Source organism: Oceanobacillus caeni (assembly GCF_019037185.1).
Taxonomy (GTDB): Bacteria; Bacillota; Bacilli; order Bacillales; family Amphibacillaceae; genus Oceanobacillus; species Oceanobacillus caeni.
Genome location: NZ_JAHHXM010000007.1, coordinates 57975 through 115645, shown reverse-complemented (window position 1 = coordinate 115645; position 57671 = coordinate 57975). Strand labels below are relative to the sequence as shown.

General features: G+C 36.7%; 51 protein-coding genes, 1 tRNA gene and 1 pseudogene (2 of these 53 cut by a window edge). 44 read left to right on the top strand and 9 right to left on the bottom strand.

The window, feature by feature from the left end; genetic code table 11:
* A protein-coding gene (locus tag KM885_RS06510) for a nucleobase:cation symporter-2 family protein (protein WP_216883697.1) crosses the window boundary here: on the top strand, positions 1–1114 show its 3' portion. Its footprint begins 185 nt before the window's first position; the window shows 1114 of its 1299 coding nt (coding positions 186–1299); the start codon falls outside the window, past its left edge; its stop codon occupies positions 1112–1114.
* 136 nt (positions 1115–1250) lie between these two features.
* Here the strand turns inward: KM885_RS06510 and KM885_RS06505 are convergent, their stop codons facing one another.
* A complete protein-coding gene (locus tag KM885_RS06505) occupies positions 1251–3038 on the bottom strand; it encodes a glycoside hydrolase family 13 protein (RefSeq protein WP_068675612.1) in 1788 nt (595 codons plus the stop codon).
* Positions 3039–3493: 455 nt separating this feature from the next.
* Between KM885_RS06505 and KM885_RS06500 the strand changes: the two genes are divergently transcribed.
* The 22 genes and pseudogenes from KM885_RS06500 (at position 3494) to carB (ending at position 28118) form a co-directional block, all read left to right on the top strand.
* Positions 3494–4771 carry an extracellular solute-binding protein gene (locus tag KM885_RS06500; protein ID WP_216883703.1) on the top strand — a complete coding sequence of 426 codons (1278 nt, stop codon included), beginning with the start codon at positions 3494–3496 and terminating at the stop codon, positions 4769–4771.
* A 69-nt stretch (positions 4772–4840) separates the two neighbouring features.
* Positions 4841–6145 (top strand): carbohydrate ABC transporter permease, encoded by a 1305-nt coding sequence (locus tag KM885_RS06495; RefSeq protein WP_060667515.1) that lies wholly within the window; start codon positions 4841–4843, stop codon positions 6143–6145.
* Positions 6146–6147: 2 nt separating this feature from the next.
* Positions 6148–6999, top strand: a complete 852-nt coding sequence (locus KM885_RS06490) for a sugar ABC transporter permease (protein ID WP_047185226.1) — start codon at positions 6148–6150, stop codon at positions 6997–6999.
* 33 nt (positions 7000–7032) lie between these two features.
* Complete coding sequence (locus KM885_RS06485) at positions 7033–7902, top strand: DUF1189 family protein (protein ID WP_060667514.1); 870 nt, start codon at positions 7033–7035, stop codon at positions 7900–7902.
* A 21-nt stretch (positions 7903–7923) separates the two neighbouring features.
* On the top strand, positions 7924–8949 hold the full coding sequence (locus tag KM885_RS06480; protein WP_060667513.1) for a LacI family DNA-binding transcriptional regulator: 1026 nt from the start codon (positions 7924–7926) through the stop codon (positions 8947–8949).
* A gap of 87 nt (positions 8950–9036) precedes the next feature.
* The gene (locus KM885_RS06475) at positions 9037–10068 is read left to right on the top strand and encodes a Gfo/Idh/MocA family protein (protein WP_060667512.1); all 1032 of its coding nucleotides are present in this window, start codon (positions 9037–9039) and stop codon (positions 10066–10068) included.
* 5 nt (positions 10069–10073) lie between these two features.
* A complete protein-coding gene (locus tag KM885_RS06470; RefSeq protein ID WP_047185230.1) occupies positions 10074–11108 on the top strand; it encodes a Gfo/Idh/MocA family protein in 1035 nt (344 codons plus the stop codon).
* A 15-nt stretch (positions 11109–11123) separates the two neighbouring features.
* A complete protein-coding gene (locus KM885_RS06465) occupies positions 11124–12092 on the top strand; it encodes a sugar phosphate isomerase/epimerase family protein (protein WP_047185231.1) in 969 nt (322 codons plus the stop codon).
* Between the two features lie 69 nt (positions 12093–12161).
* Positions 12162–13832 (top strand): glycoside hydrolase family 13 protein, encoded by a 1671-nt coding sequence (locus KM885_RS06460; RefSeq protein ID WP_047185232.1) that lies wholly within the window; start codon positions 12162–12164, stop codon positions 13830–13832.
* A gap of 79 nt (positions 13833–13911) precedes the next feature.
* Complete coding sequence (locus KM885_RS06455; RefSeq protein WP_047185233.1) at positions 13912–14904, top strand: ROK family glucokinase; 993 nt, start codon at positions 13912–13914, stop codon at positions 14902–14904.
* A 182-nt stretch (positions 14905–15086) separates the two neighbouring features.
* Positions 15087–15464 (top strand): cupredoxin domain-containing protein, encoded by a 378-nt coding sequence (locus KM885_RS06450; RefSeq protein ID WP_204798408.1) that lies wholly within the window; start codon positions 15087–15089, stop codon positions 15462–15464.
* 73 nt (positions 15465–15537) lie between these two features.
* A pseudogene (locus KM885_RS06445) lies at positions 15538–15723 on the top strand (purine permease); the annotation flags it as partial.
* A gap of 359 nt (positions 15724–16082) precedes the next feature.
* Positions 16083–17039 carry an alpha/beta hydrolase gene (locus KM885_RS06440; RefSeq protein WP_047185236.1) on the top strand — a complete coding sequence of 319 codons (957 nt, stop codon included), beginning with the start codon at positions 16083–16085 and terminating at the stop codon, positions 17037–17039.
* A gap of 89 nt (positions 17040–17128) precedes the next feature.
* Entirely contained in the window at positions 17129–17617 is a 489-nt protein-coding gene (locus tag KM885_RS06435) for a hypothetical protein (RefSeq protein WP_047185237.1), read from the top strand.
* A gap of 26 nt (positions 17618–17643) precedes the next feature.
* On the top strand, positions 17644–18186 hold the full coding sequence (locus tag KM885_RS06430) for a DNA-deoxyinosine glycosylase (RefSeq protein WP_338113669.1): 543 nt from the start codon (positions 17644–17646) through the stop codon (positions 18184–18186).
* A 111-nt stretch (positions 18187–18297) separates the two neighbouring features.
* Positions 18298–19251 carry an alpha/beta hydrolase gene (locus KM885_RS06425; protein ID WP_216883696.1) on the top strand — a complete coding sequence of 318 codons (954 nt, stop codon included), beginning with the start codon at positions 18298–18300 and terminating at the stop codon, positions 19249–19251.
* Positions 19252–19486: 235 nt separating this feature from the next.
* Positions 19487–20527 (top strand): N-acetyl-gamma-glutamyl-phosphate reductase, encoded by a 1041-nt coding sequence (gene argC, locus KM885_RS06420; protein WP_204798406.1) that lies wholly within the window; start codon positions 19487–19489, stop codon positions 20525–20527.
* A gap of 84 nt (positions 20528–20611) precedes the next feature.
* A complete protein-coding gene (argJ, locus tag KM885_RS06415) occupies positions 20612–21838 on the top strand; it encodes a bifunctional ornithine acetyltransferase/N-acetylglutamate synthase (protein WP_204798405.1) in 1227 nt (408 codons plus the stop codon).
* Positions 21839–21848: 10 nt separating this feature from the next.
* Positions 21849–22649: an acetylglutamate kinase gene (gene argB, locus KM885_RS06410; RefSeq protein WP_060667505.1), complete on the top strand. Its 801-nt coding sequence runs from the start codon at positions 21849–21851 to the stop codon at positions 22647–22649.
* Positions 22642–23826 (top strand): acetylornithine transaminase, encoded by a 1185-nt coding sequence (locus KM885_RS06405; RefSeq protein WP_047185243.1) that lies wholly within the window; start codon positions 22642–22644, stop codon positions 23824–23826. The genes argB and KM885_RS06405 overlap by 8 nt, the downstream gene beginning before the upstream one ends.
* Before the next feature lie 4 nt (positions 23827–23830).
* Positions 23831–24910, top strand: coding sequence for a carbamoyl phosphate synthase small subunit (locus tag KM885_RS06400; RefSeq protein WP_047185244.1), 1080 nt, complete (start codon positions 23831–23833; stop codon positions 24908–24910).
* Entirely contained in the window at positions 24897–28118 is a 3222-nt protein-coding gene (carB, locus tag KM885_RS06395) for a carbamoyl-phosphate synthase (glutamine-hydrolyzing) large subunit (RefSeq protein ID WP_204798404.1), read from the top strand. The genes KM885_RS06400 and carB overlap by 14 nt, the downstream gene beginning before the upstream one ends.
* A gap of 44 nt (positions 28119–28162) precedes the next feature.
* On the opposite strand, the gene dat is transcribed toward carB, so the two are convergent.
* Positions 28163–29032 (bottom strand): D-amino-acid transaminase, encoded by an 870-nt coding sequence (gene dat, locus KM885_RS06390; protein ID WP_047185246.1) that lies wholly within the window; start codon positions 29030–29032, stop codon positions 28163–28165.
* Positions 29033–29407: 375 nt separating this feature from the next.
* Between dat and KM885_RS06385 the strand changes: the two genes are divergently transcribed.
* The 9 genes from KM885_RS06385 (at position 29408) to KM885_RS06345 (ending at position 40184) form a co-directional block, all read left to right on the top strand.
* Positions 29408–29481: transfer RNA gene (locus tag KM885_RS06385), tRNA-Gly, on the top strand.
* A 217-nt stretch (positions 29482–29698) separates the two neighbouring features.
* Positions 29699–30841: a tRNA epoxyqueuosine(34) reductase QueG gene (gene queG, locus KM885_RS06380; protein ID WP_216883695.1), complete on the top strand. Its 1143-nt coding sequence runs from the start codon at positions 29699–29701 to the stop codon at positions 30839–30841.
* Positions 30842–30864: 23 nt separating this feature from the next.
* Positions 30865–31389, top strand: a complete 525-nt coding sequence (locus tag KM885_RS06375) for a methylated-DNA--[protein]-cysteine S-methyltransferase (protein ID WP_047185248.1) — start codon at positions 30865–30867, stop codon at positions 31387–31389.
* Positions 31390–31456: 67 nt separating this feature from the next.
* Positions 31457–32302: an amidase domain-containing protein gene (locus KM885_RS06370; protein ID WP_047185249.1), complete on the top strand. Its 846-nt coding sequence runs from the start codon at positions 31457–31459 to the stop codon at positions 32300–32302.
* A gap of 47 nt (positions 32303–32349) precedes the next feature.
* Positions 32350–32823 (top strand): tRNA (uridine(34)/cytosine(34)/5-carboxymethylaminomethyluridine(34)-2'-O)-methyltransferase TrmL, encoded by a 474-nt coding sequence (gene trmL, locus KM885_RS06365; protein WP_047185250.1) that lies wholly within the window; start codon positions 32350–32352, stop codon positions 32821–32823.
* Between the two features lie 396 nt (positions 32824–33219).
* Positions 33220–36108: a 2-oxoglutarate dehydrogenase E1 component gene (locus tag KM885_RS06360; RefSeq protein ID WP_047185251.1), complete on the top strand. Its 2889-nt coding sequence runs from the start codon at positions 33220–33222 to the stop codon at positions 36106–36108.
* Entirely contained in the window at positions 36095–37348 is a 1254-nt protein-coding gene (gene odhB / locus KM885_RS06355) for a 2-oxoglutarate dehydrogenase complex dihydrolipoyllysine-residue succinyltransferase (RefSeq protein WP_060667500.1), read from the top strand. The genes KM885_RS06360 and odhB overlap by 14 nt, the downstream gene beginning before the upstream one ends.
* Positions 37349–37506: 158 nt before the next feature.
* The gene (locus KM885_RS06350) at positions 37507–38796 is read left to right on the top strand and encodes an NCS2 family permease (RefSeq protein WP_060667499.1); all 1290 of its coding nucleotides are present in this window, start codon (positions 37507–37509) and stop codon (positions 38794–38796) included.
* 317 nt (positions 38797–39113) lie between these two features.
* A complete protein-coding gene (locus KM885_RS06345; protein WP_047185254.1) occupies positions 39114–40184 on the top strand; it encodes an undecaprenyldiphospho-muramoylpentapeptide beta-N-acetylglucosaminyltransferase in 1071 nt (356 codons plus the stop codon).
* Positions 40185–40229: 45 nt separating this feature from the next.
* Here KM885_RS06345 and KM885_RS06340 read toward each other — a convergent pair whose 3' ends face one another.
* The 4 genes from KM885_RS06340 to KM885_RS06325 form a co-directional block, all read right to left on the bottom strand.
* Positions 40230–41378: a Ger(x)C family spore germination protein gene (locus KM885_RS06340; protein WP_216883694.1), complete on the bottom strand. Its 1149-nt coding sequence runs from the start codon at positions 41376–41378 to the stop codon at positions 40230–40232.
* A 5-nt stretch (positions 41379–41383) separates the two neighbouring features.
* Positions 41384–42487 (bottom strand): GerAB/ArcD/ProY family transporter, encoded by a 1104-nt coding sequence (locus KM885_RS06335; RefSeq protein ID WP_145524111.1) that lies wholly within the window; start codon positions 42485–42487, stop codon positions 41384–41386.
* An 8-nt stretch (positions 42488–42495) separates the two neighbouring features.
* Positions 42496–43998: a spore germination protein gene (locus tag KM885_RS06330; protein WP_204798401.1), complete on the bottom strand. Its 1503-nt coding sequence runs from the start codon at positions 43996–43998 to the stop codon at positions 42496–42498.
* A gap of 132 nt (positions 43999–44130) precedes the next feature.
* Positions 44131–44685 (bottom strand): beta-class carbonic anhydrase, encoded by a 555-nt coding sequence (locus KM885_RS06325; protein ID WP_047185258.1) that lies wholly within the window; start codon positions 44683–44685, stop codon positions 44131–44133.
* A 180-nt stretch (positions 44686–44865) separates the two neighbouring features.
* Between KM885_RS06325 and KM885_RS06320 the strand changes: the two genes are divergently transcribed.
* From KM885_RS06320 to KM885_RS06310, 3 genes are all read left to right on the top strand, one after another.
* Positions 44866–45675, top strand: coding sequence for a S1C family serine protease (locus tag KM885_RS06320; protein WP_216883693.1), 810 nt, complete (start codon positions 44866–44868; stop codon positions 45673–45675).
* Positions 45676–45957: 282 nt separating this feature from the next.
* Positions 45958–46686, top strand: coding sequence for an RNA polymerase sigma-I factor (sigI, locus tag KM885_RS06315; protein ID WP_060667494.1), 729 nt, complete (start codon positions 45958–45960; stop codon positions 46684–46686).
* Positions 46683–47849 (top strand): anti-sigma factor domain-containing protein, encoded by a 1167-nt coding sequence (locus KM885_RS06310; RefSeq protein WP_047185261.1) that lies wholly within the window; start codon positions 46683–46685, stop codon positions 47847–47849. The genes sigI and KM885_RS06310 overlap by 4 nt, the downstream gene beginning before the upstream one ends.
* Before the next feature lie 167 nt (positions 47850–48016).
* On the opposite strand, the gene KM885_RS06305 is transcribed toward KM885_RS06310, so the two are convergent.
* Entirely contained in the window at positions 48017–48250 is a 234-nt protein-coding gene (locus KM885_RS06305) for a YhdB family protein (RefSeq protein ID WP_047185262.1), read from the bottom strand.
* Between the two features lie 169 nt (positions 48251–48419).
* Between KM885_RS06305 and KM885_RS06300 the strand changes: the two genes are divergently transcribed.
* From KM885_RS06300 to KM885_RS06275, 6 genes are all read left to right on the top strand, one after another.
* The gene (locus tag KM885_RS06300) at positions 48420–49163 is read left to right on the top strand and encodes a YhcN/YlaJ family sporulation lipoprotein (protein ID WP_244986926.1); all 744 of its coding nucleotides are present in this window, start codon (positions 48420–48422) and stop codon (positions 49161–49163) included.
* Between the two features lie 103 nt (positions 49164–49266).
* Positions 49267–50640 (top strand): dipeptidase, encoded by a 1374-nt coding sequence (locus KM885_RS06295; protein ID WP_047185264.1) that lies wholly within the window; start codon positions 49267–49269, stop codon positions 50638–50640.
* A 23-nt stretch (positions 50641–50663) separates the two neighbouring features.
* The gene (locus tag KM885_RS06290; RefSeq protein WP_047185265.1) at positions 50664–51425 is read left to right on the top strand and encodes a (S)-benzoin forming benzil reductase; all 762 of its coding nucleotides are present in this window, start codon (positions 50664–50666) and stop codon (positions 51423–51425) included.
* A gap of 141 nt (positions 51426–51566) precedes the next feature.
* Positions 51567–51677: a YjcZ family sporulation protein gene (locus KM885_RS06285; protein WP_047185266.1), complete on the top strand. Its 111-nt coding sequence runs from the start codon at positions 51567–51569 to the stop codon at positions 51675–51677.
* 313 nt (positions 51678–51990) lie between these two features.
* Positions 51991–52740 (top strand): type I methionyl aminopeptidase, encoded by a 750-nt coding sequence (map, locus tag KM885_RS06280; protein WP_047185267.1) that lies wholly within the window; start codon positions 51991–51993, stop codon positions 52738–52740.
* 147 nt (positions 52741–52887) lie between these two features.
* Positions 52888–53655 (top strand): cobalamin-binding protein, encoded by a 768-nt coding sequence (locus tag KM885_RS06275; RefSeq protein ID WP_060667489.1) that lies wholly within the window; start codon positions 52888–52890, stop codon positions 53653–53655.
* A gap of 26 nt (positions 53656–53681) precedes the next feature.
* Here the strand turns inward: KM885_RS06275 and KM885_RS06270 are convergent, their stop codons facing one another.
* Positions 53682–54554: a cation diffusion facilitator family transporter gene (locus KM885_RS06270; protein WP_047185269.1), complete on the bottom strand. Its 873-nt coding sequence runs from the start codon at positions 54552–54554 to the stop codon at positions 53682–53684.
* 222 nt (positions 54555–54776) lie between these two features.
* Here KM885_RS06270 and KM885_RS06265 point away from each other — a divergent pair, with 222 nt between their 5' ends.
* From KM885_RS06265 to KM885_RS06255, 3 genes are all read left to right on the top strand, one after another.
* A complete protein-coding gene (locus tag KM885_RS06265; RefSeq protein WP_047185270.1) occupies positions 54777–55010 on the top strand; it encodes a hypothetical protein in 234 nt (77 codons plus the stop codon).
* Positions 55011–55171: 161 nt separating this feature from the next.
* The gene (fumC, locus tag KM885_RS06260) at positions 55172–56557 is read left to right on the top strand and encodes a class II fumarate hydratase (RefSeq protein ID WP_047185271.1); all 1386 of its coding nucleotides are present in this window, start codon (positions 55172–55174) and stop codon (positions 56555–56557) included.
* Positions 56558–56722: 165 nt separating this feature from the next.
* Positions 56723–56920, top strand: a complete 198-nt coding sequence (locus tag KM885_RS06255; protein ID WP_047185272.1) for an alpha/beta-type small acid-soluble spore protein — start codon at positions 56723–56725, stop codon at positions 56918–56920.
* 99 nt (positions 56921–57019) lie between these two features.
* Here the strand turns inward: KM885_RS06255 and KM885_RS06250 are convergent, their stop codons facing one another.
* Positions 57020–57671 carry the 3' portion of an ABC transporter ATP-binding protein gene (locus tag KM885_RS06250; RefSeq protein ID WP_047185273.1) on the bottom strand. The gene runs 446 nt beyond the window's last position, so only the last 652 of its 1098 coding nucleotides appear in the window; its start codon lies beyond the right edge, outside the window — the gene reads right to left on this strand; it ends in the stop codon at positions 57020–57022.

Below are 57671 nucleotides of genomic sequence, written 5' to 3'. Positions count from 1 at the left end.
AATTGGATTGCCGGTTGTACTTGGGTGTACCTTTACAGCTGTAGGTCCAATAATAGCTATTGGTGGAGAATTTGGCATTTCTGCTATTTACGGTGCTATTATTTGTTCCGGATTATTCATTATTCTTATTAGTACCGTTTTTGGGAAACTTGTTCGATTTTTTCCACCAATTGTAACAGGTAGTGTTGTCACAATTATTGGTCTCACTTTAATTCCAGTTGCTATTAATAACTTGGCTGGCGGTCAAGGTGCAAGTGATTTCGGTTCTTCTATTAATCTTTTATTAGGTTTTGGTACGTTGGCTTTTATCATCCTTATGTATCGTTTTGCAAAAGGATTTATTCGTTCTATTTCCATTTTAATTGGCTTAGTCATCGGTACAATCGTTGCTGGTTTTATGGGGAAAGTCGATTTTAGTGCGGTTGCAGATGCGTCTTATTTGCATATGCCCCATCCTTTCTATTTCGGGATGCCTACTTTTGAAGTCTCAGCAATCATTACGATGTGTCTTGTTGCAATGGTATCATTAGTAGAATCCACAGGTGTTTATTTTGCACTAAGTGATATAACAGACAAAAAGTTAACCGAAAAAGATTTAGCAAAGGGTTATCGTGCAGAAGGTCTTGCTGTGTTTTTAGGTGGAGTATTTAATGGATTTCAATATACAGCATTCTCGCAAAACGTAGGATTGGTTCAATTGACAGGCGTGAAAAAACGTAAAGTTATCTTGGTTGCAGGTATTATTTTAATTGTATTAGGGTTGGTTCCTAAAATTGCAGCCTTAACAACCATCGTCCCAACATCCGTATTAGGTGGCGCTATGCTTGCTATGTTTGGTATGGTTATTTCACAAGGGATTAAAATGCTTGGAAAAGTAATGGGGGATTCGTCTGAGAACTCTATGATTATCGCGTGTTCGGTGGGAATGGGTTTTGGAGTAACTGTTGTTCCAGAATTATTCTCTGTTTTACCGGCAAGCTTACAAATTTTAACGAGTAATGGTATTGTTGCAGGAAGTGTAACTGCTATTGTTTTAAACATTATTTTTAATATGAAACCAGAGAAAAAAGTAGAAAATAATCCTGTCCCTATTTTGCAGGAAAAAGAAGCATAGTTCGTTTTTATAAAGGTATCTCCATGCGGGGGTATCTTTTTTTTGTTTCTCTTTATGTCCGTGATCTTTGATGACAGGACAGTTCTTGTGATTTTTTAACAAGAACTGTCCTTAGGTATATATTTAGAAAGTGAATCTATTCATTACTATACTCAAAAATGCGAAATCCTAAAGTAGAGACTTTTATCTTATCTGACGCTGTCAGTTGAATCGGCTTTCGTGAATAGACTGTATCTATACTAGTTCCAACTACTAGTTCGCTACAATATTTTTCAGGAAAATCTGGTAAACCTAACGTCTGTTCCTCCGTACTATTATTTATTACAAAAAGGATACGCCGGTTATCTGCTTGCTTTTGATAGACCAATGTATTTGTTTCATTATCGTACATAACGATTTGGAACGTACCATCATTTCCAAAAGCAGGAATTGTTTTTCGCATTGCAATCAGATTTTTAACATACGTAAACAACTCTCGATTCTGCTTCGTTTCGTCCCATACCATACATGCGCGGCAACCCGGATCTTGACCGCCTTCCATCCCAATTTCATCCCCATAATAGATACAAGGTGTACCAATGAAAGAAAGTTGAAAGAGATATAGAAGTTTCACACGATCCATCTCGCCATCTGCTAATGTCAAAATCCGCGGTGTGTCGTGGCTATCAAGCAAATTAAATGCAACTTCATTCACATTCGCTGGATACATATGCAATACATTGGTAATGGAATTCGTAAAGTCTTCAGGAGATCGCTCATTTTTTGCAAAGAAATCGATTGCACTATTTGTAAACGGATAATTCATGACAGCATCGAATTGGTCGCCGCCAAGCCAAGGCATTGAATCATGCCAAATTTCTCCTAATATATAAGCGTCCGGTTTCACTGCTTTCACTTCTTTTCTAAAATCTCTCCAAAACTGATGATCGACTTCATTCGCGACATCTAAACGCCACCCGTCGATATCAAATTCCTCGATCCAGTAGCGGGCAACTTTTAGTAAGTAGGCTTTCACTTCCTGATTTTCCGTATTGAGCTTCGGCATGGATCCAGCAAAGCCAAACGCATGATAATTTGGTACTGGCTCTGGTTTTACAGGGAATTCTCGAAGGTGGAACCACTCCGTATAAGCTGATTTCTCTTGTTTATCCAGTACATCTTGAAATGGAGGGAAATAATAGCCGCTATGATTAAATACCGCATCAAGCATGACACGAATTCCCCGCTGATGACATTCCCGCACGAGACGGCGGAAAGTTTCCTTATCCCCAAATTGCGGATCAATTTCCATGTAATCAATCGTGTCATATTTATGATTGGAATACGCTTTAAAAATAGGCGTGAAATAGATACCATTAATTCCTAAATCAACAAGATAATCCAAGTGATCGATAACGCCTTGAAAATCACCGCCAAAGAAGTTTGTAGCAGTCGGTGCAGCTGACCCCCATGGTAAAGTTCCCTTCGGATTTAATGATGGGTCCCCGTTTCCAAACCGTTCTGGAAAAATTTGATACCAAACAGTGTCCTTAACCCAGTCTGGTGCTTGGAAGACATCGATTTGATTCAAGTACGGGAAGCAGAAGTAATTTGAAATATCTGCTGGAGGATCAGAATAAATACCACTCTCCGTGTAATAGCATGTTTCACTAGAATCCATGCAACGAAATCCATAGCGCATCCGGTAGAACTCAGGTTTTACTGCGATAAACCAATAATCATATAAGGCGGTCGATCCTGACTTAATCATTTCAACCGTTTGCGTTTGCCATACCTCATCTTTCCAGTCATACGGATCTCCAAACAGAAGTGCAACAGACTCCATATCATTCTTTTTCGTTTGCAGTACGATATGTAATGTGTCCTTATCATAAGCGTATGCGAAGTTATTCTTTGGACGGTGGTAGATTGCTTCTTTTAGCATTTAATTTTCTCCTTTCTGAAATAGAAACCCCGATTTCCGTAATGTTAGAAATCGGGGTTGTTGTCATTTGTACAAAGCATTGCCCTTAAGTTGTTCTCCATTTAATGTAATGTAAGCGGATTAGGCTGTCAATAATAAAGGTAGATTTGACACTAAATTGATAGTCTCTTTTTCTCCTTAAAACGCGAGGGAAAATAGTATTTGAATTATCCTATTTATATATAAAACTAAAAATATTTAATGAAATCGTTTGCGCAAATCTTGAGTTTAGTATAATATATTAATAGAGGTTGTGCAAACGATTTCGCAATCTTCAAAACTACGATATTGGAAAGGAGATATAATACTTAAAACAAAATCATTTTTTGGTAATTTAAGAAAGCGTTTTAGTAGTCTTTCGGGGGCAAAAGATTGAATTAATCGACAAAACGTGAAAGAGGGGTTGTAAAATGAATATAAGGAATTGGAAAAAGTTTACATTAAGTATGATTATGGTTGCAATTCTGTTTTTAGCAGCTTGTAGTGGTGGCAAAGAAGACAAAGCTGATTCATCCAATTCAACGGATGGAGGAGAAAGTACAGGATCCGCAACATTAGAAGTTGGGGTGGAGGATGATTATATCGGCTTTATAGAGGAAATTGCCCCTGCATTTGAAGAAGAACATGGTGTCACCATTAAGGTTTCAGAAAAAGACATGTTCGACACGTTGGAGGCGTTGCCATTAGATGGTCCAGCTGGACTTGCACCGGACGTTATGATTGCTCCTTATGACCGTGTTGGAAACTTAGGCCAACAAGGACATTTAGCGGAATATACGTTCCCTGAAGATGGAAGATATGATGAAACAGACGAAAAGCAAGTGACATTTGAAGAGAAAATTTACGGAGCTCCATTCGTTATTGAAGCATTAGTCCTTTATTATAATAAAGATTTACTAGACGCGGCACCGGAAACTTTTGAGGAATTGGAAGCTCTAATAGATGATGAGCGTTTTGCATTTGCTTCTGAAAGTGGTAAGAGTACTGTATTCTTAGCAAATTGGTTGGACTTCTATAGCACATATGGACTCCTTGCAGGACATGGTGGTTATGTGTTTGGACAAGACGGAACAGACCCGACAGACGTTGGCTTGAATGATCCAGGCGCAATTGAAGGAATTGCGTATGCGACAAAATGGTTCCAGGATGTATGGCCACAAGGAATGATGGATGCCACCTCTGCAGGAGATTTCATTGATGCCCAATTCACGGGTGGAAACACTGCAGCTATTATCGGTGGACCTTGGCAAGCTGCGACTTATAATGAAGCAGGTCTAAATTACGGCGTATCTGCTATACCAACTCTTTCAAATGGTGAAGCTTACCAACCATTTGCCGGCGGGAAAGCATGGATCATCAGTAATTATGCAGAAGATAAAGAGCTGGCAGAAGAATGGTTGACTTATGTAACAAACGAAGAAAATCAAAAAATACTATATGATATGCGAGCAGAAATCCCTGCTAACAATTTCACAAAAGAAGAAGTCAGCCAAGGAGATAACGAGTTAACAAGCGCGGTAATTGAACAATATAACACTTCTGTTCCAATGCCGAATATACCTGAAATGGCTGAAGTTTGGAAAGGTGCAGAAACATTAATGTTCGATGCTGCTTCTGGTAATAAAACACCGGAAGAATCAGCGAATGATGCAGTAAAAGTCATTCAAGAAAATATCGAACAAAAATATCAATAAGGAAAACAATGTAACGGCAGGGCCCAATTAGGCTCTGCCGGGCATTTGGAAAAAGGGAGTGACACTGTTGTGGAACGTACAAAGGACGCGAAGAAGAGGGTAAGAACAGCGACATGGCTCTCAGTCATTCCAGGAATAGGTCAGTTTTATAACAAACAAACATTTAAAGGCATTGCCTTTCTAGTAGTATTCGCTTTGTTTATTTATGAAATGATTGTGTTTGGTTTTGCTGCGTTTACTGGTATGGTTACGTTAGGGTTAACACCAGGTGAGGATCATTCTTTATTCTTGCTCATAGAGGGATCCTTGCAACTACTTTTGACAGTTATATTTTTCTTATTTTATGCCATTAATATTTATGATGCGAGGAAAGTTGCAATACAAATCGTTGAGGAAAAGAAAATAAATAAAACGGCGAAGGATATTTTGAAGAATGTGTATCATAATGGTTTTCCTTATCTATTTACAATACCCGCTTACCTAGTTATGATTTTTGCAATTATCTTCCCGGTTTTAGTTACGATCTTTATCTCATTTACAAACTATGACTTTTATCATATACCTCCAGCTAGTTTAATTGATTGGGTTGGGTTTGAAAACTTTATCAATATGTTCTTCCTCAGCTCGTATCGTGATACATTTATAGCTGTACTTGGTTGGACGATAATTTGGACACTAGGTGCCACTTCATTACAAATAGCGATCGGTATATTTACGGCAGTTGTGTTAAACCAGAAGTTTATTAAGTTTAAACGGTTATTTGGAATTATTTTCTTACTCCCGTGGGCTGTACCTGCATTCATTACTATTATGAGTTTCTCAAACATGTTTAATGATAGCTTGGGAGCAATAAATTCACAGGTCATTCCGTTTATCAATTCGCTTGTTCCTTTTATAGATTTGGGAGCTTTACCATGGAAGACGGACCCCTTTTTTACTAAGATAGCAATTATATTAGTTCAAGGTTGGTTAGGATTCCCTTATATTTATGTGCTGGTATCGGGAATCTTGCAATCTATTCCAGAAGAACAATATGAATCAGCAAAAATTGATGGGGCTGGTCCAATCCAGCGCTTTCGTCATATAACCCTTCCAACGATATTAATGATTGCAGCGCCAGTGTTTATTACGCAATATACCTTTAATCTGAACAACTTCAACATGATTTACCTCTTTAATGAAGGCGGACCAGGAAGTATCGGAGCAGGTGCGGGTTCAACGGATATCTTAATATCATGGATATTTAAGCTTACAACTGGAACATCACCACAATATTCAATTGCAGCAGCAGTAACATTATTTATTTCGATATTTGTCATTACTATTGCGTTGATTGTATTTAAAAAGACAAAAGCATTTGAAATGGAGGATTAACGATGAGTAATTTATTCCGATCACAAAAATCTTCCCGATTCTTTACAAAGTTTTTCACGTATGCATTTTTACTACTCCTATCCGTGATTATATTGTATCCTTTGTTGATAACAGCAAGCTCCGCGTTTAAAGCCGGTAACATCTCCGCCTTTGATCTCAGTTTCGATGCGACATGGACATTGGATAACTTCAGGAGATTATTTACAGAAACACTCTATGGCGAATGGTATATTAATACGTTGGTCATTGCATTTGTCACGATGATTGTCCAGGTGATACTTATTACATTGGCCGGTTATACATTTAGCCGTTACCGTTTTATTGGCCGTAAGAAAAGCTTGATGTTTTTCTTACTCGTACAGATGATACCAACGACTGCTACTTTAGTTGCTTTCTACGTTATGGCATTGCTGTTAGGTGCACTCGACCAAAGTTGGTTCTTGATGTTCCTTTACATTGGTGGAGGTATTCCGATGAATACATGGCTCATGAAGGGGTATTTTGATACGATACCATACGATTTGGATGAATCGGCAAAGCTGGATGGTGCTGGTCACTTCAGGATATTCGCACAAATCGTGCTGCCAATGGCAAAACCGATGATTGCTGTTCAAGCATTATGGGCATTTATGACACCGTTTGGCGAATACATGTTAGCTAAATTCCTATTGCGGTCACCTGAAAATTACACTGTAGCAATTGGATTACATACATTTATTAGTAATCCGCAAGAACAGAAAGTAGCACTCTTCTCTGCAGGGGCAATCTTAATTGCGATACCGATTAGTATCTTATTCTTTATGTTACAAAAGAATTTTGTTTCCGGTTTAACTGCAGGCGGAACAAAAGGATAATCGATTTAAATCATAGAAATGAAGTGAGTATAGATGAAAACAGATATATTCCCATTAAATTACTTTAAAAGTATATTCAGGCCTACCGACATGTTTACGGGGAGACATCAATTAAACTGGTTGCAAATCATTATTGTGTTTTTCTTTTTAAATGGTTTGATTTTGATCCCAGTGTCGCTGGATTTTGCGAAAATGGATACTTACGAAATTGATGAAACGTATCCGAATGCGTTTGCACTTATTGATGACACAACCGTGACCTCATTAGAAAATGCAACTTTCTCTCAAGGAGAAATGGAGCATGCTCCTACTTTCTATCAAGAGAAAGAAACTGGCGTGATCGGCGGAAATTTATCAGATGAGAAAATGGAGCAAGCGCTGGAAATGGAAAATGCAGTCCTCTTCCAAAAGGAAGGCATAACAATCAAAGAAGCGGGGCAGCCAATTGCAAACATTAAATATACTCGGGATTTCAATTTGTCTGGAGTAACCAATGAAAAAGAACTGCAAGCAGCGATTTCTAATCAATGGTTTACCCAGAATAAAGCAATCGTTGTAGGTGGCTTAATCTTTGCTGTTTTTAATATCGCCTTTGCAAGCCTGCTCTTTTTTGTAATAGGTGCTTCATTCTTCATCTATTTAACGAAGAGAGGTCAATCCTCATCAATAGGGACATATAAAGAATCTGTCAATCTAATTGTAAACACACTTGGATTAGCAACTTTAATCGCAATGATTATGGGATTGTTAGGATTCGATGTTATTGTCATTATTATGACACAGTCAACGGCTCTAATCTTTATCTTGCTCGCTGTGTTTTATCATACTCACTTCAGTGATGAGTACGTTGAAAGGAAACAACTACAGAAAATAAAGACCCAGTATGGGAAGTCAGTCGATTAAAGAAGCGGGGTGAAATGGAAAATGGTAACAATTAAAGACATAGCAAAGGTAACAGGTGTATCACCCTCTACAGTTTCTAGGGTAATTGCCGATAATCCGAGAATTAGTCCTGATACAAAGAAAAAAGTACGAAAAGCAATGAAAAAGCTAGGTTATCATCCGAATATTCATGCACGAAACTTAGTTGCCAAATCAACAAAGTCAATCGGTGTTATCTTGCCATCATCTGCTGACAAAGCATTGCAAAACCCATTTTTCCCAGAAGTATTACGGGGAATTGGATCTGTTACACATAAGGAACAATATACAATGATGCTTTCCAGCGGACAAACAGAGGAAGAAATACTTGCGGAAGTTGAACGTATGGTTTATGGCAGTTATGTCGACGGTATGATCTTACTTTATTCCCGGATGAATGATCCTGTTACGCAGTTCCTTAGGGAAAGTGAATTTCCGTTTGTTATCGTTGGAAAGCCCTATGAGAACATCAGCGAAACAACCCATGTCGATAATGATAACTTTTCAGCAGGGAAAGAAATTACCGAACATCTTATTGAACAAGGGCATGAAAAAATCGCTTTTATTGGTGGGGCAAGGGATTTATTCGTAACAGTTGACCGTGAGGAAGGCTATAAAGCAGCACTGGATGAAGCTGGACTAGAAAATAAAGAAGCGTATCAGATTCATACCGAATTTCTGAAATCAGGAGGGCGGGAAGCAGTAGAGAGTTTATTAGCGCTCGAGACGCCTCCGACAGCGATTGTAATTAGTGATGATTTAATCAGCTTAGGTGTTTTAAGCATGCTTGAAGATTCGGGATTGCATGTTCCAAAGGATATTTCGTTAGTAAGCTTCAATAATGTATATTTATCAGAAATTACACGTCCTGCATTAACAACGATTGATATACAAATCTATGAAATAGGCGCACAATCAGCTAAAGCATTAATAGAAAAGACAGTAAATAAATCAGAACCGGCAAAACGGATCATCATTCCACACAAAGTAATTTACCGTGAATCCGTAAGTGAATATAAGTCTGAGTGAATATGGAAGATTGACTGGCCCCCTGCGCATGGAAATGCGGATTCACTAGACAAATAGCCGAGAAATAATCGAAGGAGGAATCGTCCTATGACAAAAATTCGTGTTGCCGTCATTGGCTGTGGAAGTATTGCAAAACACCGCCACTTAATCGAATACAACAATAACCCACATGTGGAGATTGTCGCTGTGAGTGACATTAATGAAGCAAGAGTAAAAGAAACTGCTGAAAAATATCATGCTAAGGCATATACAAGTTATGAAGCATTGCTGGAATCAGAAAATATCGATGCAGTGAGCGTCTGTCTCCCTAACTATTTACATGCACCAGTAAGTATCGCTGCCCTAAATGCAGGCGCTCATGTCTTATGTGAAAAACCGATGGCAACTTCCCGTGAAGAAGCTGAACAGATGATTGAAGCAGCCGAGAGGAATAATAAGAAACTCATGATCGGCCATAATCAACGCTTCGTTTCTTCTCATCAAAAAGCAAGGAAATTAATCGAACAAGGTGAAATTGGAAAAATTTATAGTTTCCGTACGAGTTTTGGACATGGTGGCCCAGAAGGCTGGAGTGCAGACGGAGCGGACAGTTGGTTCTTCAAAAAAGATCAGGCCTTTATCGGAGCAATGGGTGACCTTGGTGTACATAAAGCGGATTTACTGCGTTATCTGTTAGGTGAGGAATTCGTAGAGGTTGGAGCTTTTGTCGAAACGAATGCGAAAGAAAATATCAATGTCGATGATAATGCAACGTTAATTTTAAAATCAACAAGCGGCATCGTCGGTACACTTGCAGCAAGCTGGGCATATACCGCAAAAGAAGATAATTCAACGATTCTTTATGGGGAAAAGGCAACGTTAAGGCTTGAGGATGATCCCGAATACTCCCTTATTGTGCAATACAATAATGGAGAGGTAGTGAAGTATGAGTTGGATGGCATTCAATCGAATGAAGATGGAGGTCAAACAACCTCACATACAATCGATCATTTCATCGAATCCATTCTTCATGATACAAATCCATTAATTGATGGCGAGGAAGGTAAGAAATCATTGCAAGTGATTCTAGGTGCATTGGAATCAGTGGAAACGAAACGAATTATCAGTTTGGAGAAGTGAAATGGATGCGGAAATTGAAAATGGGAATCATCGGAGTAGGTGGGATAGCGCAAGATCGTCATATCCCGGCCTACCAGGCATTATCAGACAAAGTGGAAATTACCGCAATACAAGATCTTAAAATTACAAAAGCAAAAGAAGTAGCGGAAAAGTTTAATATCCCTTACGTGTTTTCCGATTATGAAGAACTATTCGCCACCGTTGATGCGGTGACAATTTGCACACCGAATAAATTCCATGCAGAAATCTCTATCGCGGCATTAGAAGCAGGAGTCCATGTTTTATGTGAAAAACCGATGGCCATCACGGCCGAAGAGTGCGATTTAATGATCAAAGCAGCAAAGAAAGCGGATAAGTGTTTAAGCATTGCGTATCATTATCGGTTCATAGAATCTGTTCAGCTGGCAAAACAAACGATGAAAGAGGTTGGGGACCCGCTTGTAGCAAGGGTCCAGGCATTAAGGTGCCGGAAAGTTCCGGGCTGGGGTGTATTTACGAATAAACAATTACAAGGCGGAGGAAGTCTGATAGATTGGGGTTGTCACTTTTTGGATGCAGCACTTTGGCTATTAGATGAACCCAACGCAGTAGAAGTAACAGGAACAACGTATAACAGATTAAGCAAAACGCCAAATCAGCTCAACGACTGGGGCAACTTTGATCATGAATCTTTTGATGTGGATGACCATGTATCTTCCTATATCCGATTTGAGAATGGTGCCTCTATGTTATTTGAATGCTCTTGGGCAGCAAATATAAAAGAAGATACGACAAATGTAAGCATATCCGGTTCGAATGGCGGATTGAATGTATTTCCAATTGAATTCTATCAGCCGAAACACGGAGCATACCTAACAACCACAGCAAAAGTAGAAGATGATCAAGCAAAAGCAGGATTTCTTCAGGCCAAAAACTTTATTGAAAGCTGTCTTGGGGAAGCGGAATTAGTGAACAAACCCGAGCAAGCCAGAACTGTTACTAAAATAATTGAAGCGATTTACAAAAGTAGTGAAAACAAATCAAGTATAACATTAAATTAACTGGAGGCGGTATCCATGAAATTAGGCGTATTTACAGTATTATTTAATGAAAAACCTTTTGAACAAATGTTGGATCATGTAAAGGAAGCTGGATTGCAAGCAGTTGAAATTGGTACTGGTGGGAATCCTGGCACTGCTCATTGTGATGTGGATGAATTACTCGCTAATGAGGATAAACGGAAGGAATTTATCGATAAAGTCCATTCAAGGGGCTTAACGATCAGTGCATTCAGCTGCCATGATAACCCGGTTTCCCCAAATAAAGAACATGCAAAAAAATCCCATGATATGTTCGTGAAAACCGTGAAACTTGCGCAAATGCTGGATGTACCAGTCGTCAACACGTTTTCCGGTACACCAGGATCACATGAAGATTCCAAATACCCTAACTGGCCTGTGACACCATGGCCAACCGAGTACACTGATATTTTAAATTGGCAATGGGAGAAAAAATTGATTCCTTATTGGAAAGAGCAAGCTCAATTTGCAAAAGATCATGGGGTGAAAGTTGGATTGGAACTTCATGCAGGCTTTCTCGTTCATACACCTTATACATTACTGAAACTGCGAGATGCAACGAACGAGGCAATTGGTGCTAATCTGGACCCAAGTCATTTATGGTGGCAAGGCATCGACCCGGTTGCAGCGATTAAAATATTAGGTAAGGAAAATGCGATTCATCATTTCCACGCGAAAGACACATTTATTGATCAAGATAATGTAAACATGTATGGACTGACAGACATGCAGCCATATGCAGATGTCCAGACGCGTGCATGGAGTTTCCGTTCAGTTGGGTACGGTCATAGTATCCAAGAATGGTCTAACATAGTTAGTGCATTAAGGACGTATGGCTATGATTATGTCATGAGCATTGAACATGAAGATCCAATCATGTCTATTGATGAAGGCTTTCGCGCAGCAGTTCGAAACTTGAAAGCTATCAATATGGAAGAGGCCCCCGCTAATATCTGGTGGGCATAATCTTGCTTTACAGGAAAAGAATTAGCTGATGTTCTATATCAAACCGTTCAGCTAAAGGAGGAAATAAGTATGACTAGCCAGTGGTGGAAGGAAGCGGTAGCCTATCAAATTTATCCGCGAAGTTTTATGGATTCAAATGGAGATGGCGTCGGGGATATCCAAGGTATCATCTCGAAATTGGATTATTTACAGGATTTAGGGATTGATGTCATTTGGATCTCCCCAATCTATCCATCTCCGAACATTGATAATGGTTACGATATTAGCGATTACCAGGGAATTTCAGCCGAATACGGAACGATGGAAGATTTTGATGAATTACTGGAAGAGGTACATGCCCGTGGTATGAAATTGATTATGGACCTCGTCATTAACCATACATCGGATAAGCATGAATGGTTCATTGAATCCCGTTCTTCAAGGGACAATCCATACCGGGATTATTATATTTGGCATCCTGGGATAGACGGCAAAGCCCCGAATAATTGGGAATCTATCTTTGGAGGGTCCGTCTGGGAATACGATGAGAAGACAGGGGAATATTACATGCATGTATTCGCCAGTAAACAACCAGACCTCAACTGGGAAAACCCGGAAGTTCGCCACGATTTGTATAAAATGGTGAATTGGTGGTTGGACAAAGGAATCGATGGTTTCCGAGTCGATGCAATTTCACATATTAAAAAAGTTCCCGGTTTTCCGGATATGCCGAACCCCGACAATCAAAAATATGTTCCTTCGTATGAGGGACATATGAACCGACCTGGAATTGAAGTTTTCCTGGAGGAACTAAGAAAAGAAACATTTGATAAATATGATATTATGACCGTCGGAGAAGCGAACGGAGTCAAAATTCAACAAGCGGATGCATGGGTCGGCGAGGAGAATGGCTTTTTCAATATGATTTTCCAATTTGAACATTTGGACCTTTGGGGCAAGAGTGCAACAGGCGGACTCGATATGCAAGGTCTTAAAAAAGCGCTCAGCAAATGGCAAAAAGGTCTGGATGGTATCGGCTGGAATGCTCTGTTCTTAGAAAATCATGATCAGCCTCGTTCTGTTTCCACATGGGGAAATGATACGGACTTGCGGGAAAAATCGGCAAAAAGCTTTGCAACCATGTACTTTTTAATGCAAGGAACACCGTTTATTTATCAAGGGCAAGAGATTGGAATGACGAACGTCAAGTTTGATTCCATTGATGATTATAATGATGTTGCAATTAAAACACTTTATAAAGAAGAACGGGTAGCCGGTAAAAGTCATGAAGAGGTGATGAAAATCATCTGGAAGAGCGGCCGGGACAACTCCCGAACACCGATGCAATGGAATAGTAAGGAAAACGGCGGATTTACAACGGGAACACCATGGATGAAAGTAAATCCAAATGTGAAGGAAATCAATGTAGAAGCCGAACTGGAGAATCCCGATTCCATCTACCATTATTATAAGAAGTTGATCGAGCTGCGCCGTGGAAATGAGACACTCATATACGGTAGCTATGAACTTATCTTAGAAGAACATGAGCAAATTTATGCTTACGTGCGTACGTTAGGTGAGCAACAGTATGTTATTTTAACAAACTTATTGGATGGTACTGCCGATTTCGAGTTCCCTGAAAATTTACTAGGGAAGCAGGCGGAATTGCGATTAAGCAACTATCAGGTGCAAGAGGCTCATGAAACACTGGATACGATGACTTTCCGTCCGTATGAAGCCCGAGTGTATCAGATAAAATAAGATGTTGTTTGATCATTCAGGAGTAACCTACTCATAAGGAAGCAATCCGCTAAACTTACATGATAAGGAGTACGTCTAAATGGATGAGTTGATGATAGGCATAGATATTGGAGGCACTACTGTAAAAATCGGCTTAATCAATCATAAGGGAGAATTTTTAGTTAAGTGGAAAATACCAACGAACAAAGATAATGCAGGAAAGACAATTGTAAAAGATATTTGGGCATCGATAGCGGATACCTTATCAAAATACAAAATAGAAAATAAAATAATAGGAATAGGTGTGGGCGCTCCAGGCTTTATACATCCAGTAACTGGTATCGTGGAAGAGGCTGTAAATATTGGTTGGAAAAACTTCAATCTGAAAGAAGAACTTCACCGATTATCAAGTTTACCTGTATTTATAGAAAATGATGCTAATTTAGCAGCATTAGCGGAGAACTGGAAAGGGAGCGGCAACTCTGCTGAAAACCTTATATTTATTACGCTTGGCACTGGAGTTGGTGGCGGAATTATCGCAAATGGAGAGATTTCGAACGGAACGAATGGCACTGCCGGTGAAATTGGACACATTTTAGTTGCGCCAAACGAATACCGCTGTAATTGCGGAAGAATGGGATGTTTGGAAACAATAGCTTCGGCAACGGGAATTGTGCACATGGCCATGGATCATATAAAAGAAGCTCCTCACGGTGTACTCGCTGCCCGTTATAACCAACGTGGTATGTTAGAAGCGAAAGATGTTTTTGATTGTGCAACGTCCGGAGATGAAGCGAGTCAAAGGATTATTGAACGGATGGCAGATATGTTAGGTAAGGCGATGGCAAATATGGCAGTTACGATCAATCCTAGTCAGATTATAATTGGTGGCGGACTCTCTAAAGCAGGGGAGCCGCTGCTCGCTAAAATAACAGCAGCATTCAAAAAGTATGCCCTTCCTAGGGTAAGTGAATGTTGTGAAGTGAAGCTCGCACAATTGGACAATGATGCAGGAATGATTGGTGCGGCTTATCTTGTGAAAAGTCGATTTGAGAAGCGGGAACTAAGGAATGATAATTTAGTAGAAGCATAAAAGGAGAAAGCCGTAAGAATGGCTTTCTCCTTTTAAAGTTATTTAGGAAACGTTTAATAAAAGTGAAATCATGAAATCTAGAATTAGTCATACCTGATATAGACGAATATATCACTTCTAATATTCTTTGATATTTTCCTGTAAATTGAAGAAACTAACAGGCAGAAAGGAGGTATTATCCAATGTCTATTAAAAATCCGTTAATAAGGTTAGTTTGTGTATTTGCGGTGATCATGGTTCTTTCTAGTTTTGGCTCGCTACATGGAGTTGCAGAAACTCAAGCTCAGAATGCAAATAATGAAGTCGTGGTCGAATTGAACGATGATTTCTTTAATCCGGACGTAATTACGCTTCCAAATGAAGAAACGACAATTCTACTGCTTCAGAATAAAGGAATGAAAGAACATACCTTTACTGTAAAAAGACTAGCCATTGATGTGGAGCTTCAACCGGGAGAAGAGAAAAAAATCTCGATAAAGCCCGAAAAGACCGGCACGTATGAATTGATATGCCGATACCATGAGAAGGAGGGCATGGTTGGAGAAGTAGTGGTTGAATAATGAGGATTTGTTGAATTACGACACAGCATGACATCTCGGAGAGAGAGGGTCATGCTTTTATTTATCGACAGGTGCTATGATTATCGCGTGTCCAGTGGGAATGGGTCTTGGAGTTACTGTTGTTCCAGAATTATTCTCTGTTTTACCGGCAAGCTTACAAATTTTAACGAGTAATGGTATCGTTGCAGGAAAAAGAAGCATAGTTCGTTTTTATAAAGGTATCTCTAATAGAGGGATACCTTTTTTGTTTCCAGCATAAGTTTTCTAATAAAGGTTCTTTAGGGTCACTCTTTTTGTCTATGAACCTTGTCACGGACATTCCAGGAGCGTTTTTATTTCTTTTGTCCGTGACAGGAGCTCACGGACAATTGAAGCAAGAAGAACAGGAACTTTGTCCGTGAGAAGAGCACTCATGGACGATTGAAGCAAGAAGAACAGGAACTTTGTCCGTGATCCCCTTTGTCACGGACTTTCCACGGTAGTATTCCGTTTCTTATGTCCGTGATAGACTTTTATCATGGTGATTTTACTAGTTTATTCCGTTACCCTAGAAATTAGACGAATGCTTAGTAGAAGTTTTTATGGTAATTTAAAAGAAAACGGATCGGGGGCAGACAATTGAAAAGAAAGATTATTAAAGTATTAGCAATCCTTTTTATTGTCCTGAGTGCATCTTTGTTTTTCGTTGTTAATTATTTTTATGGGGAAGCTGTAAAGCGTGGAGTGGAAGTGGAGTTGTATGATGGTAAAAAGGAACAAACTGTTGAGGTCGTAAAAAAGGAGGAAGAACCTTCTACATTAGATGACGCGAGGAATTGGTTTAAAGAACAAAATTTGGAAGCTGTTAGCCAAACTTCTTTTGATGGATTAACATTATATGCTAGGTATTTAAAGAATGAAAAACAAAATAATAAAGCAGTCATTCTTGCCCATGGTTATAGATCGGATAGTGACAAAATGGGAGATTATGCTAAATTCTATTATGATCTGGGATTTGATATTCTAATTCCGGATGCAAGAGGGCATGGAAATAGTGAAGGAGATTATGTTGGTTATGGATGGCATGATCGAATTGATTATCTTGGATGGGTTGATGTATTAATTGAAAAATATGATATAGAAGACATAGTCCTTCATGGTAATTCCATGGGGGCGGCTACTGTATTAATGGTAAGTGGTGAGGAATTGCCTCCACAAGTGAGAGGTATTATTGCAGATAGTGGATATACAACGGTAAAAGAAGAGCTTGCCCATCAATTAAAGCATTTATATGATTTACCAGCACGTCCGCTTTTGGACTTTACTAGTATGATGACTAAAGTTAGATCTGGATTCACCTTTGAGGAGGCATCTGCTTTAGATCAAGTGAAAAATAATAAGCTACCACTATTTATCATTCATGGGGATGAGGATGAATTAGTACCAACAGAAATGGCACATGAGCTTTATGAAGCCGCGGGAGGAGAAAAGGAATTATGGATAGTTCCTGGTGCGGGTCATACAAAAGCATATGAAGTGGCGACGGAAGAATTTGAACATCGATTATCTCAATTTTTAAATGGAATAATCCACTAAGAAAACAAAACATAAAAGAACACCCTCATTTCATATAAATGAACAAACACGTATTATTTATCATTTATCCTTTATAAGGAGTGAGGTCATTGGAAAGTTTGCCACAAATATTTTTGGTCATCTATATGATTATTTTTTCTATAACCCTAGTAGCAAGCATTGTATACTGGGTCAAACAGAGATTTAGTGCGTTGGCAGCAATTGCTATGATATTATCTCTTTTAATACCATTAGTTTCATTTGTGTATACTGCACAGAGAAAAACGGGTAATGGATATGAATTTATGTTGGAGAAAGTGTTTGATTTAAATGGGCTAGCCATTACATTAATGATTGGGTACGTATATATAATCGGCTGGCTTATATTTGTTATAACCGAATTGCTCACAAGGTTATATCACGTTCCATTTATTAATGAGAAACTGAAACCGATGTTTCAAAAGATGGAAGAGCATTGGATAAAGAAAGGGATACCACCGCTTAAGCGTTTCTTTTCATTAATACGGGAAAAACTACCGAAAAGAAGAAAGAAGGCGGACGAGACCTTGGAAGAAGAACATAAACAAAGTAGCCAATAATTTTAAAAAGCAAATACGGATAGTGAGTGATTGAATTGGATAAAAAAATAGTTTCTTTTCCACCAGTACTTCCAGATGAACCAAGAGTTTTAATCCTTGGTTCCATGCCTAGTGTGAAATCACTAGAAGAACAGCAATATTATGGCAATCCTAGGAATCATTTTTGGCCAATTCTTTTTGCTTTATTTCAAGAAAATAAAATAGATAATTATGATGACCGAATCGATTTTGTGAAAAAACATGGAATAGCATTATGGGATGCAATTGCAGCTTGTTATCGGGAAGGAAGTTTAGATTCTTCCATTAAAGATGCAGAGGCTAATGATATAGCTGGGCTTTTAGAGAGATATCCCACTATTCGTTTTATTGGATGTAATGGGACGAAAGCTTTTGACACATTCAAAAAGCACTTTGATTTCACTCAATTTCCGGATGTCCATGTTAAGAAATTGCCTTCCACTAGCCCTATTCCAGGTCGATTTACCAAAACATTTGATGAAAAAGTGGAGTCTTGGAGTATTATTTTAAAATTTATCCCACCTCAAACTTCTGGGGGACAAAGAAAGTGATGGGGGATAAGCTCCACGTAAAGATGTAATAAACTACCATTTATATCGTCTTCCGCTATGACTAACTATTCGAGTATAATAGAATAATAGTTAGCGTAGAGGAGCGAATAAATGAAAAAAATAATCTTAAGAATCGTCGTAGGGTTATTTATTATAGCAATTATTATCAATTTCATGATCGGATATTACTTATATGATTTAGCAATAGAAAGAAATGTTAAAGATTTCTTAAATGGTAATCAGGATTTGCAGGTTTCCGCCCAAGCGATGGAAGAGTTTACACAAGGGGATTGGCGTGATTGGGTAAAAGCTCAAAACTTTAAAGAGTGGAAAATGAAATCTTATGATGGAATTGCACTTCAGGGATATTTTTTACCTGCCAAAGAGCCAACGAATAAAACAGTAGTCTTTGCTCATGGCTATTTAGGACGAGCTAGTGATATGGGCTTGTTTGGTCAGCATTATGTAGAGGAATTAGGTTACAATATGTTTACTGCAGACATGCGAGGACATGGAGAAAGTGGTGGCGACTATATTGGCTTTGGTTGGCATGATCGTCTTGACTTAATCGACTGGGTCAATCGTGTAGTTGATGAACTTGGGGATGATACAGAGATTGTGTTACATGGTCTTTCCATGGGCGCCGCAACAGTATTAATGGCTAGTGGAGAAGAGCTTCCGGATAATGTTAAAGCAATTGTAGCAGATAGTCCATATACAAGTGTAAATGATTTATTTGCATATCAATTGGATAGAATGTTTAAATTACCTGAATTTCCGATATTACCAACAACTGGACTCATCACCAATATAAAAGCCGGATATAACATTAAGGAGGCTTCCGCACTGGAACAAGTAAAAAAAGCGGAGGTACCAATCCTTTATATACATGGGGGAAGTGACACATTTGTTCCAACCTCCATGACTAAGGAATTGTTGAAAAACACGAAAAGTGAAGCAGAGCTTATGATTGTGGATGGAGCTAATCACGGTGAATCCATTATCTTGGAACGAGATAAATATTTAGATACATTAACTAGGTTTTTAGACAAATATGTATATTAAAAAATGGTTCTTCAGTTTTCTGGAGAACCATTTTTTATCCTTTAACCATCGGTGGTGGATAAAGGAAAATCCCATTGATGGAAGTCTTCTTTATACATCTTTTATACAATTAAATGGAGGTTTTCAGAAATATTTATGCATAAATATTAATTTTTTTTCATAAATATACTTGCATAAATGGATAGAAAAATCTATAATAATGAATAATTCGAAAAATATGAAAGGGAGTCATTCGGTGAAAAATGTAGCAATCATTGGTGGAACGGGTTATGGCGCGGTTGAATTAATTCGATTACTTCAGTCCCATCGTTATATGAAGATTAAACAGATCATTTCACATTCACAATATGGAGAGCAAATTACATCTGTTTATCCGCATTTAACAGAATTTTATGATGATCCAATGGAAGAATTAAATATTAATAGATTAAAAGATGAAATAGATATTGTCTTTCTTGCTACACCTGCTGGGGTTGCAAAAGATTTAGTACCACAATTCCAAGAATCAAATGTACAATGCATTGATTTATCCGGGGACTTACGCCTACATTCTCGTGAAGCGTATCTAACCTGGTATGGTAGAGAAGCGGCACCACAGGAAACATTAGATGAAGCGGTTTACGGATTGTCCGAGATTTATAAAGAGGAGATTATAAAGGCAAAGGTTATTTCTAACCCTGGATGCTTTCCCACTTCTGCATTGCTTGGTTTAATACCTGCAGTAGAACATGGGATATTGAATAATCAATCCATCGTTATTGATGGTAAAACTGGAGTATCTGGAGCGGGAAGAAAACAATCTCAGATGACGCATTACTCTGAAACGAATGAAAATGTTACCCCTTATAAAATTGGAAAACATCAGCACATTCCTGAAATCGATTTATATTTATCGCAAGTTGCGAATGAAGACATAGCTACGACCTTTACAACACATTTAATCCCGATGACAAGAGGATTACTATGTACCATGTATGGAAAGTTAGATAAGCAAGTATCCACTCAAGACGTGATGGATTTATACCAATCCTACTATGAAACGCATCCTTTTGTAAGAATTAGAGAAGAAGGAGGATTTCCTTCAACAAAAGAAGTGTACGGAAGCAATTTCTGTGATATTGGCTTACATGTTGATGAACGAACCAATCAACTCATTATTGGATCCGCAATCGACAATTTAGTTAAAGGGGCAGCTGGGCAAGCAATTCAGAATGCAAATTTAATGAATGGTTGGGATGAGAAGCACGGACTATATCATATCCCTATTTTTCCATAAAAATATGTGTTCAAAAAGGAGGATGAAAAGTGTCAATTTCACCGGACTTTTTGGAACAACCTCATAAGGAAAGGATGAAATAAGTTGATCACAACACAACCAAAGAAAATGAATATCTTAGAAAATGGACATGTGACAAGTCCAAAAGGGTTTATAGCAGGAGGGGTACACTGTGGAATTCGTAGAAAAAAACTAGACTTTGGTTGGATTCATTCAGAAGTTCCGGCTGTTGCGGCTGGTGTATTTACCTTAAATGCTTTTCAAGCTGCGCCATTGCAGGTCACGAAGAAAAGTTTAGAAAAGGTCCATAAAATTCAAACCATTATTGTTAATTCTGGGAATGCGAATTCTTTTACTGGTGAACAAGGGTATCAAGATGCTTTAGAAATGCAAAGATTAGCAGCTGAAAAAATGACGGTTGAGGTCGATCAAGTTGCGGTTGCTTCTACTGGTATTATTGGTGAAACATTGCCAATGGATAAGATTCGTATAGGAATTGCCGCTATGGGAGAAGAAAATCATGTAGCTGCAGAGAACTTTGAGCAAGCAATTTTAACAACAGATACAAAAACAAAGCATGTAGCAGCGGAAATCGAAATTGATGGAAAAATGATCACAATTGGTGGGGCGGCTAAGGGATCTGGAATGATTCATCCCAATATGGCTACCATGCTAGGATTTTTGACGACAGATGCCGTAGTTGACGCTGTAAGTCTGCAAAACGCATTACGCCAAACAATCGACTATTCCTTTAATATGATAACGGTAGATGGCGATTCAAGTACAAACGATATGGTCCTTGTGTTAGCTAATGGAACGCAAGAAAATGAAATGTTAAATGAACAACATCCACAATGGGCAGAGTTTGTGGAAGCATTACAATTTGTTAGTCAAGAACTAGCGAAGAAAGTAGCTAAGGATGGAGAAGGGGCAACTAAACTTATTGAGGTTAACACTTTTGGTGCACCAACCGAAATAGTGGCGAAACAGGTGGCGAAAGCAGTTATTTCTTCTAATCTTGTAAAAACAGCTGTATATGGTTCAGATCCAAACTGGGGCCGTATTATTTGCGCAGTTGGCTATAGTGAACAACCAATTTTGCCAAACAAAATTGGTGTGTCAATTGGGGATATCGATGTAGTGAAAGATGGGGCAGTTGTTTCATTTATGGAAAAAGAAGCAAGTGAGTATCTTCAAAATGAAGTAGTTAAGATTAATATCGATTTGCAAAACGGAGAATTTGGAGCAACAGCGTGGGGCTGTGATTTAACCTATAACTATGTAAGAATTAATGCTTCTTATCGTACGTGAGGTGAACAAAATGGGTATTGTTGTGTTAAAAATGGGTGGTAGTGTTTTAGAAAAACTTCCTGAAGACTTTTATAAAAGCCTTGTTGAATTAAAAGAAAAGAAAATATGTGACCCGATTATCGTTCATGGTGGGGGACCTGAAATTAATCAAGCACTTAAGCAAGCGGAAGTCGAAAGCTCTTTTGTGGATGGATTACGTATAACAACTGAAGATGTTCTAAAAATTGCTGAGATGGTGATGAGCGGTTCTATCAATAAACGAATTGTTAATAAGTTGATAAAAGCGGAAGGGATAGCTTTTGGCCTTAGTGGTGTCGACGGTTCTCTTTTACAAGCAGAGCCTATTGATCCTTCGGGGAAATTAGGTTTCGTAGGTAAGGTGAAAAAAATTAATGATTATTGGCTTAAGTTAATCATGGAGCAAGGTGGTATACCAGTTATCTCACCAATTGGAATTGGCAAGGAAGGGATTCGCTACAATATTAATGGGGATATGGCAGCTGCAGCTGTTGCGAGTAGCGTAGGGGGCAAATTGATATTCGTGAGCGATATTCCAGGGGTTATGGAGACGATTGATGGGAAACAAGTGGTCCATTCTAAACTAACCAAACGAGAGATTAATTCCATGATATCTTCCGGAGTTATTTATGGTGGAATGATTCCTAAAGTAAACTCCGCTATGGATGCATTATCGGCTGGGGTAGATGAATCCGTTATTATAAATGGGGTATCTCCGAGTGACTTGAAAGATTATATGAAAGGGAAAAACATTGGAACAAAAATTGTAATGGGAGAGGTCCAACATGTCTAATAATCTAGCAGTTAAAAATATAGCAATCATGAATACATACAATCGATTCCCAGTAAAACTTGTAAAAGGAAAAGGGAGTAAAGTTTGGGATGATAAGGAAAATGAATATTTAGATTATACTTCTGGTATTGCAACATGTAATTTAGGGCATGTTCCAGATCAAGTACAATCTAGAGTAAAAGAACAACTTGATCTACTATGGCATTGTTCGAATCTTTATGAGATTCCGAATCAGGAAGAGTTGGCCGAACTTTTAACTCAAAATAGTGTGTTTGAAAAAGTGTTCTTTTGCAATAGTGGTGCGGAAGCGAACGAAGCAGCAATTAAGATTGCTAAGAAATATGCGAAAGATCAAGGTAATCCAGAACGTACGGATATTGTAACGTTTAAACAATCCTTTCATGGACGTACTGGAGCAACGATGGCAGCTACCGGGCAAGAAAAGATTCATCAAGGTTTTACGCCGCTTGCTGTAGGATTTCGTTATTTAGCTTTAAACGATTTTGAGTCTTTAAGTGAAATTAGCGATGGGAAAACAACCGCAGTTCTTCTAGAAGTTATTCAAGGAGAAGGTGGAGTAAATCCAGTTGATAAAGAATGGCTTACACAGTTGGAAAAAATCTGTAAAGAAAACGACATTCTCCTAATGGTTGATGAAGTACAAACTGGAATGGGAAGAACGGGAACATTATTTGCCTATGAACAATTTGGTGTGAAACCAGACGTAATAACTTTAGCAAAAGGACTAGGATCAGGTATTCCTATCGGTGCAATGCTTGCGAGTGAATCTGTTGCAGCTTCGTTTAGCCCTGGAACACATGGAAGTACTTTTGGTGGTAACCCACTTGCGACAAGTGCTGGAATTGCAACAATCGAAAGCATATTAAGTGATGGATTTCTTGCAGAGGTAAAAGAGAAAAGTGACTGGTTCCGGAAACAATTGGAGAAATTACGGCAATCTTCTAATAAAGTGATTGGAATAAAAGGGCTTGGTTTTTTAGTTGGAATCGAACTTACAGAGCCGGTTGGTCCATGGATTGATCGATTCCGAGAAAAAGGGATTTTAGTACTGTCAGCAGGTGCAAATGTATTAAGAGTTTTACCTCCATTAACAACTACTAAGGAAGAGTTAAACCAATTTGTGAATGTTTTTCATGAAATAGAAACGGAGGAATGACATCATGACTAAAGGATACCTTGTGTTAGAGACGGGCGAATCATTCGTAGGAGAATGGTTAGGAGCAGACATAGAAGCGGAAGGGGAGGTTATATTTAATACGAGCATGACCGGATATCAAGAAATGTTAACAGATCCATCTTATCAAGGTCAAATATTAACATTTACTTACCCAACTGTAGGTAGCTATGGTATCAATATACATGATGATCAAAGTAATGATATTGCCGTTTCAGCTGTTATTATAAATGATGTTTGTGATGAGCCTAGCCATTATCAATCTACTACAACGATTTCTGAGCAATTAAAAAAATCTAATATACCTGGATTAGTAAATATTGATACACGTTCTTTAGTTGCAACTATTAAAAAATATAAGACTGTAAAAGGAGCCATTACGAAGCAAGAAGGGTATACGAATAGTAATTGGAAAAGCAAGGATTCCATAGAATTAGTTAGTAAAGTTTCCGTTAAAGCGCCAGAAGTTTATGGGGATGGAGACCATCATGTAGTCATTCTTGATTTCGGTTATAAAAAATCATTACTTCAAGTACTGTTGAAAGAAAAATGTAAGGTAACGATTGTTCCATACAACACTCCTTTCGAACAAATAAACGCTTTACATCCTGATGGGATCTTAATTAGTAGTGGACCAGGGAATCCTGAAGAATTAAATGGGGTACTTTCAACCATTAAGAAATTAACCCAACATTATCCTACTCTTGGAATTTCCCTAGGTCACCAACTGATTGCTTTAGCCTATGGTGCAAAAACAGAAAGGTTATCATTTGGGCATCGAGGAAATTACCCAGTAAAACAGATGGAAACTAAAAAAGTCTATATAACGTCACAAAACCATGGATATGCTGTCATTGATAACAGTATAGATTCAAATGAATTTCAAGTATGGTTTAGAAATGTTAATGATAAGTCTGTTGAAGGAATAAAACATATACACTTACCCATTCAATCTGTTCAATTCCACCCTGAAGCACATCCTGGGCCAAGTGATACAGAATATATTTTCGCTGATTTCATGCAGCAGGTGATTTCTTCAGGAGGGAAAGAGTATGTCGAAGCATAAATCATTAAATAAAGTATTAGTCATAGGTTCGGGTCCGATTGTTATCGGGCAAGCCGCGGAATTCGACTATGCTGGTACCCAAGCATGTCTTGCTTTAAAAGAAGAAGGTATAGAAGTGGTACTTGTTAATAATAATCCAGCAACGATTATGACAGATGAGTCGATTGCTGACCAAGTATATATGGAACCTTTGACCATTGATTCTTTAGAAAAAATTATTGCCAAAGAAAGACCAGATGGTTTAATTGGAACGCTAGGAGGACAAACGGGTTTAAATTTAACGGTCAAGTTGTATGAAGAAGGTATTTTAGACAAATACAATGTAACATTATTGGGAACTTCTGTTGACTCCATTCAAAAAGGGGAAGATAGAGAAAAATTCCGTCAATTAATGATTGATATTGGTGAACCAATTGCTGAATCCCAAATCGTGGAAACGTTAGATGAAGGTTTGGAATTCATCAAACAAATTGGTTACCCAGTTATCCTCAGACCAGCTTACACGCTTGGCGGAGAAGGGGGAGGTTTTGCCTATAATGAAGAAGAGTTTACGGCACTTCTCAAAAATGGCCTAAGCTTAAGTCCGATTAACCAAGTATTAGTTGAAAAGAGTATTAAAGGTTGGAAAGAAATTGAATATGAAGTAATGCGGGATTCCAATGATACATGCGTGATTATTTGTAATATGGAAAACGTTGACCCGGTAGGTGTACATACTGGGGATTCCATAGTTGTTGCTCCTTCGCAAACTCTGACAGATGTAGAATACCAAATGCTCCGTACTTCCTCTTTAAAAGTAATACGTGCATTAGGTGTAGTTGGAGGATGTAATATTCAATTTGCTCTTCATCCAGAATCTAAAGAATACTGTATTATCGAAGTTAATCCACGTGTTAGTCGTTCATCCGCACTGGCATCAAAAGCGACTGGATATCCAATTGCTAGAATTGCAACTAAATGTGCGATTGGTCAGCATTTAGATGAAATTATTAATCCGATTACAGGTAATACCTATGCATCGTTTGAACCAGTAATCGACTATGTCGTTTTAAAAATTCCACGTTTTCCGTTTGACAAATTTACAGAAGCGGATCGTACATTGGGGACACAAATGAAAGCTACTGGGGAAGTCATGTCCATAGATCGGACTTTTGAAGGTGCATTAAATAAGGCTATTCGATCGCTTGAAATGAATATGTATAGTTTGAAGTGGCCTGGAATGAATGAAAAAACAAACGATGAAATTTTAGAGTTACTCACTAAACCAAATGATTTGCGACTGTTTGCTATCGTGGAGGCTTTCGGGCGCGAAATGTGCATAGAGCAAATCATGAATAGGACACATATCAATTTTTGGTTTTTACGAAAAATAGAACGAATGGTACGGTTTGAAACGAAATTGAGCGAATACGAGTGGCCAAATGTTCCGAAAGAAATGCTAATCGAAGCGAAACGTTTTCATATTAGTGATCTCCGGATTGCCGAACTTGTAGGAACATCTGCGAAAAACCTAAGAGACTATTATAAAGAGGTTTCTTTACAACCAGCATATAAATTAGTAGATACTTGTGCAGGCGAATTTGATGCAGTAACGCCGTACTATTATTCTACATGGCAAGGAAAAGACGAAGTAGAAGTAGTCAATGATAAAAGGAAGGTGCTTGTTTTAGGATCTGGGCCGATACGCATTGGACAAGGGGTAGAATTTGATTATTGTTCCGTTCATGCAGCTTGGGCTGTGAAAGAAATGGGATATGAAGCAATTGTTATTAATAATAACCCCGAAACAGTAAGTACGGATTATTCCATAGCAGATCGATTATATGTTGAACCATTAGCATTAGAAGATGTACTTCAAGTTATTGAGAAAGAACAAGTAGAAGGGGTTCTTATTCAGTTTGGTGGTCAAACAGCCATTAATTTGGCTAATGATTTAAAAGAAGAGGGCATCCATATATTTGGTACACTACCAGAACATATTGACCAAATGGAAGATAGAGAACAATTTTATGAGCTTCTAAATCAACTGAGTATCCCACACATTTCTGGACATATCGTTCACTCTTTGGATGAAGTGTCAGAATCAATATACGATTTAGGATTTCCAGTTCTTATTCGTCCTTCCTATGTAATAGGTGGACAATCGATGTTCATTTGTAATAATGAAAAAGAATTATATAGCTATGTATCGCGTATTCAAAAGGATACAAATGGTCGTTGTTGGCCATTACTTATTGACCAATATTTGCCTGGTGTCGAATGCGAAATTGATGTTATTAGTGATGGGACAGATATTGTTGTTCCGGGAATTTTTGAGCATATTGAACGTGCTGGGGTTCACTCTGGAGACAGCATCGGGGTATTTCCGCCAATTTCTTTAACAGAAGAAGTAAAACAACAACTGATAGATATGGCTAAAAAGATAAGTCAGATCGTTCCAGTTATTGGAATGATGAACATTCAGTTTGTTATTCATAAGGATGTTATCTACGTATTAGAGGTCAATCCGAGATCATCTAGAACAATCCCGATTATGAGCAAGGTAACAGGTGTTCCAATGGTTGAGTGGGCAGTAAGAACACAATTAGGTCATTCATTAAGGGAGATCACAAATCAATTAGATTTACTTCCCGAACCAACCTATTATACGGTCAAATCGCCCATATTCTCAGCAAGTAAACTAAAGGGTGTCGACCATGTCTTAGGGCCTGAAATGAAATCCACTGGGGAAATTATTGGCTTAGGCTATTCCGATAATCAGGCACTACAAAAAGTGGCTTCTCAAATGGGTGATATTCGAAATGTAAATCAGTTATTTGTTTCCATATCCAATCGATTAAAAGAGGAAAGTTTACCTCTTATTCAAAAGTTTGTAGAAGCAGGATCTCAACTTGTAGCAACGGAAGGTACCGCAAAATTTTTAGAAACAAAAGGAATCTATGCATTTCCACTTTCTAATAATAAGGATGAAATCTTTAATTATTGGAAAACGAATATGCCAGATCTTGTGTTAAACATTCCGAACCAAGGAAGAGAAAAGGAAAAAATCGGATTCTATCTAAGGGAATTGGCAGTTAGATACCAAATCCCATATTTCACAAGTTTAGAAACGCTAGACGCAATGGTAGAATGCCATATTAATGAACATCAAGATAAAACCTTATCTCTACAGGAATACTTAGAAATCAGAAAAAGTAAATTAAATTAAATGAAATCGGGAGTGTCCATCACTCCCGATTTCCCTTATAGATATTAATATTCTAATCTTTGTTTAGCTAGTTTAGCATCTTGTTCATAAGCTGCCTGAAGCATTCTTGTTACTTTACCAGGTTTTCCATCAGAAATAATCGTTTTGTCAACTTGGATGATTGGTAAAACTTCTGACGTACTACTTGATAAAAATAATTCATCTGCATTAGCAATTTCTTCAATAGAAAAGGCATCTTCAATGAATTCGATGTTTAGATCATTAGCAAATCTTTCAACAGCCATTCTAACACAACCATGAAGAATGTTATTTGTAGCTGGGTGAGTGAATATTTTTCCGTTCTTCACTAAATACACATTTGAACTACTACATTCCGTTACTTTCCCATCTTTATGTAGAATCGCTTCATAACAGCCATTCTCACTAGCTTCTTGTTTCGCAAGAACATTAGGTAAAAGATTTAAGCTTTTAATATAGCAATTTTCCCATCTTGTATCTCGCTCTGTTATAGCTTTTACTCCATTGTTTAAATTATTTACGTTACGAGGTAATTCTTGGATGTATCCATAAATATTTGGAAGAACGTCTTTTGGAAAAATATGATCCCTTGGAGCTGAACCGCGTGTTGCTTGAAGGTATAACTTTCCGTCCTTTTTCATTTTATTTCTATTTATTAATTCTAGTAATAAATCTTTTAATTCTTCTTTTGAAAAAGGTAATGTTAGTTTAATTGCTTCCGCAGAACGATATAAACGATCTACATGTTCTTCAAATAAATAATACTCACCTTGATAAATGCGAATCACTTCATAAATTCCATCCCCAAACTGTAAGCCTCTTTCTTCAAATGGATACTTTAAATGATCGTGATGCATGAATTTAGTCTGAGTCAAAATAATAGGATATATAGCCATTTTATACTTTCCCCTCCCAAGTAAATCTAGTTTATCACTTCTTCCAAAGCGGGTCGATAACAAATCTTGTCATATCCATGTAACATTTTGTCACCAATTATATCTAGTTTTACAAAAAAGTTAAGGTTTTTTAAAAACTTTGTAAAAAAATGTAGAATTACCTCTTGAATTCAGTATGCTAGATTGTTATAATATATTTTGTTAGTTCGATAAACAAAAAATGCGGGTGTAGTTAAATAGTATAACCTCAGCCACGAGCGATACATCCACCGAATCCGCTACGAGTTGCCTCGAAGTATTCACTTCCCTGAATATGCTTGTAGATGGAGAGGCATGTTGGTCGTGATTGAGTTTAGTTTAATAATTTAATTATATGCGGGTGTAGTTAAATGGTATAACCTCAGCCTTCCAAGCTGATGTCGTGGGTTCGATTCCCATCACCCGCTCCATACATAAGGTTGTAACGCAGTGTTTCGTAGTAAAAAGGGCTACGAAGTATTGCGTTTTTCACTTTCCTAGACCTTTTTTCCACTTTTTAACATGTAAAAATATCCTACGAAGAAAACACCTCCATAATCTTACCTAGATACATAACTTGAAAAAGGCAAAATTTCCGTAGTATTCTGGAACTATATAAAAATAAATCGAAGAAGGGAGGTTCAATAAATGCGCACCGAAGAACTACAACAGGAAATAAGAGAATATGCGATGAAGATAGGCATAGATAAAATTGGATTTGCTACAGCGGATGTTTTTACCGAATTAAAGGAACGTTTAAGACGTCAACAAGAATTAAATTACCAATCTGGATTTGAAAAAGGAACTATTGAAGAACGTACAGAACCGGTACGATTACTTCCAGAAGCACAATCGATTATTTCTATTGCTTTAGCTTATCCGTCTCGAATGAAAAATGCACCGAAAAGTACCAAGGAAGAAAGGCGTGGTCTTTTTGCTAGGGCTTCATGGGGAATTGATTACCACGAAGTCTTACGGGATCGTTTAAACAAATTAGCTGATTTTATTTATGAAAAGGTACCCGAAGCCATAACAAAGATAATGGTAGATACTGGAGAGTTATCTGATCGTGCAGTTGCGGAACGTGCTGGCATTGGGTTTAGTGGTAAAAATACATCCATCATTACTCCTGAATTTGGTTCCTTTGTTTATTTAGGGGAAATGATAACGAACATTCCGTTTATACCAGATAATCCGGTAGAAGATAGTTGTGGAGATTGTAGAAAATGTTTGGATGCTTGCCCAACTGGAGCGTTAGTAGGGGAAGGTGGACAACTTAATGCGAATAGGTGTATTGCATTTTTAACGCAAACAAAGGATTATTTAGAGGATGAATTTCGTATAAAACTCGGAAATCGTTTATATGGTTGTGATACATGTCAGCAAGTATGTCCAAAAAACAAAGGGATCGATTTTCACACACATCCTGAGTTCGAACCGGATCCTGAAATATCCAAGCCGAAATTAATCCCTATGTTGCGAATTTCAAATCGTGAATTTAAGGAAAAATTTGGTTCTATTTCAGGTTCATGGCGGGGGAAGAAACCACTTCAAAGAAACGCATTAATTGCACTGGCCCATTATAAAGACAAAACTGCTGTAACAGAGATTATTGAAGTGATGAAAAACGACCCAAGACCAGTCATTCGCGGAACAGCCGCATGGTCACTAGGTAAAATTGGAACAGAAGAAGCTTTTTTAGCTATCAAAGAAGCTATAAAAGTCGAGAAAGATGATCGAGTAAAATACGAAATGGAAAAAGGATTGGAATTTGCAGAAACAGCTATTTAAGTAGATAAGGTGGTTATGGTACTATGAAGCTTTATTTTGATGAAATCGATACTCCTGTTGGACCGATGACCTTACTTGGACACGATGATAAACTTATTCGAATGGATTTTGGTTCAATGAATGAATTATCCGAATACTATCATAAGTGGATGACACGTTATTTATCATGCACAGAATTAATTCATTATCCAGATGCAAAGGTTTTTTTACAAGCTAAATCGGAGTTAAAGAATTATTTTGATAGAAAACAATCCACTTTTTCAATCGATTTAGAGTTTCATGGTACACCTTTCCAAAGAATGGTATGGCGTTCCTTATATGACATCATTCCGTTTGGTGAAACAAGGTCATATAAAGACATAGCGATAGCGATCGGAAATCCCAAGGCTGTTCGTGCAGTTGGCGGAGCTGTTAATAAAAATCCCTTTTCTATTATAGTTCCATGCCACCGTGTTATCGGAACAAACGGAAAAATGGTCGGTTATAATGGGGGGTTAGATAAGAAGGAGTTTTTATTAAAACACGAAAATATTATAGTAAGTTTTTAATTTTATCCCGCCTATTTATACTTTAACCAAGCCATCCCTTCATAAACTAAAAGTGGAGGGGATTTTTATGGAAAAGGTAAAACATTGGTGGTTAGACTTTTTTCAAAATGAACGAAATAACAATCATTGGTGGGCACGAAAAAAAGCTTTATGGGAAAAAAGAGATGCCAAAATTGTACAGACGAAGGGTAATGGAGAAGTTTTTCAAAAGTTGAAGTATGACAATAAAACCCTTTATAAGTACTTATTTCATGTCTCTTTCTTAATAAAACAGGGAAAGAATTTTCATCTGGAAGAACTGGTTGTTCCGTATCAATTCAGACTAATAGATAACGAAATAGTAGATCATAAACAGATAGTTACCAATACCGTTTCTGAAGATATTCCCACCTTAAGTGTAGATAAGACAACTGAACGAAATGGTGAGCGATTTTCTTATGATCGACATGCTGCGGTACAATATGCAGAACGTTGGTGGAATAGTTATAATCCAGAATACCGAGTGTTTGATGTGGATTGTACCAATTTTGTTTCTCAGTGCCTTAGAGCTGGTGGGGCACCAATGCGAGGGGCACCTTTTCGTGAAAGAGGCTGGTGGTATAGTGGAGATAATTGGAGTTATAGTTGGGCAGTTGCACATTCATTACGTTGGTATTTGAGTGGTTCCAGAGAAGGTTTAAAAGGAAGAGAAGTAGAAAATCCTGAAGACCTTTTATTAGGTGATATTATTTGCTATGATTTTCAAGGAAATGACAGATGGGACCATAATACAATCGTTGTAAGTAAGGATGCATATGGAATGCCTTTAGTAAATGCACATACGGATAATAGCAGGCATCGATATTGGTCTTATGAAGATTCAACGGCATATACGCCGAATATACAATATAAATTTTTCCGTATTGGGGAGTAGAAATGTTATAATAGATGTTGTACTTAAATGGATAGGAGAATAGAAAAGTGAGTTTACATGTTGTATTATATCAACCAGAAATTCCGGCTAATACAGGGAACATTGGAAGAACATGCTTAGCAACAGATACTACCCTTCATTTGATTCGTCCACTTGGCTTCTCTACGGATGATAAAATGGTTCGTCGTGCGGGTCTTGATTACTGGCAAAATGTAGATATTCGTGAATATGATTCACTTGATGAGCTTTATGATAAATATCCTGAAGGTGAATTTTATTATATTGAGAACTTTGGTACGAAGCATTATACGGATTATGATTTTAGTGACCAAAATATAGATATATTTTTCGTTTTTGGTAGGGAAACAAATGGAATACCAAAAGAATTGCTTATCGGTAAAGAGGATCGCTGCTTAAGAATTCATATGAATGATAAAGTACGTTCCTTGAATTTATCCAATACAGCGGCAATCATTATTTACGAAGCATTAAGGCAACAGAATTTTACGCATTTGACATAAGAAAAACCGTCATGTTTTCATACATGGCGGTTTTCGTATTATTGATTATCTTTAGGAACTCCCGGTTTTGCTTCATATCCTGATTGGAAAATAGAAACTAGAAATGTAAGAGCTACCCCTAAAATTAAAGCTAACTTCATATGTATTTCCTCCTTTATATAGATGCTATTATAATATAGTATAAATCAAAACGGTTTCAATGTTAACTAAAAATCAACATGAAATATAAATTGAATATTTAGTTATATTTCGTATAATATACAATAATTACGACAATTCATTTTCTTTACAAATATCGTGTGGATTTATTGTATCCATCCATAAAATAATGTATATTATTGGTGAAGGGCAGTATCAATCAATTATAAACCGTTTACAAAAACGGAGAAAGTATTTATGGGGGTATTCATCGTGGTAGTAGGATTGGAAGAATCTGCTAGAGGATTTTGGGAACAATTTTATGGCCCAAATATTGGGTATGTACAGCAACAATATGAATTATTTAAAAAAGATCCTGAAGCTGTCGAACCATCAATCAGGGAAATATTTGAAAAATATGGTTCACCTGAGAAGCTAAATCAGCAAAATATAGAAAATTCAACAAACATAGCGACTCCTAATGCTCCTTCGAATTTTGATGTGAAAAAGCTAACCTCAGCATTGAAACTTGTTGAGGCTATTCGTCGTTATGGTCATTTAGAAGCTGATATATACCCTGTATATCAACATAAAGACCCAATGTCCCATGAGATTGATCCGGAAACATATGGTATTACAGAAGAAGATTTAAGAAATATGCCAGCTAATTGGCTATGGGAACAATCCCCAGCTGGAGTTGAAAATGGTTTAGATGTATACAATACATTGAAGAAATATTATACAGGAACCATTACATTTGAGTATGATCATGTAAACAACGATGAGGAAAGAAAATGGTTATTTGATTTAATCGAATCTGGCAATGCTAGATTAGAATTATCAAAGGAAGAGAGAATTCAATTACTAGAGCGATTAGCTCATGTAGAAGGTTTCGAATTATTTCTACAAAAAACATTTGTAGGGCAGAAACGATTCTCAATCCAAGGTCTAGAAATGATGGTACCAATGTTAGATGAACTAGTTAATTTTGGTAATCAAGATAATGTAGAAGATATTATGATGGGTATGGCACACCGTGGACGCCTTTCCGTTCTTGCACATGTGCTTGGAAAACCAATCGATAAGATTTTCTCTGAATTTCATCATTCATCAGATAAAGAATTAATACCTTCTGATGAAAGCTCAAGGAAAATTAATTATGGATGGACAGGTGATGTTAAGTATCACTTTGGCGCTCAAAGAATAGTTAAAAATGGAGATCACACAACAAGAGTAACTTTAGCTCATAATCCATCACACTTAGAGTTTGTAAATCCAATTGTAGAAGGTTTGGCTCGAGCTGCACAAGATGATAGAAGTAAAGCAGGCTATCCAAAACGTGATGTTGATAAAGCATTTAGTGTACTTATTCATGGAGATGCTGCATTTATCGGAGAAGGCGTTGTAGCGGAAACACTAAACTTAAGCGGATTACCTGGATATCATACTGGTGGTACTGTTCATATTATAGCTAATAACCTATTAGGTTATACAACGGATCGAGAAGATGGCCGTTCTACTAGGTATGCTAGCGATATGGCTAAAGGTTTTGAGATTCCAATTATTCGCGTCAATGCAGATGATCCTATTTCTTGTATGTCCGCAATTAAAATTGCCTATGAATACCGTAAAAAATTTAAAAAGGATTTTTTAATAGATTTAGTAGGTTACCGTCGTTATGGTCATAATGAAATGGATGAACCAAGGACGACACAACCTTTACTTTATAAAGAAATAGATAATCGTCCTTCCGTAACGTATGTATATGCTGCCTCATTGGAAAAAAACGGATATATTAATGAAGGTGACATAAAGCAGATTACGGATAAAGTAGAACAAGAGTTTCGCGAAATATATAATAGTATGATTGAAAATGACTCGGTAGATTCAGAACCGACCCCAATGCCAAGTGTTTTAAGAAACGGTTTAAATAAATTTGAAACTGGCGTCGAACTAGAATCATTGAGGAAACTTAATAAAGATTTGTTAAAACGGCCTGAAGGTTTTAAAGGATTTAAGAAAACAGAAAGAATATTAAAACGTCGTGAAGATGCCCTTGAAGAGGGAAATAAAGCGGATTGGGGAACGGGTGAAGCATTAGCATATGCTTCCATACTAAAAGATGGAATTCCAATTCGTATCACTGGTCAAGATACCGAACGTGGTACCTTTGCCCATCGTCATATGGTGCTTTATGATGTAGAAACTGGTGAAAAGTATTGTCCGTTACATGGAATTGAGGATGCTAAAGCAACATTCGAAATTAGAAATAGTCCACTTTCTGAAGTAGCTGTACTAGGATTCGAATATGGATATAGCATTCATTCTCCAGAGACATTAGTTATATGGGAAGCTCAATTTGGAGACTTTGCCAATGTGGCGCAAGTAATGTTTGACCAATTTATTTCTTCTGCCCGTGCAAAATGGGGAGATAAATCGAATCTAGTAATGTTACTTCCGCATGGATTTGAAGGTCAGGGACCAGAACACTCTAGTGCTCGTCTAGAAAGATTTTTGCAAATGGCTGCAGAAAATAACTGGATTATTGCTTATCCTACATCATCTGCACAATTCTTCCATTTAATACGCCGACAAGCTAAATTAGGTGGGGAAGATGTTGCGAGACCGTTAGTTGTTATGACACCTAAGAGTAGTATGATTCGTAATCCAAGAATGGCATCTGAAGCAGCAGAATTTACAGATGTTAAATTTAAATCATTGAGAAACCAGCCAAACTTTGCAATAAGCAAAGATGCAAAACGTTTATTAATTGGTACCGGTAAGATCATGGTAGATATTGAAGAAACAATGGATGGATCAAGTGAAAACTACGACTGGTTACGTATCGTTCGACTTGAACAAATTTACCCATTCCCTCAGAAAGAATTAGAAGAGATTATTAATGAACTTCCAAATCTAGAAGAAATTGTTTGGGTTCAAGAGGAACCAAGAAACATGGGAGCATGGGACTTTGTCGATGATTATGTACGTCCGTTATTAAAGGATGGTCAAAAAATACGTTATATTGGTCGTCCGGATCGATCAGCACCAGCTGTAGGACTTCCAAACGTGCATAAATTTGAACAAAATCAAATTATACAACAAGCAATTAACCCTGAAGGAGGAAAATCCAGTGCAAGAAATTAAAATTCCAGAACTCGCAGAATCAATTACAGAAGGTACTATCGCAGAATGGCTTGTAAAAGTAGGGGATAAGATAGAAAAGGGAGACCCTATTGTAGAACTTGAAACTGATAAAGTAAACGTTGAAGTAAACTCAGATTTTTCAGGGGTAATTACAGAGGTTCTTCAAGAAGAAGGTAACGATGTAGCAGTTGGAGATGTTATTGCTAAATTAGACGAAAATGGAACGGCAGGAGCCGCACCGGCTAAAGCTGAAGCTCCTCAAAAAGAAGAAACAAAGGCTGCACCAGCTACTGAGGTAAAAGCTGCTCCACAAGTCCAAGCGGAAGTAGGTAATCAAGCAGACGTTATCGCTACACCTGCTGCTAGAAAACGTGCACGTGAATTAAATATTGATTTAAGTGCGGTGACTGCACGTGATCCACTAGGTCGAGTGCGTCCAGAAGACGTTGAAGCAACCGCACAAGCTAGTGCAGCTCCAAAACAAGAAACAGTGGCGAAGAAAGATGCACCAGCACAAGTTTCTAAACAGGAATTTGATAAACCAGTAGAGCGTATTAAAATGACAAGACGCCGCCAAACAATCGCTAGGAATCTTGTTTCTGTACAGCAAGAATCTGCAATGTTAACTACTTTTAATGAAGTAGATATGACGGCAATTATGAATCTAAGAAAAGAAAGAAAAGATAAATTCGTTGAAAAACACGGTGTAAAACTTGGATTTATGTCATTCTTTACTAAAGCAGTAGTAGGAGCGTTAAAAGAATTCCCATTATTAAATGCGGAAATTCAAGGTAATGAACTTGTAGTGAAAAAATTCTACGATATCGGTATTGCTGTTTCTACGAATGATGGCCTAGTTGTACCAGTTGTTCGTGATGCAGATCGATTATCATTTGCTGGAATTGAAAGGGAAATTGCTGACCTTGGTAAGAAAGCTCGAGATAATAAATTAGGATTAAGTGATTTACAAGGTGGTACATTCTCTATTACAAATGGTGGAATCTTTGGCTCTATGATGTCTACACCGATTTTAAATGCACCACAAGTAGGGATTTTAGGTATGCATAGTATACAAAAACGTGCGATGGTAATGCCTGATGACACGATTGAAGTTCGTCCTATGATGTATCTTGCTCTTTCTTATGATCACCGAATTGTAGACGGAAAAGAAGCAGTAAGTTTCTTAGTTCGTGTGAAAGAAATGCTAGAAGATCCTGAAACATTATTGTTGGAAGGTTAATCATGTACGAAAACCCTCGTATTGACTTATTGGTTAATACGAGGGTTTTTTTCTTGCTTTTTTGGCAAACTAAAAAGGGCTTTTCCATTGCAATTTATGTTAAAAACGAATATTATATAAAATGTTGGTTTTATTATTCGGAAAGATAGGTGCTTGATATGGAAAATTTCTTTAAACTAAAACAAAACAATACAAATATCCGAACAGAAGTGACTGCGGGAATTACAACTTTTTTAACAATGGCGTATATCATTATTGTTAATCCATCTATTTTATCAGCTGCGGGTGTTCCGTTTGAACAAGTATTTATGGCTACTGTTATCTCTGCAGTTGTTGGAACACTAATGATGGGATTACTTGCCAATTATCCAATAGCGATAGCACCGGGAATGGGATTAAACGCATACTTCACTAGTGTTGTGGTAACACAAGGTTTATCTTATCAAGTTGTTTTTGGAGCGGTGTTTTTAGCCGGAATACTCTTTTTAATATTAACTTTTACTAAATTACGTGAGACAATTATCTCCGCCATTCCTAATTCATTGAAATACGGAATTACGTCTGGAATTGGTTTATTTATTGCATTTGTTGGATTAAAAAATGCGGGAATCATTAGTGCAAATGAAGCAAATGTGATTGGGTTAGGAGATTTGACAAATCCAATGGTTATTTTAGCGATTGTTGGATTATTCATTACTTTAATTTTATATACATTAAAAGTCCAAGGCGCATTATTTTTTGGGATGGTGGCTACGGGTATTATTGCCTTTTTTACCGGGCAATTACACTTTGAGGGAGTCATCGAAACCCCGCCATCCCCTGTATTCTTTGATTTAGACATTGCCGGTGTCTTTGCGAATGGTCTTTATACTGTAATTATTGCATTCTTATTAGTTACACTGTTTGATACAACTGGAACGATGGTAGGTGTAGCTGAACAAGCAGGATATATGAAAAATGGAAAAATGAAGCATGCTAAAGAAGCATTGCTATCAGATGCCACTGCAACAACGGTTGGTTCCATGTTTGGAACAAGTCCTTCTACAGCTTATGTAGAATCTACTTCTGGTGTTGCTGCTGGAGGAAGGACTGGACTTACTTCTGTAGTTGTTGCTATATTGTTTATCTCTTCTATTTTCTTTACTCCTATTATCAAAGTAATTGCAGGTGTTCCGGCGATTACAGCTCCTGTATTGATTATCGTTGGAAGTTTTATGATGGGTGGATTAGCAAAAATAAATTGGCAAGAATTTGAAGAAGCTTTTTCAGCATTTGCTGTTATCCTAATGATGCCCTTTACATCTAGTATTGCAACTGGAATAGCAGTTGGATTTATTATTTATCCTATCCTGAAATTAGTTAGGGGTAAAGGAAAGGATGTTCATTGGATTATTTACGTGTTTGGATTTATTTTTCTACTACAAATGATCTTCTTTCCAATGCATTAAGAACAAAAGCGTAATATAAATTGACTATAAATTGTATAACAATTTGTGGTCAATTTTTTGGATGAAAAAAAAGAATACATACAACGAGATGATTTTCCCTTGCTACTGTAATTTGCGCTATAATAGAATTGATTGCTATTTAGCTCGAATTTTTCTTTTGTCCCACCTAAACGGGCAGTAAAACTCCCACCGATGGGAAGTCTTCTTTATAGAAGATGTTTCACACATAATATAGCATTCCTTTTCTACAAGTAATTTTAAGGCATAGGAATCATGATAACTCATAAGATATTTACGGAAAGAAAGGAAGTACATAAATGAATACGAAACGAATATTATTTACTGGTGGTGGAACGGCCGGACATGTCATTGTAAATTTAGCTCTCATTCCTTACTATCAGGAAAAGGGCTGGGAAATTGATTATATTGGATCACACAACGGAATTGAACGTGATTTAATTACGTCATTAATAGGTGTAACCTATCACCCAATCTCAACAGGAAAATTAAGAAGATATATTTCAAAAGAAAATATTAAGGATCCTTTTAAAGTGCTCAAAGGAACGATGCAAGCTTATCGAATTATTGGGAAGCGAAAGCCATCCGTTATTTTTTCAAAAGGTGGATTCGTGTCCGTGCCAGTTGTAGCGGCTGCCAAGCTTCGTGGTGTTCCCACCATTATCCATGAGTCTGACTATACTCCGGGATTAGCGAATAAACTATCAATTCCATTTGCAAAAAAAGTATTAGCCACATTCCCGGAGACGATGCAGTATTTACCAAAAGATAAATCAGAGCATGTTGGGGCCGTCATTCGCGAGGAACTTTTCCAAGGAAATCGAGAGAATGGATTAAAATTTGCAGGATTGACGAAAGAAAAACCGGTGCTTCTCATCATGGGGGGAAGTGGCGGTTCACAGAAAATTAATGAAACGGTAAGGAATAGTTTATCTAAGCTTTTACATGCGTTTCAAATTATTCATATATGTGGAAAAGAGAAGGTAGATCATTCGATTAAAGAAAAAGGGTATGTTCAATTTGAATATATTAATGAAGAATTAAAAGATATATTTGCTGCAACAGATTTTGTCTTATCAAGGGCTGGATCGAATGCTATTTTTGAATTTTTGGCTTTACGGATTCCCATGTTACTTATTCCTCTCTCTAGAGCAGCTAGTAGGGGAGACCAAATTGTGAATGCCAGGTCTTTTAAAAATAAAAACTATGCTCAAGTGTTAGAGGAAGAGGAATTGACAGAAGAGAAGTTAGTGGAAGAACTACTCCAGTTGAAAAAAGTTGCACCAGTCATGATGGATCAGATGAAAGAGTTTAAAAGTGAAAAAGCACGTGACCGAGTTATTGAAATTATTAAGGAAGTAAGAAAATAATTAGACTAAACATCCCTTGTTAAGCCTAACAAGGGATGTATTATTTTAATCTATTGTTCCGGTATGCATAATATCTACTTTTACATTAAAGTCCACAGATATTCTTGGATATTTCTCATCCCACTCATTTTCCGTTATTAATTTTTCCCTTTTGTTTATTCGATATATCTTACCATATCCGAATGGATCGGCATTAACTTCTTGTGTTTTTTTTAGTAATTCCTCATATTCCTTTTTAAACTGTTTTTCTAATGCTTTTTCAAGCGCTTTTGTAACCTCTCTTTTGTTTATTCTAAGCTCCTCGTATAATTCTGACAAATCTATTGTCATATGGATATCCGTTTGATACGTTAAATCTTTTATGCTTTTCATTTTTGTCTTACTCTTTCCCTTAATGATAAGGAAATTTAATGGAACATCTTCCTCCATGCTATGGTCGTGTTGGATTAGAGGAGATTTGTCAAGATATTTTTCAACAGGTTTTGACGGTATAGTCATTTCTAATGGTGTATTTTTTACACCATCTATTATCATCTTCAATAATAGCCCTTCTTTAAGAGATATTTCCAATGCTAGGTGATCATTATGAAAAACACCCATTCCTTTTAGGGCGGGTACCTCACCCTTTAAACCAATGATAGGTAATACTCCATCCTGACCCGTTGTTGCGGATCTTCGTGAAGAAAATTGCAGGGAAGAGGAAGGAATATTTCCCGATTTTGCTTCTTTTCCAAGTAATTCATCTAAAAACCTTCCAATCAAGGCTGCTTCTTCGGAATCTGCATAAAATATTTCTTTTGCGGTTTCTTCTGCAACCGCAAGTTTCATCGTATCAGATGTGAGTGCATCCCGTGCGGAAGCCATTATATATGGACTTATCCCTCTTTTAGCAATTTCCTTTCCATAAATTTCCGTTTTAAGTTGACCTTCTCTTAATTTAAAACTAACTTGTCTTGCAATTACTTCCCTTGCCCCTTTTAGCGTTTTACCCTCTCCTGAAACGGTGCCATATATGCTGTCTGCTTGAGGATCAAATCGTATGAAATTAACCGTTTTTTCAATTTTGTCATCTTCCGCCACATCAATTCCACGTGCAGTAATAATGGCGAGATCCTCAATTGCCTCTTTTTCAATACAACCAACAAGGAAAACTAAATACAACCCTATTAAACCAATGTGAATTTTTTTTCGCATGATAATCACTTCCTATTTTCCAAGAGTCGTTTTTTTATTAGAACGATAGGCAATAGGATGAATGGATAAACATACACAAGCCAAAATCCCAATTGAGCTGAGAGGTTAATAACTTTTTGTATTAAAAAATGTTCATAAAAAAATGGGCTAGCTGCAAGTGAGATGAGAGAAGCGATATAAAGTGTATATCTCTGAGGTATTTTATACATTCGTTTCATCCCATACGTTATTCCCCACATAAGTATAATCATATTTGGGATAATAATGATCAACCAGCTGGCTACAATGATAAAGTCAAACCTTTCAATAAATGAAAAAGTTTGAAGCTTATATAAAATAAGTAAAACCCATTGCTCGATACTTATTTCACGGTAACTTAAATATCCCATAACGACCATCGTGACAAATAAGGTGATAATGGTTGTCCAACTAGTAGCTAGAAATAGAGGGAACGTAATCTTTTTTTTGTTTTTTATGAATGGATATAGGACTAATACCATTTCAAAACCTAGGAATGAATATCCACTCAGTTTTGCTCCTTCTAATAAGTTAGGTAATGGCGTTTCAAATAATGGTTGAAAGTGGGTTATATCCATTTGTAATGTCGGTTGAATAAGTGGAAGGAAAATCCAATTGGAATAAATACCTAAAACGGTACAAACCCCCACAATGATCCGAATCCCGCCAAGAACGCTATAAATGACTAAACAAAGGATTAAAAAGCTCAATATAAAAATGGAAACATTCGGGAAGATAAACACTCTAACAATCTCAATATATGTAATTAATACAGAGAACATAGAAATAGCAAAGTGTATGATGAATACCATTCCTATTAATTTTCCAACCCATTTTCCGAAAATGTCTACATGGATTCCAAAAATATCGGAACTATCATACTGTTTGAGAATAAGTATCATTGCAATAAGGACACAAACAATATAAGCGTAAGCTATAAGAATGGAGATCCATGAGTCTTGAAGGGTTTCCATGATAACAAGCCTTGGAAACCCAATTAAACCAACTCCGATTTGAATAGATACAACAACGAAGAAAATATAAAAAGCTTGTATTTGTAAATTATCTTTAATTTTAATATTTATATCCATCGTTCCACCTACTCATCAATATCCTTTTTCTGTTTAGCTTTTTCTCGACTATAGCGAATTAATTCTTTTGGACGGTATGACTTAAATCGCTTATTTTCAAATTGTGGTGGTAAGCGAAAAAGTGCTTTATTAAAGTCTTGAAATCTCAATGGATAAACAGGGGATAAATAAGGTCTGCCTAGTGACGTTATCTTTAATAAGTGAATGACTAAGAAACAAAGTCCGAATGCCAGTCCTACCATCCCCAAAACTCCACCAAGTATGATCATTGGGAATCGTATGGCTCTAGCTGCTGTACCCATCAAATAATTGGGTGCTGAAAACGATGCTAAAGCACTAAGAGCAACAAAGATGATCAGAACATTACTTGTAATTCCTGCTTCAACAGCTGCTGTCCCTACAACTACACCACCAACGATACCAATGGTTTGGCCAATTTTAGTTGGGAGTCGTGCTCCAGATTCTCGGAGTAATTCCATTATGAATTCTAAAATCAAAACTTCAACTATTGGTGTAAACGGTACTCCTGCCCTTGATTGACCTAAGTTTATTAACAATGGTATAGGAATAATTTCATAATGAAACGTTACTGCCGCTACGTATAATGGTGTCATAATCGTAGAAAGAATAAATGAAATAAATCGTAATGCTCTTAAAATAGTTCCAATATTCCAACGCATATAAAGATCTTCGGTTGATTCAAAAAAACTAAAAAATGTCGTTGGTGCAATGAAAGCTGTAGGACTATTTTCAACTAATACACCAATTCTTCCGCGATTAATGCTGTAACTAAAACGATCTGGCAATTCTGTTGTCAGGAACTGCGGAAAAATAGTAGAAGTTGAATCCTCTAAATATTGCATTAATACGGAACTATCATCTACTACATCTATTTCCAACTCACTTATTCTTTGTTTCATCGTATTAATATCTGTTTCATTAGCCACAGACTTCAGGTAAATGAGTCGTACTTCGCGTGGTTCTAGTTCCCCAACCAAGAAACTTTCGAGAACTAAGTCTTTCGATCTTATCGTCCACCGAACAATATTCAAGTTCGTAACCAGTGACTCTGTAAAGCCAATTTTAGGTCCTAATACAACCGATTCCGTTTCCGACTGTTCTAAAGAACGTTTTTCTTTTTTTAATAAAAGATAGCCAATAACACTATCTTCTCCTTCTACATAGATAAATACCCCACCAATTAATAAATCCGTCAGTATCTCATCAAGTGATTGGAGTGTTTTTCCATTGCTTAAAGGAATTTCGTTTAAAATAGTAGAATTATTCCATTTCATATCTTTCTCAAGAAGGGGCGTTAATAAATATTCCTCCATCATGTTTCCCTGAACCTGGTAATCAATATAGAAAATTAGCGCTTTTTTACCCTTATTTTCAAATTTAGAAATAGAAAGGTCTGGGTTGTTTTCAAATTTACTATTTAATAATTCTTCTAGATCTTTAACGGTGATTGGAAAAATATTATCTTTTTTCATAAACCGATTTTTTCTCATTCGCATGCCCTCCACGTCGTGAAGCTTCATTGGTATAGTATGCGGAGGAGGGAAGCATTTTATGTAAAAAACAAAAAAACTATCGCAAACATTTTGCGATAGTTTTTTTGTTTTTACTTATTAATTCTCTTATTAGTCTTCTCTAGTAACTACATCCACTTTCCCGGTACCTGGATCGATTACAAGTCCGTGAACTTTAATTCCTTTAGGTAAAAGTGGGTGGTTACGTATTATTTCTACACTCTGTTCTACAGATTCTTCAACTGTATTAAATCCATGGAATTCATCATCAAAATCAATTCCTGAGTGCTTTAGTGTGTCAATCGTCTCTTGTTTAATTCCACGTTCTATCATATTATCTGTTAAAGCATCAACATTTACATGCGACATCCCACAATCATGATGGCCAATTACAACTACTTCATCAGCTTTTAAATTATAGATTGCAACTAAAATACTCTTCATAATACTATCAAAAGGTTTTCGGATGATGGCACCAGCATTTTTCACCATTTTTACATCACCATTTTGAATATTCAAGGAGCGTTGTAATAATTCAATCAGCCTTGATTCCATACAGGTGAAAATAACCATCTTTTTATTAGGATATGTATCCGTTGTGTATGCTTCGTATTCTTTGCTTTCAACGAATTTCCTATTAAATTCTAACATTTCATCAAGATGCATTTTGATCAACTCCATTTCTTTAATAAAATAATATCAGATTTTGTGAGAAAGTCGTAACAATTTTATCTTGATAATATTAATTAACGTCTAACAGAATTAAAAAATAACATGTGGTATAATGAAAATAGATATGGAAGAACCATTTTTAAACGAATGAACGTATATTGCTCGAGGTGATATATGGATAAAAAAATTAATGATAAAACAGATATTATGGATGAAGATTTATATGAAGAAATCGATGATGACGAGTTGTATGAACTGGTCCAAGAAGAACGAAGAAAAGCTTTAGAAAGAGAGAAAATGAGAAAGCACAAGTCACCAAAACGCCCATTTCCGAAATGGGCGTTTTGGCTAATTGCAGTTATGATGGCTTTTAGTCTGTTTTCTACGATTCCTGAAACGTTTTCCATCCCTGCAATCGACTTTTTAAAGACATCAGCAACTTTGTCTAAGGATGAAGATATTCAACAATACAAAAAGGCAGTAGTAGTTGTAGAATCTGAAAATAGTAAGGGGACTGGGTTTGCTATTTCAAGTGATGGGCTTATATTAACGAATCATCACGTCATCGAAAATAAAGATGAAATCGTAGTGGCCTTTCCAGATAATGGTCTTTTTGAAGCAGAAATAGTAACGGCATATCCTTCCATTGATATGGCTTTGTTAAAAGTTGAAGGAGAAGACTTACCATATTTAACCTTATCAGATACTTCCTTTGCTCAGGAAGAAGAAATACAGTTTATTGGAAATCCATTACGATTTAATGGAATCGCTAATGAAGGACACATTGTTGGCACTACCATGTTAAAGGATTGGGAAGAAAACGTGGTGATGATTAACGCCCCTGTCTATCGCGGAAATAGTGGAAGTCCTGTCTTAAATCGGAATGGAGAGGTAATTGGAGTTATTTTTGCGACTTTAGATGATAAATCACACGGTAAAGTTGGATTGTTTGTACCGATTCAATTATTCATTAGTGGGGGATAAAGGCCCCCCACTGTTGGAAGTCTTCTTTATCACCACAATGAAATAAATGGTCATGGATATTTAAATAAAATGTAATGTTTTTGAGATAGCTTCTCTACATTGGTTGCGATACGATAGGGTATGTCGAAGTGGATCGAAAAATGTCGTGACACGAATTAGAAAATGGTGGAATGAAAATGTTAGTTTCTCTAGTAAATCAAATAAATAATAATAGTATGAAACCACACCCAAAAAGTTTCTGTATACTACGAAAAATATATTATCAGGGGGTGCTCCTGTTTAATGATTAATAAAACAGTACAAGAAAAACCCCTTGAGCAGTTGATTATTTCTGCGCAAAATGGAGATACAGAAGTACACAATTATCTGTTAAAAACGTATCAACCATTTGTAGCAAAATGTGTTTCGGATGTTTGTAAACGATATATCAATCCCCAGCACGATGATGAATTCAGTATAGGATTAACAGCTTTTAATGATGCGATTTTTTCCTATTCGATTGAAAAAGGTAGTTCATTTTTGAATTTCGCGAGCATTGTCATCAAACGGAAAGTGATTGATTATATTCGTTACAGTCAAAAGGGCGTTAAAACAGTTTCTATTGATGAGGATTTTGATGATGATCAATTGGAAAACCCTACCGAAATCCGTATTGCTAAGGAGCATTATCAAGAAAAAGAAAATGCGGCCATGTTAAGGGATGAAATTGAAGAATTTAAGAAAAAGCTCTCAGAGTACAAATTAAGTCTTATGGAGCTTACAGAAGTTTCTCCAAAACATAATGATGCAAGAGAATCGGCTGTTCGAACGGCACGTATTTTATATGCGGATAAAGATTTGCGAGAATATGTTTGGAAAAAGAAAAAACTGCCGATTAAAGGGCTTTCCAAGCAGGTGGATGTAAGTAAAAAAACATTAGAACGTAACCGAAAATTCATTTTGGCCATTTTTATTGTTCTAAGTGAAGATTTTATATATTTGAAGGACTATCTTAAGGGTGTGGGTCTGTGAAAAAAGGAATTATACTCGAACGACATCGAAAATATACTATCTTAATGACGAAAGATGGGGCTTTTTTAAAAGGGAAAGTTTACGTAAAGGATGCACAAATAGGTGATGAGGTTGTATTTGAACCAATTTACCCAAAGAGGTTTTTTTTCCTATCCAAAAATAATAAAAGGCATTTACCAGCTAGAATATTAACGGTTGCATGTATCGTACTGGTTTGTCTTTTTCTTCCCTTTTATTTTTCCCCAAACGATAAAACGTATGCGTATGTTACAGTCGATATTAACCCTAGTATAGAATTAGAGGTAGATGAAAATTATACTGTACGAAAAATACATGCTATGAATGATGATGCAGAACAAATAATGGGAGAATTAACGAATTATTTAAACGAAAATTTGGAAACAGTCATTCAGATGATTATGAATACAAGTGAGGAAAATGGGTTAATAAACAACGGGAAAAATATATTAGTTGGAATAAGTTATATGGATGAAGAAAAAACAGATGATGAACAAAAGATTTTAAAGGAAATTGAAAACCATTTTGAGGAAAATAAACCTGATTGGAATCTTGCTGCTTTTAATGTTCCGAAAGATATTCGTGACTTGGCAAACGAACAAGAGACGTCAATGAATAAACTGATGGCTAAACAATTGATTATTGGCCAAGAACCGGAATCTATTCAATCTCTTCAAAATGAGGATTTTCTTGATATTTCAGAAGTAGAAATCATGGATACTTTCTTTAAATCTACAGATAATGCGGAAGAGAAAACAGATGAAGAAGAGATAGTAAATGAAGAGGAACCACAGGAAGATCATGAAGAAGAAATGGAAAATGATGAAAATGTTGAAATGAACGATGACATCAACGATGAAACGAACGAGGAAGTTAATACCCCTAATCCACCCCAGGAATCTGAAGTTGAAGAACATACGGAAACCAATGAGGAAGAAAATATACCAACTGATGAAGATTCAAAGGAAGACCCACATCCAAGTGAATTAAAAGGTAAAAATGGCGAGATTAATTCTAACGGTAATAATATAAAAAAGAATAGCGATCAACATCCAAGTCAAAATAAAAAGGATAATGATCAGGCCAATTGGAAGGATGAAAATCATCCGAGTAATCAAAAAGGAAAGAACGGAAATAATGAATAAACATGAAAGGAAAAGCAAATTATTGCTTTTCCTTTTAATTTTCCAGCTTCAGCGCTAAAGCCGTAGCAAGATCCTTCACCTCATGACACGATAAAGAAGACTTGCCGATGGTGAAACCTGAGGCTTAGTCGCACTTATACCCTTGAGGTGAAAGTCGCTCCGCTTTTCTATACTTCCATCGTCATAGTAGGTGTTTGTTTCATTGCATGGTCTATATAATAAAGAAGGTTGTCATGGGATTCCATTACCTTCTGCTGATCAAGGGAATATCGGTAAGAATGCAGAAAATGCTGGATCTTTTTGGAAAGCATATCATCTTTTGTTCGTACCATCAATACAAGTAAATCATCCCATTGTCCCCAAAGCGTATAATATAAGGCTTTGTCATAATCAGGCACCATTTTACCCCTCCTTAACATTCAGGGTTACTACTATCATGCCCATTGTTAAGGTAACATGTGTATTTTAGTTTATGGTTGGATTACCAGAAATAGTATCAACATTTATCGAATATTGTTCTCCTTAGGAATCATACTATGACTGATTCATAATCAAAAGGAGGAAACAAATTTGAAGAAAAAGCTCTTATCTGGCGCAGTTGTTGTAACAATGGCTTTAGTGGGATGTCAAGCGGGGGATCAAGGAGCCGCTCCTGGTAATATGGATCAAAACAGGAATAACACTGGTGACGGAATGACCAACGTTCGTAACTACACATTAGAACGCGATGCAGATCGTTTCCAAAACCGTGATAATCGATATTTAACCAATAATGATATATTTAATAATGACAATGGAAATCGAGTAGGAGATCGAAACGATGGTTTCCGTAATGTCGCAGATCGAAATGACGGCGTTCGTAATGTTGGGGACCGAAATGATGGCGTTCGTAACAATAACAATACTCGTTATGAAGTATCCAAAGAAGCAGCAAATCAAATTTCTAAGAAAGTAAAAGAAATTGATAATGTCTATGTATTAACCACGGATAATAACGCATATGTTGCTGCGGAATTAGATACAGACAACAATAACAACAATAACAATAACGTTAACAACAACAATAACAATATTAACAACAATAATAATGACATGTTTGATGATCAATTATCAGATCATGTCAAAAAAGAAATATCAGATATTGTTCGTTCAGTTGACAACGATATAGACAATGTTTACGTCTCCACAAACCCAGATTTCTTTAATTTAGCAAATAATTATTCGAATGATGTTGACCGTGGTAAACCAGTGGAAGGATTCTTTGACCAATTTGGTAATATGATTGAACGCCTATTCCCACAGAATAAAAGGTAAATAAAACTTCTTGCAAGCAACTAATGATGGTTGCTTGCTTCTTTTTTTATTTTTTTAAAAATATGCTAAAATGAATGAAAACGTTTATGCGGAGGGAAAAAAGATGAGTGAAAAGGCGTTAAAGTATTTGAAAGAACATCAAGAGGAATTAATATCTAAATTGAATGAGTTCTTATCCATTCCTAGTATTAGTACAGACAGTAAATATAGAGATGATGTAAATAAAGCTTGTGATTTCCTTGTTACATATTTGAATGATATACGATTTGAAAAAGTTGAAAAGCAGCAAACGAACGGACATCCGATTGTTTATGCAGAATATAATGGAGCTGGTTCAACTGCACCTACTGTACTGTTTTACGGACATTACGATGTGCAACCGGTAGATCCAATTGACAAATGGGATAGTGATCCTTTTAAACCAGAGATAAGAGATGGAAGACTGTATGCGCGAGGGTCAAGTGATGATAAGGGACAAGTATTTATGCATCTAGCCGTATTTGAGGCATATATGAATACAGAGGGAAGGCTTCCAATTAACGTGAAAGTTTGTATTGAAGGGGAAGAAGAAATTGGTAGTAAGAATTTATATGAAATTTTACAAAGCAAAAAAGAACAATTCCAAGCCGATTTTGCCGTTATTTCAGATTCTGGAATGGTAGCGAAAAATCAACCAACCATTTTATACGGATTAAAAGGGTTTACTGGTATTGAAATTACGGTAACGGGACCGAATCATGATCTTCATTCAGGTATGTACGGTGGTGCAGTAAGAAACCCTATAATGGCTTTAAGTCATATTTTATCCACAATGAAAAATGAAGAGGAAGTCATTACGATTGATGGTTTTTATGATGGTGTTGAGCCATTGACGGATGAAGAAAGGAAACTAATTGCTGAGGTGCCGAGTGAAGACTTTGTGAAGGCGACAGGAATTCCGGAAACAGTTTCGGAAAAAGGATATTCTCCAAAAGAGCATACAATGGGACGACCGACTTTGGAATTAAATGGGATATATGGCGGGTATCAGGGAGAAGGGACCAAGACAATCATCCCTTCATCAGCTACTGCAAAAATTACGTGTCGATTAGTTCCAGGGCAAGATCCAGAAAACATTCAATACTTATTGGAACAACATGTCCATCGTGTAGCGCCAAAAGGTGTTGTAGTAGAAGTGAAAAAAGAAAAATTATCAGCTAAGGCATATAAAGTAGAACCAACACATCCTTTAATTAAAAAGGCGGCTGAAAGTTATACAAAAGCTTTTGGTAAAGAAACCGTCTATATTCGCATGGGTGGTTCGATTCCAGTTGTAGAATGGATAGAAGCTATTTATCAAATTCCAATTGTATTATTAGGGTTTGGTACACCTGAAGATCGATTACATTCCCCAAATGAAAGCTTTCCTATGGATAGTTTGGAAAAGGGAATGGAAACATTAGTTTACTATTGGGATAACGTTAAATCAAAAGAATAAAATGAGGAACAGGGGGAGTAATAGTGACGAAATTCGCCATCATTACTGGTGTTTCAAGAGGGTTAGGAGAAGGTCTAGCAAAGTTATTTTTAGAATCTGGTGTTCACGTTATAGGAATATCAAGAACGAATAATCATAAATTACCAAAAATAGCGGAAGAGAATAATCAAATTTATAAGCATTTTAGTTGTAATTTAAGCGACCCTGACGAAGTAGATGACACTTTTGAACAATTAAAAGATTTCGTTTTCATACCGGAATTAACGGAAGTCTTTCTAATTAATAATGCTGCTGCTGTCGAACCGATGGATCAAGCAATGAATATCAAAAAAGAAGATCTAGTTAATCACATCCATGTGAATATGATAGCTCCTATGTTAATAACGAATTCCTTCCTAAACGAAGCAAATAAGCATGAGCATGTACAAGCTATAGCTGTCGAAGTTACATCAGGAGCAGGGAAACGACCAATTTTTGGATGGAGTACGTATTGTTCTACGAAAGCAGGTATTAATCTGTATACAGAAACCGTTGCCCTGGAACAGGAGGAATTGAACACAGGAAACAAAGTAATTGCATTTAATCCAGGAGTTATGGATACACAAATGCAGGAAACTATTCGGTCGATGGATAAAGGTGCTTTTTTAGATGTGGAACGTTATCGAAAATTAAAAGCGGAAAACCAATTAAACAGTCCCGTTGACGTAGCTAGTGTATTAATTGATATTTTAAATGATGAAGGTGTGATCAATGGGAAATTATATAATATTACAGATTATCTCTGATTATAAACATTATTAGGTGTATAATGTGACTTAGGTGTTCGCCCAAATACTTGATAAATCCTAAGTTTTCTAAAAATCCCTTCCCATTTTGAATTCTAATTGAATATAGTAAATTAGCCTTTAAAAGAGGGAGGGAAAGTTATGAGTAAAGAATTTTTTGGAGGTTTCGGCTCAGGCTTTGCGCTGTTAGTCGTTCTATTTATCCTTCTAATTATTATTGGTACTTCCTATACAGGAGGATGCGTATATTAAGAAAAAATGCAGTGGGTAACCCACTGCATTTTCAAGCTTCTGAGGGACAAAAAAGGTAGGTAGGAAGTTCGGTAAGTGCGACTAACTATCAGTGGGGGATGAAGGAACCCCCCATTGATGGAAGTCGGTCACTAAAGTAAATCCATAAAATCTGCAAGAAGTTTAACTTTATGATAAAATTTATGTGGTATCGATAATTAGTTAGGTATAGCTTTTATATAGAAGTAAGAAGCTAAGAAGTATCTTAGTTGTACTTATGCAGGAGAAAAATTTTATATATTTTCCAATCTGCCAAAAGAAAGGAAGAAGATAGTTGATTACTCGTAAAAGTAAACGTGAAATTGAGAAGATGCAAGCGGCAGGCGATTTGCTTGTTAAAACACATAAAGAAATAGCAAAAATGATTAGACCTGGTATTACAACAATGGAGATTGATGCTTTTGTCGAAGATTTTCTAACTAAGAATGGAGCAACTCCTGAGCAAAAGGGATATAATGGCTATGAATATGCAACATGTGCCTCCATAAACGATGAAATATGTCATGGTTTTCCCCGAAATGAGAAACTGAAAGATGGAGATATCGTAACCATTGATATGGTAGTGAATATAGATGGGGGATTGGCAGATTCAGCTTGGACATATGCAGTTGGAAACGTAGATGAAAAAGGGAAACACTTAATGGCTGTAACAAAAGAATCCCTTTATAAAGGAATTGAGCAGGCACAAGTTGGAAATCGCATTGGTGATATTGGTCATGCTATCCAAACTTTTGCAGAAGCTGAAGGTTTTTCAGTTGTCCGTGACTTTACTGGGCATGGAATTGGCCCTACCCTTCACGAAGATCCACACATCCCACATTTTGGTTTGCCAAATAAAGGAATGCGCCTAAAAGAAGGAATGGTTATTACAATCGAGCCAATGATTAACGAAGGTGATTGGAGAAGTAAGATGGATTCGAACGGTTGGACAGCAAGAACAGTTGATAAAGGCCGTTCTGCACAGTATGAACATACAATTGTCATTACAAAAGATGGTCCACTTATCATAACAGATCAAGATTAGAAAGCTTAACATTCGCTACAGGAAGAAAGTTTACTCTTTTCTTACTGCTAAATAATATATCTATTCAACGTCCAGAAAATGCAGATTTTTAGACCTAGCATTTTCTGGACGTTTCTTTATAAAGTTAAAAATGAGAGGAGAAATTTTATGCGAGTTGTATCGATTTGTCCGAGTAACACAGAGATTGTAGCCTATTTAGGATTAACTAAAGTTTTAGTAGGGGTGGATAATTATTCGGACTGGCCAGCATCTATTCAAAATTTACCAAAGGTTGGTCCAGACCTCTCTATAGATATGGATAAGGTGGAGGATATGAAACCCGATCTTGTACTTGCTTCTTTAAGTGTGCCTGGTATGGAGAAGAACATTAAAGCATTGGATGAAAGAAAGATACCATATATTATTTTAAATCCAAATTCACTCCAAGAGATTGCAAAGGACATTCAAACAGTGGGGGAAGCACTAGGGTTTAGCGACTTAGGTGAAGAAAAGGCTAAACAATTCTTAGGTGATATAGAAGGGATTAGAAATAAATTTCAATCAAATGAGAAAAAAACTAAATTATACTGGGAATGGTGGCCTAAACCAATATTTACTCCAGGTGGATTGAACTGGCTGTCTGAAATTAGTGAAATAGCTGGTGGAGAGAATATTTTCTCATCAGAAAAAGTCGCAAGTGTTCAGACAGATTGGGATGATGTAAAAGAACGAAATCCAGACCATATTTGTATGGTATGGGTGGGGGTGAAAGAGGAAAAAATGCGCCCGGAATTGGTGATCAAAAGACCGGGATGGAGTGAGATGCCAGCAATAAAAAATAAAAAGATTCATGTTTTAGAGGAATCACTATTTTGTAGACCATCCCCAAGATTATTAGATGGATTAAGAAAACTAGTGTCAATTATACATGAATAGTTAAATAGGCTGTTATTTTGAACAGCCTATTTACAGTATGGTTCGATATGGATATGCACATAAGTTATTTTATGTTGGTCATACAAGTAATTTTCAATATCTTCGGTTATGCGATGGCTTTGAATGACATTTAAATTGGGATCAACTAATATGGTTACATCTAAAAGTGATTGATTTCCGTGGATTCTCCCTTTCACATCAATCACTTCTTTTACTTCCTTCACTTTTTCAATACTTGCTTGAATCTCTTTTAATCTATCCTCTTCAAAACCATCTGTCAGAGTGAGGGTTGCTTCCCTGAAAATATCCAAAGCTGTTTTACAAATGATGATTCCCACAACAAAGCCTGCAAGCGGGTCAAGCCAGAATAGTCCAAATTGCGCACCGATAATTCCTACAAATGCTCCAATACTTACTAGAGCATCTGATTTATTATCTTGTGCGGCTGCATTCAATGAGCTACTTTCTATTTTCTTAGCAAGTTTAACATTGAACTGGTAAACAAAAAACATAACAATAGCCGCACCTAGAGCTGTCCAAGCAGTTAATAAATTGGGAGCCTCCGACACTTTATTAGAAATGACTTTTTGGAATGTATCGAAAATAACCTGTATCCCTATAAACGCCATAATAAAAGCTGCAAATAAGGAGGCAATCGTTTCGACCCGGTAATGACCATATGGATGATCGTTATCAGGTGGTTTACGGGAAATTTTCAATCCAACTAAGACGGCTATTGATGCGATAACATCTGTTGCATTATTTAATCCATCAGCACGTAAGGCATCAGAGTCACCAACATAAGCAATAAGCAATTTTATAATAGAAAGAGTGATATAAGCTATTATGCTTATCCATGCTCCTTTTTCAGCCTGCTTTAAGTTATCTGCGTAATTCATCTTATTTCCTCCGCTATGTTGTTACCTAAATTCTCTCATATGTAAATTTCATAGTCTAAAGAAAAGACAGGATATGTAAGAAGTTTAATTATTATGATTACAGGGAATGAAATAAATACCTTACTTATTATGAATCAAAAGTCATCATGTATTTGTAAAAATAAGTGTTGAGATTTTTCTAAAAAATTATTATAATATTAAAAAGGTTAAGGGGGAGTTCTCTTGAAACAACAAAAAGTAATATACAACTTTCGTCGCTATGCAGGTACGGAACTTTATGCAAGAAAAGAAATCCCTTATGAGTTTGGTTTAAATGCACAGTTAATGTTGGATGAGATTTGCTTTAACTGGAATAAACAAAAAATATTGGACAAGATCCATTATTCGATTGAGACAGATAATAAAGATGAATTTTTAAAATATAGCCAAGTGTATATGGACTACGTTTGGGAGTAGAAAAATAGGAAGCCTCGCCATTATTGGTGGGGCTTTTTGTAGTTTTTTATCCAACTTCTTTATAAAATTACCTTAAACCTAGTATATTTAGTACCTTATTTGTTATGAAATTTGTTACAATATAGTTGATAGTAAAAGTAACATAGGGGAGGAATTACAGGATGGAATACCGTGTTGAAAGAGATACATTAGGGGAAATTAATGTACCAGCAGACAAATTCTGGGGTGCACAAACACAACGTAGTAAACAAAACTTTCCTATTGGAAATGAATTAATGCCAAAAGAAGTTGTTCGTGCATTTGCGATTTTGAAGAAAAGTGCGGCAAAAGCTAATAGTGATCTAGGTTTATTAGATAGTAAAAAGGCCGAAGCTATTGCCTATGCAGCAGATCAAATTATTGAAGGGAAAATAGATGACCATTTCCCATTAGTAGTTTGGCAAACTGGCAGTGGTACACAATCGAATATGAATGTCAATGAAGTAATCGCACATGTTGGAAATAAATGGCTATTAGAAAATGGTAGCGATTTAATCCTTCATCCTAATGATGATGTAAATAAATCACAAAGTTCTAATGATACATACCCAACAGCTATGCATGTTGCTTTCGTATTAAAATTAGAAGATGAAGTACTTCCTGCTGTGAAAACATTAAAAAATACACTTAAAGGAAAAATCGATGCGTTTTCTGATATCGTAAAAATTGGACGAACTCACCTTCAAGATGCTACACCACTAACATTAGGACAAGAAATTAGTGGATGGCATCGTATGCTTGAAAAATCAGAAATGATGATTAAGGAAAGTGTTGAGCATATTAAAGAATTAGCAATTGGGGGAACAGCAGTTGGTACAGGCCTAAATGCACATCCTGAATTCTCAGAACGTGTATGTCAGGCGATTAGTGAATTTACTGGAAAAACATTTGTTTCCGCGCCAAACAAGTTTCATTCTTTAACCAGTCATGACGAATCTGTATATGCTCATGGTGCACTAAAAGGTCTTGCTGCGGACATGATGAAGATTGCTAATGATGTCCGGTGGTTAGCAAGTGGCCCACGTTGCGGAATTGGGGAAATTACCATACCAGCGAATGAACCAGGAAGCTCGATAATGCCTGGTAAAGTTAATCCAACTCAAAGTGAAGCAGTTACAATGGTGTCTGCACAAGTAATGGGTAATGATGCTACAATTGGCTTTGCAGCAAGCCAAGGTAACTTTGAATTAAATGTATTCAAACCAGTTATTGCTTATAACTTCTTACAATCTTGTCAATTACTAGCCGATAGTATTCTTTCTTTTGATGAGCGTTGTGCTCAAGGAATCGAACCAAACCATGAACAAATTGAAAAGAATTTAAATGATTCCTTAATGCTAGTAACTGCATTAAATCCACATATTGGATATGAAAATGCAGCAAAAATTGCTAAAACAGCATTTAATGAAAACTCAACATTAAAAGAAACCGCTGTTAAATTAGGATTGCTGACAGCGGAAGAATTTGATGAATTTGTAAAACCGGAAGAAATGACACATCCTAAATAATGAATAGCAAACGCTTGGAGTAATAGAAAGTTTACTCCAAGCGTTTATTTTTTGTAGTAGCTGTTGAATTGGAATTATATCTACATTTTACCAATGTTTTTTTGTAATAGGATTTATAAAAATAACAGACAATAGAAATACAACAAACAAGGAGGTGAGATAAAAATGGCAAGCAACAATTCTAACCAATTATTAGTTCCTGGGGTTGAGCAAGCTCTAAACCAAATGAAGGTTGAAATCGCATCTGAATTTGGTGTGAACTTAGGTGCAGACACTACTTCTCGTGCTAACGGTTCTGTTGGTGGAGAAATTACAAAACGTCTAGTACACACAGCTCAACAACAACTAAATGGTGGACAATAAATTTAATATAGAAATGGCATAAGAGGAAAGCAAAGGCTTTCCTCTTTTTAGAGGGGCGTCAAAAAATCGAGCACCATGTACTCGATTTTTGATTAAAACTTATTTAATACGGCTTTCTGTTTCTGCATCAAAGAAATGTACACGGTTCATATCAAATGCCAAATCAATTTGATCTCCACCATTGATATTGGAACGTGAATCTACTCGGGCAACAAATTCTTGGCCAGCTACGGAAGAATATAGATAGGATTCAGCCCCCATTAGTTCTGATACATCAATTTTTACATTGAGTTTTGTTTCAGGAGAGGCAGCGATGAATGCCGGCTCGTCATGGATATCTTCTGGACGCATACCTAAAATAACGTCTTTATTTGTATATCCTTGTTCACGTAACGATTTCATTCTACCTTCTGGAACTTTTATTTTAACGTCTCCTATTTCAAAATAACCGTCTGTTATTTTACCATGAAAGAAGTTCATTGCGGGCGACCCAATAAATCCGGCAACAAATACATTTTCAGGAAGATCATAAACTTCTTTTGGTGAACCGATTTGTTGGATTATTCCATCTTTCATAACTACAAGCCGTGTAGCCATTGTCATCGCTTCTGTTTGATCATGTGTTACATAAATGGTAGTTGTTTGTAATCTTTGGTGTAGTTTTTGAATTTCAGCACGCATTTGAACACGAAGTTTTGCATCTAGGTTTGATAAAGGCTCGTCCATTAAGAATACTTTTGCATCTCTTACT

What these genes read in the sequence shown, in the direction of transcription:
- KM885_RS06325 (WP_047185258.1), bottom strand. Translation starts at nt 44,685, where the DNA reads ATGCATCTTGATGAAATGTTAGAATTTAATAGGAAATTCGTTGAAAGC.
- KM885_RS06455 (WP_047185233.1), top strand. Translation starts at nt 13,912, where the DNA reads ATGGATGAGTTGATGATAGGCATAGATATTGGAGGCACTACTGTAAAA.
- KM885_RS06375 (WP_047185248.1), top strand. Translation starts at nt 30,865, where the DNA reads ATGAAGCTTTATTTTGATGAAATCGATACTCCTGTTGGACCGATGACC.
- KM885_RS06490 (WP_047185226.1), top strand. Translation starts at nt 6,148, where the DNA reads ATGAGTAATTTATTCCGATCACAAAAATCTTCCCGATTCTTTACAAAG.
- KM885_RS06255 (WP_047185272.1), top strand. Translation starts at nt 56,723, where the DNA reads ATGGCAAGCAACAATTCTAACCAATTATTAGTTCCTGGGGTTGAGCAA.
- dat (WP_047185246.1), bottom strand. Translation starts at nt 29,032, where the DNA reads ATGGCTATATATCCTATTATTTTGACTCAGACTAAATTCATGCATCAC.
- KM885_RS06295 (WP_047185264.1), top strand. Translation starts at nt 49,267, where the DNA reads ATGAGTGAAAAGGCGTTAAAGTATTTGAAAGAACATCAAGAGGAATTA.
- KM885_RS06400 (WP_047185244.1), top strand. Translation starts at nt 23,831, where the DNA reads ATGACTAAAGGATACCTTGTGTTAGAGACGGGCGAATCATTCGTAGGA.
- KM885_RS06360 (WP_047185251.1), top strand. Translation starts at nt 33,220, where the DNA reads ATGGGGGTATTCATCGTGGTAGTAGGATTGGAAGAATCTGCTAGAGGA.
- KM885_RS06330 (WP_204798401.1), bottom strand. Translation starts at nt 43,998, where the DNA reads ATGAGAAAAAATCGGTTTATGAAAAAAGATAATATTTTTCCAATCACC.
- queG (WP_216883695.1), top strand. Translation starts at nt 29,699, where the DNA reads ATGCGCACCGAAGAACTACAACAGGAAATAAGAGAATATGCGATGAAG.
- KM885_RS06305 (WP_047185262.1), bottom strand. Translation starts at nt 48,250, where the DNA reads ATGGTGCCTGATTATGACAAAGCCTTATATTATACGCTTTGGGGACAA.
- KM885_RS06480 (WP_060667513.1), top strand. Translation starts at nt 7,924, where the DNA reads ATGGTAACAATTAAAGACATAGCAAAGGTAACAGGTGTATCACCCTCT.
- KM885_RS06450 (WP_204798408.1), top strand. Translation starts at nt 15,087, where the DNA reads ATGTCTATTAAAAATCCGTTAATAAGGTTAGTTTGTGTATTTGCGGTG.
- KM885_RS06370 (WP_047185249.1), top strand. Translation starts at nt 31,457, where the DNA reads ATGGAAAAGGTAAAACATTGGTGGTTAGACTTTTTTCAAAATGAACGA.
- KM885_RS06425 (WP_216883696.1), top strand. Translation starts at nt 18,298, where the DNA reads ATGAAAAAAATAATCTTAAGAATCGTCGTAGGGTTATTTATTATAGCA.
- KM885_RS06470 (WP_047185230.1), top strand. Translation starts at nt 10,074, where the DNA reads ATGCGGAAATTGAAAATGGGAATCATCGGAGTAGGTGGGATAGCGCAA.
- KM885_RS06335 (WP_145524111.1), bottom strand. Translation starts at nt 42,487, where the DNA reads ATGGATATAAATATTAAAATTAAAGATAATTTACAAATACAAGCTTTT.
- KM885_RS06340 (WP_216883694.1), bottom strand. Translation starts at nt 41,378, where the DNA reads ATGCGAAAAAAAATTCACATTGGTTTAATAGGGTTGTATTTAGTTTTC.
- KM885_RS06285 (WP_047185266.1), top strand. Translation starts at nt 51,567, where the DNA reads ATGAGTAAAGAATTTTTTGGAGGTTTCGGCTCAGGCTTTGCGCTGTTA.
- KM885_RS06485 (WP_060667514.1), top strand. Translation starts at nt 7,033, where the DNA reads ATGAAAACAGATATATTCCCATTAAATTACTTTAAAAGTATATTCAGG.
- KM885_RS06350 (WP_060667499.1), top strand. Translation starts at nt 37,507, where the DNA reads ATGGAAAATTTCTTTAAACTAAAACAAAACAATACAAATATCCGAACA.
- carB (WP_204798404.1), top strand. Translation starts at nt 24,897, where the DNA reads ATGTCGAAGCATAAATCATTAAATAAAGTATTAGTCATAGGTTCGGGT.
- KM885_RS06405 (WP_047185243.1), top strand. Translation starts at nt 22,642, where the DNA reads ATGTCTAATAATCTAGCAGTTAAAAATATAGCAATCATGAATACATAC.
- KM885_RS06270 (WP_047185269.1), bottom strand. Translation starts at nt 54,554, where the DNA reads ATGAATTACGCAGATAACTTAAAGCAGGCTGAAAAAGGAGCATGGATA.
- sigI (WP_060667494.1), top strand. Translation starts at nt 45,958, where the DNA reads ATGATTAATAAAACAGTACAAGAAAAACCCCTTGAGCAGTTGATTATT.
- argB (WP_060667505.1), top strand. Translation starts at nt 21,849, where the DNA reads ATGGGTATTGTTGTGTTAAAAATGGGTGGTAGTGTTTTAGAAAAACTT.
- KM885_RS06465 (WP_047185231.1), top strand. Translation starts at nt 11,124, where the DNA reads ATGAAATTAGGCGTATTTACAGTATTATTTAATGAAAAACCTTTTGAA.
- KM885_RS06460 (WP_047185232.1), top strand. Translation starts at nt 12,162, where the DNA reads ATGACTAGCCAGTGGTGGAAGGAAGCGGTAGCCTATCAAATTTATCCG.
- fumC (WP_047185271.1), top strand. Translation starts at nt 55,172, where the DNA reads ATGGAATACCGTGTTGAAAGAGATACATTAGGGGAAATTAATGTACCA.
- KM885_RS06345 (WP_047185254.1), top strand. Translation starts at nt 39,114, where the DNA reads ATGAATACGAAACGAATATTATTTACTGGTGGTGGAACGGCCGGACAT.
- KM885_RS06320 (WP_216883693.1), top strand. Translation starts at nt 44,866, where the DNA reads ATGGATAAAAAAATTAATGATAAAACAGATATTATGGATGAAGATTTA.
- KM885_RS06475 (WP_060667512.1), top strand. Translation starts at nt 9,037, where the DNA reads ATGACAAAAATTCGTGTTGCCGTCATTGGCTGTGGAAGTATTGCAAAA.
- KM885_RS06275 (WP_060667489.1), top strand. Translation starts at nt 52,888, where the DNA reads ATGCGAGTTGTATCGATTTGTCCGAGTAACACAGAGATTGTAGCCTAT.
- KM885_RS06505 (WP_068675612.1), bottom strand. Translation starts at nt 3,038, where the DNA reads ATGCTAAAAGAAGCAATCTACCACCGTCCAAAGAATAACTTCGCATAC.